We start from the raw sequence: 57,472 nt of genomic DNA on the forward strand, positions 1-57,472 counted from the left end.
CGTGAACGGCTGGCCGTGGTGCTGGACGACCTGGCCACGCGTTTGCTGGCCGGGGGCGAGGCGCATCCGACCAAGTTCTGGGTGTTGAAGCAGTTCCAGGAATCGCTGGAGATTGTCGAGGGCGAGGATACCGAGGCGCGCGAGCACTTCGGTATGGAGCTCGAGCGCTTGATGGAGATACTTGGGATTGGGAGTTCGGATGGGGTGCTGACGCACTATTTGGGCGGGGTGTAGCCTACTTTTTGTAGTCGTCATACTTGCGCGCATCCCCGCGCACCAGCTCCGCCGGATACTTGGCCCGGTTGAGCACCATCTTCTCCTGCACCGCCGACAACAAATCGACGTCGAGCTTGTCGGCCAGCCGCACCAGGTACACCAGCACGTCGGCCATCTCGTGCCGCACTTCCTGCAGTTTCCCGGGACCGAGTTCCTCGGCGCGGCCATGCTGCAGCCACTGGAAGTGCTCCAGCAGCTCGGCCGCTTCCACCGTCAAGGCCGAGGCCAGGTTTTTCGGTGTGTGGAACTGGTCCCAGTCGCGCTCGTCGACGAACTGGCGCACCAGGTCGCGCAGCTGCAGCAGATCGCTCACGCCGGGGTCCAGCCTTCCGCGTAGCGCTCAAGCAGCGCATCGTATTTCTGCGTCAGTTCCTCGGCGTTCGAGACGGTCATGCCGAGGTCGCGCAGCAGGCCGTCCTTCAGGCCGTACACCCAGCTGTGAATCGTCAGTTCCTGGCCGCGGTCCCAGGCATCCTGTACCACCGTGGTCTGGGCGCAATTGATCACCTGCTCGGCCACGTTCAGCTCGACCAGGCGGTCGTGGGCCTCGGTGGGCTGGACGATCTCGCCCAGGTAGCGGCCGTGCTTGTGCTTGACGTCCTGCACGTGGCGCAGCCAGTTGTCGGTCAGGCCGACCCGGCGTCCGGTGAGGGCCGCATGCACGCCGCCGCAGCCGTAATGGCCGCAGACGATGACGTGTTTTACCTTCAGCACATCGATGGCGAACTGCAGCACCGACAGGCTGTTCAGGTCCGAGTGCACCACCACGTTCGCCACATTGCGATGGACGAACATCTCGCCCGGCATCATGCCCAGCAGTTCATTCGCAGGCACGCGGCTGTCCGAGCAGCCGATCCACATGTATTCCGGGGCCTGCTGTGCGGCCAGCGACTTGAAGAAGTCGGGCTGCTTGGCGACGACCGATTCCGCCCAGGCGCGGTTTTTGGCGAACAGTTCCCGGGTGATGGGTTTTGAATTAGGCATCTGATTCTTTCGAAAAAAAACCGCTGGGACTTGCGCCATCCAGCGGTTATCGACTTCTTACTCGAAGAAGTCCTTCACTTTGTCCATCCAGCCCTTGCTTTGCGGGCTGTGCTTCGAGCCGCCTTCCTTGGTCAGGCGGTCGAATTCCTTGAGCAGGTCTTTCTGCTTGTCGGTGAGCTTGACCGGGGTCTCGACCACGACGTGGCAGAACAGGTCGCCCGCATAGCCGGAGCGCACGCCCTTCACGCCCTTGCCTTTCAAGCGGAAGGTCTTGCCGGTCTGGGTGCCTTCGGGGATGGTGAAGGACACCTTGCCACCCAGGGTCGGGACTTCGATCTCGCCGCCCAGTGCCGCCTTGGTGAAGGAGATCGGCATTTCGCAATGCAGGTCGTCGCCTTCGCGCTGGAACACTTCGTGCGGCTTGATGTGGATCTCGACGTACAGGTCGCCCGGCGGCCCGCCGTTGGTGCCCGGCTCGCCGTTGCCCGAGGAGCGGATCCGCATGCCGTTGTCGATACCGGCCGGGATCTTGACTTCCAGGGTCTTGTTGCGCTTGATGCGTCCGGCGCCGCCGCAGGCTGCGCAGGGTTCCGGAATGATCTTGCCGCTGCCGTGGCACTTCGGGCAGGTCTGCTGGATCGAGAAGAAGCCCTGCTGCATGCGCACCTGGCCGTGGCCGGCGCAGGTCGAGCAGGTCACAGGCTGGGTGCCGGGCTTGGCGCCGCTGCCGTGGCAGGTGTCGCACTTGTCCCAGCTCGGCACGCGGATCGTCGTGTCGAAGCCGCTGGCTGCCTGCTCCAACGTGATCTCGAGGTTGTAGCGCAGGTCGGCGCCGCGGTACACCTGCGGGCCCGAGCTACGGCCGCGTCCACCGCCGAAGATATCGCCGAAGATGTCGCCGAAGGCATCGCCGAAACCGCCGGCGCCGAAGCCGCCGCCGCCCATGCCGCTGTTCGGATCGACGCCTGCGTGACCGTAGCGGTCATACGCTTCGCGCTTTTCCGGATTGGTCAGCATCTCGTAGGCTTCCTTGACCTCCTTGAACTTCTCCTCCGCTTCCTTGTTGTCCGGGTTGCGGTCGGGGTGGTACTTCATCGCGAGCTTGCGATAAGACTTCTTGATCTCGTCTTCCGACGCAGTCTTGGCGACCCCGAGGATCTCGTAAAAATCACGCTTTGCCATTTGTCGGCACCTTGCTGTCTACTGAAACTGAACTGTCTGTGCAAAAAAACCGAGCCGGGCACCAGAAGGCTGCATCGGCTCGGGAGATTCCGCGAGGATGGCGGGATGCCGCACCGGCCATCCCTTAACCCTCTATTTTGACATTACTTGGCGTCTTTGACTTCCTTGAAGTCGGCGTCGACCACGTCATCGTCGGCCTTGGCGCCCGATTCAGCACCCGGCTGTTGCGCGCCAGCCGCACCTGCCGCGCCAGCTTGCTGGCCCTGCATGTCGGCGTACATCTTCTCGCCCAGCTTTTGCGCAGCGGTCGACAGCGCGGCCACCTTGGCGTCGATCTCGGCCTTGTCGCCCGATTTGATCGAGGCTTCCAGGTCGCTGATCGCAGCTTCGATCTTTTCCTTCTCGCCGCCTTCCAGCTTGTCGCCGTATTCGGTCAGGGACTTGCGGGTCGAGTGCACCAGCGCGTCGGCCTGGTTGCGCGACTCGGCCAGTTCCTTGACCTTCTTGTCTTCTTCCGCGTTCAGCTCGGCGTCCTTCACCATCTTCTGGATCTCGTCTTCCGACAGGCCCGAGTTCGCCTTGATGGTGATCTTGTTTTCCTTGCCGGTGGCCTTGTCCTTGGCGCCCACGTGCAGGATGCCGTTGGCGTCGATGTCGAAGGTCACTTCGATCTGCGGGGTGCCGCGCGGTGCCGGCGGGATGCCTTCCAGGTTGAATTCGCCCAGGCCCTTGTTGCCCGCTGCGATTTCACGCTCGCCCTGGTAGACCTTGATGGTCACCGCCGGCTGGTTGTCGTCGGCGGTCGAGAACACCTGCGAGAACTTGGTCGGGATCGTGGTGTTCTTGTGGATCATCTTGGTCATCACGCCGCCCAGGGTTTCGATACCCAGCGACAGCGGGGTCACGTCCAGCAGCAGCAGGTCCTTGCGGTCGCCGGCCAGCACCGAGCCCTGGATCGCAGCGCCGACAGCGACTGCCTCGTCCGGGTTCACGTCCTTGCGCGGATCCTTGCCGAAGAACTCTTTAACTTTCTCCTGCACCTTCGGCATACGGGTCATGCCGCCGACCAGGATGATGTCGTCGATGTCCGACACCTTCACGCCCGCATCCTTGATGGCGACGCGGCACGGCTCGATGGTCTTGTTGATCAGTTCTTCAACCAGCGACTCCAGCTTGGCGCGGGTGATCTTCAGGTTCAGGTGGACCGGCGCGCCGTTCGCCATGGCGATGTACGGCTCGTTGATCTCGGTCTGCTGCGAGGACGACAGCTCGATCTTCGCGCGCTCGGCCGAAGCCTTGATGCGCTGCAGGGCGATCGGGTCCTTCGACAGGTCCAGGCCGTTGATCTTCTTGAACTCGTCGATGATGTAGTCGATGATGCGCTGGTCGAAGTCTTCGCCGCCCAGGAAGGTGTCGCCGTTGGTCGACAGCACTTCGAACTGCTTCTCGCCATCGACGTCGGCGATCTCGATGATCGACACGTCGAAGGTGCCGCCGCCGAGGTCATACACGGCGATCTTGCGGTCGCCCTTGTCGGTCTTGTCCAGGCCGAATGCCAGCGCAGCCGCGGTCGGCTCGTTGATGATGCGCTTGACGTCCAGGCCGGCGATGCGGCCGGCGTCCTTGGTTGCCTGGCGCTGCGAGTCGTTGAAGTAAGCCGGCACGGTGATCACGGCTTCGGTGACTTCTTCGCCCAGGTAGTCCTCGGCGGTCTTCTTCATCTTGCGCAGCACTTCGGCCGAGATCTGCGGCGGTGCCAGCTTCTTGTCACGCACGCCGACCCAGGCATCGCCGTTGTCGGCCTTGGTGATCTGGTACGGCATCAGCGAGATGTCCTTCTGGACTTCCTTCTCGTCGAACTTGCGGCCGATCAGGCGCTTGACTGCGAACAGGGTGTTCTTCGGGTTGGTCACGGCCTGGCGCTTGGCCGGCGCGCCGACGAGAATCTCGCCGTCTTCCTGGTAAGCGATGATGGAAGGCGTGGTGCGCGCGCCTTCAGCATTTTCGATGACCTTGGGCTGACCATTTTCCATGATCGCCACGCAGGAGTTGGTGGTGCCCAGGTCGATACCGATGATTCTGCCCATAATATTTGTCCTTTTTAGTACTTAGTTTTCAGATGTGTCGAATATAGGGAAAGACTGCGTGCTTTCAAGAGCCAAGCGTTAGCGTCAGCAACATTTATTTCGGTTGTGCAGCAGTCACGATGGCCGGACGCAGCAGGCGGTCGGCGATCATGTAACCTTTTTGCAACACTGCCACGACGGTGTTCGCTTCCTGCTCCGAAGGCACGACGGCCACGGCCTGGTGCTTGTTCGGGTCCAGCTTGTCGCCCGCCTGCGGCATCACTTCGACCAGGCGGTTCTTTTCAAACGCAGCGGTCAGCTGCTTGAGGGTCATTTCGACACCTTCCTTGATCGATTCCACGGTGGGGGCTTCGACCTTCAGTGCCATCTCGAGGCTGTCGCGCACCGGTACCATGGCCTCGGCAAAGCTTTCGATCGCAAATTTGTGGGCCTTGCTCACGTCTTCCTGGGCGCGGCGGCGGATATTTTCCGCATCGGCTTTCGCGCGCATGAAGGCGTCGTGCATCTCGGCCAGCTTGGCTTCGGTGGCGCTCAGCTGTTCTTCGAGGCTGGACTCCGTCGACTGTGCCTGACCCGCGTTGGCTGCACCGGCATTCGCGGCAGCATCGGTTTCAGGTTGGTTGGATACCTCTTGGTTTTCTTGGTCTTGCATCGAAAAAACTCCTAGAATCAAGGACTTGGCTGATTGGTTGACTTGTCCTGCTTATCATACGGGCCCCATATGGGGCGTTCCCCTACGTTTTCAAGGGGAATTGCAAGTCAAACACGTGCATACCGCGTCATTTTTTGTTACAAGATTTACGCGGCAGCAGAACCCGTCAGCCATAGGCCGTTTTACCATGTTTCTAAATTGAAACAGGGGGAAGATCATGAGATTGCATCTGATCAGTGGCGCCGTGCTGGTCTGGACCGCCCTTGCGCTGGCAGCGATCTGCCTGGCGGAACTCGGCGCGACGCCGCAAAACGTGCCATTTTAGCAGTTTCGTGTGCGTGGGCATGGGATGCCCACCCTACGGTAGCGAGCGTTCAATGCAGGGCGGGCTCCCCGAGCCCGCGCAGGCAGCGTGTTTAAGCGCCCAGGCGTGCCGCGTGTTCGCGGGCCACTTCCGCATCCTTGCGCTGGGCCTCGCGCTGGGACGGGCTCATCATCGTAGGCCAGCCGATCAGGTGCTGTTCGGCGATCTCCGCCAAACCCGTGATCCAGACCGGGTTGTCGTTCAGGCAGGGAATGTAGTGGTATTCCTGACCGCCATTCGCCTCGAAATCGTGGCGCACTTCCATATTGATCTCTTCCAGCGTCTCCAGGCAGTCGCTGGTAAAGCCCGGGCACATCACGTCGATGCGCTTGACGCCTTCTCGCGCCAGTTGCTGCACGGTGGGCGCGGTGTAGGGCTGGAGCCACTCGGCGCGTCCAAAGCGTGACTGGAAGGTGACCACGTACTGGTCCGGCGACAGGCGCAGGCGCGCCGCCAGCAGGCGTCCGGTGCGCTGGCATTCGCAATAATAGGGGTCGCCCAGCATCAGGGTGCGCTTGGGCACGCCGTGGAAGCTCATCACCAGTCTTTCGCCGCGTCCGTGGGTTTCCCAGTAATCGAGCACCGAATCGGCCAGCGCCTCGATATAGCCTTCGTGATCGTGGTAGTGCTTCACCAGGCGCAGTTCCGGGATATTGCGCACCTGGCGGTAGTGGGCATACACGGCATCCCAGATCGAGGCGGTGGTGGTGCCCGAGTACTGCGGGTAGGCCGGCAGCACCACGATGCGGTCGATGCCGCGCGCCTTGAGCTCGTCGAGCACCTGCGGCAGTGGCGGCGAGCCATAGCGCATCGCCATCGCCACCTCGACATCCTCGTGGCCGCGCTCGCCCAGCAACTCCTGCAGCTTGCTGGCCTGGCGCGCCGTGTACACCTTCAGCGGCGAACCTTCGCGGGTCCAGATCATCGCGTATTTCTGCGCCGATTTGCCCGAGCGGAAAGGCAGAATGACCAGTTTCAGGATCAGGTTCCAGATCGCGCGCGGGATCTCGACCACGCGCGGGTCGGACAGGAATTCCTTCAGATAGCGCCGCACCGCCTTGCGCGTGGGCGCGTCCGGCGTGCCGAGGTTGACCAGCACGACGGCGCTCTTGGCGATCGTGCCATGGGTGTGAGGCGGTTCTTTTCGGAATGGCATAACAGGACAAGGGCGGCTCGGGGACCATCATTATAGATGGGCCCCGTAGCGCTGCCGATTAGATATTTACGATCGCGCCGATAGGGGCGCTTCAAGAGGCCAGCAGCTCGCGCGCGTGCTTGCGCGTGGTCTCGGTGATCTCGATGCCGCCCAACATGCGCGCCACCTCTTCCACCCGCTCCTTCTTGTCCAGCACGTCGATGCGCGAAACCGTCTTGCCCTCGAAGGTCGTGCCCTTGGCCACCTGGAAGTGCTGGTTGGCCTGGCTCGCCACCTGCGGCAGGTGGGTCACGCACAGCACCTGGCGGCTCTGGCCGAGACGCTTGAGCAGGCGCCCCACCACTTCGGCGACGCCGCCGCCGATACCGGTATCGACCTCGTCGAAGATCAGGGTCGGCACCGTGGTCGCGTGCGAGGTAATCACGGAAATCGCCAGCGAGATGCGCGCCAGTTCGCCGCCCGACGCCACCTTCGCCATTGGACGCGGCGCTACCCCGGCGTGGCCGGCCACCAGGAACTCGACCTGCTCCATGCCGTACACCGCCGGCTCGCAAGGGTTCAGCGCGACGACGAAACGGCCGCCGCTCATCGACAGCTCCTGCATCGCTTCCGACACCTGCTCGCTCAGGCGCCTGGCGGCTTCCTGACGCGTGGCGGACAGCTTGGCCGCCGCTTCCAGGTAGGTGGCCTTCGCCTTTTCTTCCTGGCGGCGCAGGCCGTCGACATCGCTGGCGTTGGCCAGTTGCTGCAGCTTGGCTTTCAGGGTCGCGTGCTCGTCCGGCAGTTCCTCGGGCGTCACGCGGAATTTACGGGCGGTGCCGTGGATCGCGTCCATGCGCGCATCGACCTGGGCCAGGCGCTCGGGATCGAGTTCGACCTTGTCGATGTAGTCGTTCAGCGCGTACACCGCTTCCTGCAGCTGGATGCGGGCCGGCTCCATGCAGTCGAGCACGTTCTGCAGGCCGGCATCGACGTCGACCAGCTTGGTCAGCTTCTGGTTCAGCGAGGACAACTGCGACAGGATCGGCTGCTCGGCCTCCGAGATCGCGTTCAACGCCTCCTGCGCGCCTTCGAGCAGGCTGGCCGCATGCGACAGGCGGCTGTGCTCGTTGGTGATCTCGACCCACTCGCCCGGCTTCACGGCCAGTTTATCCAGCTCGCTCACCTGCCATTCGAGCCGCTCGCGCTCGAGCAGCACGTTCCTGGCATTGGTCTCGAATTCCTCGCGCTGGCGGGCCAGCGCGCGCCAGGCCTTGTAGCTGGTGGCGACCGCCTGCACCTGCAGCGTCGCGGCCGGATCGCGCACCGCGATCTGGTTGTCCAGCAGCGCGCGCTGGGCGTCCTGCTTGAGCAGCGACTGGTGCGCGTGCTGGCCGTGGATGTCGACCAGCATCTCGCCCAGTTCGCGCAACTGGCCGGCGGTGGCGGCGATGCCGTTGATGTAGGCTTTCGAGCGGCCGGCATTGTCGATCACCCGGCGCAGCAGCGCGCCGCCTTCTTCGACGGCGAATTCGTTCTGCTCGAGCCAGCTGCCGGCGGCCGGCGTGAGGGCGAAGTCGGCGCTGATGTCGGCCTTGGCCGCGCCTTCGCGCACCATGCTGGCTTCGCCGCGGCCGCCCAGCGCCAGCTGCAGCGCATCGATCAGGATCGACTTGCCGGCGCCGGTCTCTCCGGTGAAGACCGTGAAGCCATTCGAGAACTCGAGTTCGATCGTGTCGACGATGACGAAGTCACGGATGGTCAGTGTGCGCAACATGAAAAAACAGGTCTCCTGAGGATCTTGTTGATTATTTCAGCTTGCCGTCGCTGGACGGATACTCGTTCCAGTGCAGTTTTTCACGCAGGGTATGGTAATAGCTCCACCCCTCGGGATGCAGGAAGGTGATGGTGTTCGGCGAACGCGAAATCATGATCTGGTCGCCGTGCTGCAGGCTGGTAAAAGTCTGCATGTCGAAGTTCACGCTGATGTCGCGGCCATTCATGATCTCGACCACGATGTCGCTGGTGTCCGGCACCACGATCGGGCGGTTCGACAGCGCGTGCGGCGCGATCGGCACCAGCACGATGCCGGCCAGGGTCGGGTGCAGCAGCGGGCCGCCGGCCGACAGCGCGTACGCGGTCGAGCCGGTAGGCGTGGACACGATCAGGCCGTCCGAGCGCTGGTTGTACATGAAGGCGCCGTCCACCGTGACCTTCAGCTCGGCCATGCCGGCGCCCGAACCGCGCGCCACCACCACGTCGTTGACCGCCACCGAGCAGTGGATCTCCTTGCCGTCGCGGACCAGGCGCGCTTCCAGCAGCGTGCGCTCCTCGGCCCGCGCCTTGCCGCTCAGGATCTCGGCCAGGGCCGGCAGCATGCGGTCGATCGGGATGTCGGTCATGAAGCCCAGGCGGCCCTGGTTGATGCCGATGAGCGGCACCTTGTAGCGGGCCAGCTGGCGCGCCACGCCCAGCATGGTGCCGTCGCCACCCATCACGATCACGAGCTCGGCCAGCTCGCCGATCGCGTCGACGTCCATCGCATCCACGCCGGCCACTTGCACATGGACGGCAGTTTCCTGCTCGAACACGACGCGGTAGCCGCCGACACGCAGGAAGTCGACGATGGCCTGCACCGGCTGGTCGATCCCGGCGGTGTTATGCCGCACGACCAGCGCGATGGTTTTTTGCGTTTCGGGCGTAGCGGGCATAGGAATCTCGGCGGTAATGGAAAACGACACGGGGGAGATTAACCGATTCTCCCGGCTTCTGCCATCCGCCGCTCAGCAATTACTGTACAAACGCACAGTATATTTGGGCGGCGCAGATCCGGCAAGATTCAAGGGAACTTAATGCGCCGCCCCTACTCCCACCGTGGCCGAGATGGCAACGGTCAGTGTCAGCACATGCAGGAACATCAGCACGATCCATCTTAGCGCCGTCAGCGTGCGCGAGCCGCCATACACGCGCCGCATCGCGGTCGGCAGGTAGAACACCAGCCACAGGCCCAGCAGCTTGCCGACCAGAGGCACGCCCTCCGGGATCAGGATGAGCAGGGTCAGCATCAGGAAGGCGAAGGCATTCGTGTGCAGCGCGAACAGCAGGTGTTCGCCATAGCGCTTGCCGGTGCCCAGGTAGAGGATTTTCAGGTACAGGGCGAACAGCGGCATCATCGCGAACACCGCATAGGGCGCGGAGCCGAAGAAGACCTTTTTCAGCTCGGCGCCATCGTCATCGGCGGCGGCGCTGGCGATCTTTTCGAGCTTCTCGACGATGCCCGCATTGTCCTCGCCGAGGTCTTTCTTGATGTCCTGCAGGGTTTCGTCCTTGCGCAGCTCGGCGCGCACGTCGTCCGCCACCGGCGGATCGTCGCTCTCGTTCTCGTCCGGCTGGGCGGCGGCGGCGCCGGGCGGATGCGCGGCGGGCGCCTTTTTCTTGTCATGCGAATCGGTCACGACCACCGGCACGCCCTTCAGTTTGACGTTGCCGATATGGTGATCCTCACCCATGAACTTAAACACGGCAAAGAAGATCAGACTGAAGGTCAGGTAGACGCGCAGCGGTTCGATGTAGCGCACGCGGCGGCCCTGCAGGTATTCCAGGCTCAGCTGGCCGGGCTTGAGCAGCAGCAGCTTCATGGTCTGCAGCAGCTTGCCCTCCAGCGCCACGTAATGGCCGATGAATTCGTGCAGGAATTCGCGCGTGCTGGGTGGATGCAGCACCGTCTCCTGGCCGCACTGGTGGCAGAAATTCCCGGACACGCTGGCCCCGCAGTTGGGGCAATCGCTGGCGGCATGGTGGAGGTCGACTTCAGAGTTCACGGCAATTCCCTGGCAAACAACACGCAAAATGGCATGTTAACCATTTAATTGCAAAAAAGCATCATCATGTTGAATTCAATTGCGCGACCTGCTTTCAAGCTGCGCGTTAGGCTTTAAGCAATTTGAGCATGTCACAGGAGAACGTCATGGTAGAAGAAGCCAAGGACCGCGTCATCAACACCGACCGCAAGATCGAAGAACAAGACTACAAGCGCGAACCGCACGAGCGCGACGAATCGCCGGACGGTCAGGGCATCAAGCCGCGCGGCATCATCGCCCAGGCCGCCGCCGACCTCGAGCAGGGCCTGGTCGATACCGAAAACTACGAAGGCCGCGGCACCCCGGGCGTCGAACAAGCTGTCGAACCAAAGCCGGACGCCACCGGCCAGGCCACGCCGCTGCCGGAACGTCACCGCGACATGCGCGACCACGATTCCGTCGTCCCGGTGGACGGCGGCAAGAATCGATGAAGGCACGCACTCTGGCCGCAACCCTGCTGGGGGTTGCGAGCCTCGGCGCGTGTGCCCAGCAGGCAGTCTCGCAGCAGACCAGCGCCGGCGGCTATGCGCCCGGCTTCGGTCCCAATCCGAGCCTGCCCGCCCCCGAACATTCCCTGATCCCGACCGTCCACATTGCCAAGGCCGAGGGCTGGCCGCAGGGTGCGCGTCCGACGCCGGCCGCCGGCCTGGCGGTGACGGCCTACGCCAGCGGCCTCGATCACCCGCGCTGGCTCTACGTGCTGCCGAACGGCGACGTCCTGGTGGCCGAGAGCAACAAGCCCGGCAACGCACCGAAGGAATCGGGTGTGAAGGCCAAGGTGCAGGGCCTGGTCATGAAACGCGCCGGCGCCGGCGTCGAATCGCCCAACAAGATCATCCTGCTGCGCGGCCTGAAGGCAGATGGCTCGGCCGAGACCCGCTCGGTGTTTGCCGAGAACCTGAATTCGCCCTTCGGCATGACCCTGGTCGGCAACGACCTGTACGTCGCGAATGCCGATGCGCTGTGGCGCTTCCCGTACAAAACCGGCGAGACTGTCTTGTCCGGCAAGGGCACCAAAGTGATGGACCTGCCGGCCGGGATCAACCACCACTGGACCAAGAACGTGGCTGCGTCGCCGGACGGCAGGAAGCTCTACGTGACCGTCGGCTCGAACAGCAACGTCGCCGAGAACGGCATGGAAGCCGAGCAAGGCCGTGCCGCGATCTGGGAAGTCGACATCGCCAGTGGCAAGAGCCGCATCTTTGCTTCCGGCCTGCGCAACCCGAACGGTCTGGCCTTCCAGCCGCAAAGCAAGCTGCTGTGGGCCGCCGTCAACGAACGTGACGAGCTGGGCAACGACCTGGTGCCCGATTACATCACCTCGGTGAAGGACGGTGCCTTCTACGGCTGGCCCTACAGCTACTACGGCCAGCACGTCGACACCCGTGTGAAACCGCCACGGCCGGAGATGGTCGCAAAAGCGATCGCACCCGACTATGCGCTGGGCGCGCACACGGCTTCGCTGGGCCTGGCTTTCTACGACGCCAATCTGATGCCGCAATTCAGGAACGGCGCGCTGGTCGGCCAGCACGGCTCGTGGAACCGCAAGCCCTATTCCGGCTACAAGCTGATCTTCGTGCCTTTCGCCGACGGCAAGCCGAGCGGACCGCCGCAGGATGTGCTGACCGGCTTCGTCAGCAAGGACGAGAAAGCTTATGGACGGCCGGTCGGGGTGGCGGTCGACAAACAGGGCGCGATTCTGCTGGCGGACGACGTCGGCAATACGGTGTGGCGGATCACTCCATCAACCAAATGAGCAAAAGGAGATACTCAAATGATTAAGCGTAAGGGCAGCGCCGTCTGGAGCGGCGGCTTAAAAGATGGCAAGGGCACGGTTTCCACCCAGAGCGGCGTGCTGAACCAGACCCAGTACGGCTTCAACACCCGCTTCGAAGACGGCGCCGGTACCAATCCGGAAGAACTGATCGGCGCGGCGCATGCCGGCTGCTTCACGATGGCCCTGTCGGCCCAGCTGGGCGAAGCCGGCATGACGGCGCAAAAGCTGGAGACCACGGCCACGGTATCGCTGGACAAGGTCGAAGGCGGCTTCGCCATCAACACCATTCACCTGGATCTGGTCGCCACCATTCCGGGCGCCGACGAGCAGGCGTTCCAGGAAGCGGCGCGCAAGGCCAAGGAAGGCTGCCCGGTGTCGAAGCTGTTCAATGCGAACATCACGCTGGATGCCAAGTTGCAGCAGGCGTAATCCGTAGGGTGGGCTCGCCGAGCCCACGTAAGGCTTGCATATTGCCGGCGCATGCGTGGGCTCGGAGAGCCCACCCTACGTGAGCCTCGTCAGCAAAAATTCGCCCGAGCGCATAAAATCCCCGCTTTCCAATCTGACTTACAGGAACAAGAATGCGCATCCTGCACACCATGTTACGCGTCGGCGACCTGCAGCGCTCCATCGACTTCTACACCAAGGTATTGGGCATGAAGCTGCTGCGCACCAGCGAAAACGCGGAGTACAAGTACACCCTGGCCTTCGTCGGCTACGGCAACAATCCGGACCACGCCGAGCTCGAGCTGACCTATAACTGGGGCACCGACAAGTACGAGATGGGCACCGCCTACGGTCACATCGCGATCTCGACCGAAAACATCTACCAGACCTGCGACCAGGTGCGCGCGGCCGGCGGCAACATCACCCGCGAGCCGGGCCCGGTCAAGGGCGGCACCACCGTGATCGCCTTCATCACCGACCCGGACGGCTACAAGGTCGAGCTGATCGAACGTGCCGACAATGCCGGCGGCGGCGGCCTGAGCGATTAAACAGCGGCGGCCGGCAGCGATTCGCCGGTCCTGCTACAATCTTCCTCGCTTGTTCCGACAAGCAAACCAAATACGTCTTCGGGGCGGGGTGCGATTCCCCACCGGCGGTATGGCCATCACGGCCGAGCCCGCGAGCGCCTGCAGCACATGCTGCAGGGTCAGCAGATCTGGTGAGATGCCAGGGCCGACGGTATAGTCCGGATGAAAGAAGATGTGCGTCATCACGCGCCCTTGTGCCGACTCGGCATGGGCCGGCGTGTCGTTTCGCTTTGCCCTGATGCGTTCCTGTTAACTTTGCAAGGAGCGTCTCAATGACCAGCACCACCATCAACACCTTCACCCTTGAAAGCACCGACCTGGAAGGCCGCATCGCCGCCGCCCTCGAGGCCACGCGCGCCGGCATCCCGGTGATCCTGCTCGACGACTTCGACCGCGAGAACGAGGCCGACCTGATCGTCGCCGCCGAAAAGCTCACGGTCGAAACCATGGCCGTGATGATCCGCGAATGCAGCGGCATCGTCTGCCTGTGCCTGTCCGACAGCAAGGTCCGCGCACTCGAACTGCCGCCGATGGCACCGGAAAACGGCAGCCGCTACGGCACCCCGTTCACGGTCTCGATCGAGGCCCGCGAAGGCGTCACCACCGGTGTCTCGGCCCAGGACCGCGTGACCACGATCCGCGCCGCCATCGCAGCCGACGCCAAACCGGCCGACCTGGTGCGTCCGGGCCACGTGTTCCCGCTGCGCGCCAACCCGGCCGGGGTGCTGGGCCGCAAGGGCCACACCGAAGGCTCGGTCGACCTGGCCATCCTGGCCGGCCTGCAGCCGTCCGCCGTGCTGTGCGAACTGATGAACGAAGACGGCACCATGATGCGCGGCGAAGCCATCGAGCGCTTCGCCCGCGAGCGCGGTTACCCGATCCTGACGATTGCCGAGCTGATCGAGTGGCGCACGCAGCTGGAGCAGCAGGCGGCTTGACGCACCTGGATTCCCGCCTGCGCGGGAAGTCGTTTCCGGCAGTGCCGGGAAGGACGAATGAAAACGGCGCCAACGGCGCCGTTTTCACGTCAGCGATAAAACCGATTACGGCTGCTGCAGCAGCGCATTGATCGGCTGCAGGTCGTCCTCGCGCAGCGAACCGGCGGCCGCCTTCAGTTTCAGGCCGGCCAGGATGGTGTTGTAGCGCGCACGCGCCAGGTCGGTGCGGGTCTGGTACAGCTGGCGCTGGGCGTTCAGCACGTCGATGTTGATGCGCACGCCAACCTGGTAACCCAGCTTGTTCGATTCCAGCGCCGAGTTGCTCGACACCTCGGCCGCTTCCAGCGCCTTCACCTGGGCCAGGCCCGAGTTCACGCCGAGGAAGGACTGGCGCGCCAGCAGCGCGGCGTTGCGGCGGTTCGCCTCGAGGTCGTTGCGCGCCTTGTCTTCGAGGGCGATCGACTCGCGCACGCGGCTGGTGACGGCAAAGCCGCTGAAGATCGGGATGTTGTAGGAGATCCCGATCGCGTTGTTGGTGCTGCGGCCCGACTGGCTGGTCTGGCCGCTGAGGCTCGTATGCTGCGAGCTCGCCACCAGGTCCAGGGTCGGCAGGTGGCCGGCGCGCTGCTTCGAGATCTCGCGCTTGGCCGACTCCAGCTGCAGCTGGGCCACCGACACGTTGTAGTTCTGGTTCTCGGCGGCCGAGACCCATTGGTCGACGTTGACCGGCTGCGGCGCGGTCAGGTTGACGCCGGTGCGCAGGGTCGCCAGCGCGGCCGGCGGGGTGCCGATGATGGCCTGCAGCGCGGTCTTCTTGGTTTCCAGGTCGTTGACCGCGGCGATTTCCTGCGAGATCACCAGGTCGTAGGCGGCCTGGGCTTCGTGGGTATCGGTGATGGTCTGGGTGCCGACTTCGAAGTTGCGCTTGGCCGATGCCAGCTGTTCGGTCACGGCTTCCTTCTGGGCGCGGGTCGAGGCCAGCGTGTCCTGGGCCGCCAGCAGATCGAAGTAGGCCTGGGCCACGCGCACGATCAGGTCCTGCTGGGACTGGGCGAACTGGGCTTCGGAGATCGCTTCCTGCAGCTTGCTCTGCTGGTAGGTTTCCCAGCGGTCCCAGCGGAACAGCGGCTGCGACAGCTGGACCGTGTACTGCTTCTGGGTCGCCATGGCCTGGCTACCGCTGACGAACTGGGTATTTCCGTCAGCGTCGGTAAACGGCGTGCCGGAATTCCATGGCGTGTTCTTGCCATCGGAACGGGTCACGCTACCCACCACGCCGACGGTCGGCAGCAACCCCGCACGCCCCTGGGGGACGCGTTCCCGCCCGACCAGGGCCGACGCGCGCGCGCTCGCATAGGTGGCGTCATTCGCCAGTGCCTGCTGGTACACCTGCAGCAGGTCGGCCGCCTGGGCGTTGAGCGAGAAGAACGCGCCGGCCAACAGCACGGCGATGAGGGGTTTCTGCATTACTTTCTCCATCCGAATCATCAGTAGTCAAGGACACAGGTCCTGGCAAAACTCAGTACATCAGTACTTGGGCATCGCCGGATCGACCTGTACGGCCCAGGCGTGTACGCCGCCTGTTAAATTGGTAATCTTTTCAAATCCGTTACGTTCCAGGAAAGCAGCCACCTGCATGCTGCGGGCGCCGTGATGGCACACGCAGACGATTTCCTGGTCATCGTCCAGCTCGCCGACGCGGATCGGGATCAGGTTCATCGGGATCTGCTTTGCGCCTTCGATATGGCAGGTCTCGAATTCCCAGTTTTCCCGCACGTCGAGCAGCAGCGGTTTCGGTCGCGACGGGTCGGCCAGCCAGGCCGCCAGTTCCGGAGCGGTGATGTGTTGCATCGTCGTCTCAGAACTGGAAGTGCGACACGGCCGGTGCGCCGGTCAGGTATTTCACGTTGGTCTCGAACACTTTCACCGTGTTCCAGCTGTTTTCGCCGGTGCGGGTGACGATGTTGAATTCCATCGCCGGCGGCTGGCCGACGATGGCGGCGATGCGGCCACCGACCTTCACCTGCTTCAGGAAGGCTTCCGGCAGCACTTCCAGTGCGCCCGAGATCACGATCACGTCGTACGGGGCGCCCTTGTCCCAACCTGCGGCGCCATTGCCCTGTTCCACGGACACATTGCTGATCCCGGCCTTGGCCAGGTTCTTCTCGGCCAGTTCCTTGATCTCCGGATTCAGTTCGACGGTCGTGACCTTGGCCGCGCGGTGCGCCATCAGGGCCGCCATGTAGCCCGAACCGGTACCGATTTCCAGCACGTTCTCATGCTTTTTGAGGCCGATATCCTGCAGGATGCGCGCTTCGATCTTCGGGTTCAGCATGGCTTCGCCGCCCGGCAGCGGGATTTCGGCATCCGCGAACGCCAGGCTCTGGTAGGCGGCCGGCACGAACTGTTCGCGCTTGACCACGTGCAGCAGGTCGAGGATGTCGGTATCGAGCACGTTCCAGGGACGGATCTGCTGTTCGATCATGTTGAAGCGGGCTTGTTCGATATTCATGTTGTTACTCGGCGGGAAATTAAATAATCCGATATTTTATCGTTGAACGGCCTCGGGAACACATCTTAGCGATATGACACCCAAGACCACGGGAAATTGCGACAGTCTGCAGTTTAGGAGGGATGAACGCCGGAAAACGGCGTCCTGACACGACAATACGATCACGCCGCCGGCTTGCCACCAGGGGGCAGCAGACCGTGCAAGGACATGTCGAGGAAGGTGTCGAGGAAAGCCTGCGGCTCCAGTTCCGCGCGCGGACAAGGGCCGACCGAGTGCTTCCAGGTGATCAGCATGAGCATGGGCGCGATCAGCACCTGGGTCATCAGGTTGATGTCCATGGGGCGGAAATCGCCGCGTTCGACGCCGCGTTCCAGCATGCGCGAGGTGGCCGCGGTGCCGCGGTTGATGACTTCTTCCTGGTAGAAGTGCGCCAGTTCCGGGAAATTGTCCGCCTCGGCCATGACCAGCTTGATGATGCCGGAGGCCTTGGTCGCGCCGAGCCGCTGCCACCAGGAATGGATCATGTGGCGCAGCAGGTCGGCGCTGTGGCCTTCGAATTCGGCGACCGAGGTTTCGGCCTCGCCGATGACCGGCACGATGCTGCTGCGGACCACGGCCTTGAACAGCTCTTCCTTGTTCTCGTAGTACAAGTAGAGCGTGCCTTTCGAGACCCCGGCACGGCGCGCGACGTCTTCCAGGCGTGTGGCGGCATAGCCACGTTCGACGAACAGGTCAATGGCTGCCTCCAGCAACTCCTGGGGCCGCGCGTCTTTACGGCGCTCCCAGCGTGGCTTGGCGTCAAATGGGCATGGCATGCGTCTGTCCGAACAACTAACTGTTGAGTCAGGAAATATAGACCTGGGGCTGGGGCCAGTCAAGCCATGCAGGTATACTATGCCGATGATGTCTCCGCCTGAACCCGCCAGTTGCCGCCCCGGTTGCGGCGCCTGCTGTATTGCTCCTTCGATCAGCTCACCGATTCCTGGCATGCCGAACGGCAAGCCGGCCGGCGTGCGCTGCGTGCAGCTGGACGAGCACAACGGCTGCAGGATTTTCGGGCAGCCGGAACGGCCGAAGGTGTGCGGCGGCCTGCAACCCTCCAGCGAGATGTGCGGCGAGTCCGCTGGGCAGGCGATGTTCTTCCTGAGCGAGCTGGAGCGCTTGACGGCCTGACAAGGCTGTGAAAAAGCATTCTTGCCTGCAGCAAAAAAGCCACCACCTGTTGCGGGTAACTCGACGGCAGCGCACCCAGGCGTGGTAAGCTTGCGGGCTGCCCGGCGCAGCATCCTTCCGCATCTGACCACAATAACATCCTTAATAAAACTTCATGGACATCATTCTCGCCCTGAAAGCGATCATCATGGGCCTCGTCGAGGGCTTTACCGAGTTCCTGCCGATTTCCTCCACCGGTCACCTGATCCTGGCCGGTAGCCTGATCAATTTCACCGGCGAAGTCGCCAAGGTCTTCGAGATCGCGATCCAGGCCGGCGCCATCCTGGCCGTGATGTGGGAATACCGTGCGCGCATCGGCACCGTGATGAAAGGCCTGACGTCCGACCCGCGCCAGCAGAAGTTCGTGATCAACCTGATCGTCGCCTTCCTGCCGGCGGCCGCGCTGGGCTTCCTGTTCAGCAAGGCGATCAAGGCCCACCTGTTCAAGCCGGAGCCGGTGGCGCTGGCCTTCATCGTCGGCGCCTTCGTGATCCTGTGGGCCGAGCGCCGCCACAAGACGCTGCCGGGCTCGCACCGCATCGAAACCGTCGACGACATGACCATGCTCGACGCCTTCAAGGTCGGCTGCGCGCAGTGCTTCGCGCTGGTTCCGGGCACCAGCCGTTCGGGCGCGACCATCATCGGCGGCATGCTGTTCGGCCTGTCGCGCAAGGCGGCCACCGAATTCTCCTTCTTCCTGGCGATCCCGACCCTGCTGGCGGCCACCGTGTACTCGGTCGTCAAGGCGCGCCATGACCTGCACATGAGCGACCTGCCGCTGTTCCTGGTCGGCGGCGTGGCGGCCTTCGTGTCGGCCTTCCTCTGCGTCCGCTGGCTCTTGCGCTTCATCAGCTCGCACGACTTCACGGGCTTCGCCTGGTACCGTATCGTGTTCGGCATCGTCATCCTCGTCACCGCGCACTTCGGCTGGGTGAACTGGGTGGACTAACCTGGCGGACTGAACTGAGCAAAGCAATACCATGACGAGCGACATCCCAGAACGCGCGCTGCACATCCTGCAGACGGTCTTCGGCTATCCCGCCTTCCGCGGGCAGCAGGCCGAGATTGTCGAGCACGTGGCCGGCGGCGGCGACGCGCTCGTGCTCATGCCCACCGGCGGCGGCAAGTCGCTGTGCTACCAGATCCCGGCGCTGGTGCGCGACGGCGTCGGCGTGGTCGTCTCGCCGCTGATCGCGCTGATGCAGGATCAGGTCGACGCCCTGGCCGAGGTCGGCGTGCGCGCGGCCTTCCTGAATTCCACGCAAACCTTCGAAGAGACGCTGCGCATCGAAAAGCTGGTGCGCACCGGCGAGATCGACCTGGTCTACGTGGCGCCCGAGCGCCTGATGACGCAGCGCTGCCTGGACCTGTTCGAGGACTCGCACATCGCGCTGTTTGCGATCGACGAGGCGCATTGCGTGTCGCAATGGGGCCACGACTTCCGCCCCGAATACATCCGCCTGTCGATCCTGCACGAGCGCTTCCCGCACGTGCCGCGCATCGCGCTGACCGCTACCGCCGACCAGCTCACCCGCGCCGAGATCGCCCAGCGCCTGCAGCTCGAGGAAGCGCGCCAGTTCGTCTCGTCGTTCGACAGACCTAATATTCGCTATTCCATCGTCGAGAAGACCAACGGCCGCAAGCAGCTGCTGGACTTCATCACGAGCGAGCACCAGGGCGACGCCGGCATCGTCTACTGCCTGTCGCGCAAGAAGGTCGAGGAGACCGCCGAGTTCCTCAACGAGAGCGGCATCCGCGCCCTGCCCTATCACGCCGGCATGGACTACGCGCTGCGTGCCGATAACCAGGCGCGCTTCCTGCGCGAGGACGGCATCGTGATGGTCGCGACCATCGCCTTCGGCATGGGCATCGACAAGCCGGACGTGCGCTTCGTGTGTCACCTCGACCTGCCGAAATCCCTCGAGGGCTATTACCAGGAAACCGGGCGCGCCGGCCGCGACGGCCTGCCCTCGAACGCCTGGATGGCCTATGGCCTGCAGGACGTGGTGCTGCAGCGGCGGATGATCGACGAGTCCGAGGCCGACGAGAATTTCAAGCGAGTGCTGGGCTCGAAACTCGATGCCATGCTGGGCCTGTGCGAGACTTTGAGTTGCCGCCGCATGCGCTTATTGGAGTATTTCGGCGAGCGCTCCGGCCCCTGCGGCAATTGCGACACCTGTCTGATCCCGCCGGTGTCGTTCGACGCCACGGTGCCGGTGCAGAAACTGCTGTCGGCCATCTACCGCGTCGACCAGCGCTTCGCCGCCGGCCACGTGATCGACGTGCTGCGCGGCGTGCAGACCGAGCGCATCAGCCAGTGGCACCACGATAAGCTGACCGTGTATGGCGTCGGCCCCGACCGCAGCGAGCACGAATGGCGCGCCATCGTGCGCCAGGTGATCGCGCTGGGCCTGGTCACGGTCGACCACGACGCCTTCAGCTCGCTGAAGCTGACGGAAAGCGCGCGCCCGGTACTGAAGGGCGAGCGCAAGGTCGAGCTGCGCCAGTACCAGAAGCCGGTCAAGCCGAAGCGCCAGGCCGGCGCCGGCAAGAGCAGCTATGTCGAGATGGACCTGTCGCCGGCCGAGCAGAAGATCTTCGAGAAGCTGCGCTGGTGGCGCATGGAGACGGCGCGCGCGCACAGCGTGGCGGCCTTCATCATCTTCGGCGACGCCACCCTGCGCGAGATCGCCAAGGTCAAGCCGACCTCGCTGGACGAACTGCGCGGCGTGTCGGGCGTGGGGGCGAAGAAGCTGACCTCTTACGGCGACGAGATTGTCGCGATGATCACCGAGATGGTTTGATGCGTTTGCGTGGGCACGGGGTGCCCACCCTACTGGCTACGTAGGGTGGGCTCCCCGTGCCCACGCAGCGGTCGTGCGATTATTCCCGAAACAGGTGCACGAACGTCCGGCTCACCGCCAGCTTCTCCGCACTGCCCTTCACCAGCACCTGCATGCGCTCCGCGTCGATCCGCTCGGCCGCCAGGATCGCGTTCACGTTCACCACGGTCGCCCGGTGGATCTGCCAGAAGCGCTCCGGGTCCAGCGTGCCCAGTAAATCCTTGAGCGGCGTGCGCACCAGCGCTTCGTAGTCGCGCAGCACGATGCGCGTGTAGCGGGTGTCGGACTGGAAGAACAGCACCTCGTCGACGTCGATCACGCGCACCTGGCGGCCGACGCTGGCCTTGATCCATTTGCTGCGCTCCTGGCGCATGCCCGGCAGCGCGGTCTTCAGGTGGCGCAGCAGTTCCCCCATCGCGGCGCCGTCGCTTGGCGGCTGCGCCAGCTTGGCTTTCAGGCGCGCCAGCGCCCGTTCCAGGCGCTCGACCTGCACCGGCTTCAGCAGGTAGTCGACCGCGCCGGCGTCGAAGGCATCGACCGCGTACTGGTCGTAGGCGGTGACGAACACCACCTGGGCCATGCTGCCGATGCGCTCGGCCACCTCCAGCCCGGACAGGCCGGGCATGCGGATGTCGAGGAAGGCCACGTCCGGCTCGTGCTCCAGGAAGCCGTCCCAGGCATCGTTGCCGTTTTCCGCGACCAGCACCACGCGCGCCTCGGGCCAGCACTGCGCCAGCAGTTCCAACAGGCGCTCGCGCATCAGGGGTTCGTCTTCGGCGATCAGTACGGTTGGCTGCATGCTCATGCCTGTGCGTGGGGAATGATGACGTCGGCGATCAGGCCCGGGTCGCCGTCGTGCAGGCGCAGGCTGGCGGCATCGCCGTAGACAAGGCGCAGCCGATGGCGCACGTTCTCCAGGCCGGTACCGCCGCCGCCGTCGGGCTCGGGCAGCGTGCTCATGCCGACGCCGCCGTCCTGCACGCGGATCCGCAGCGCGCCTTCAAGCGCCTGGGCCGACACCGTCACCTCGCCGCCGCGCAGGGCCGGTTCGATGCCGTGCTTGATCGCGTTCTCGACCAGGGTCAGCAGGATCATGGTGGGCAGTTGCACCTGTTCGAGCGCGCGCGGCAGCTGCAGATCGAAGCGCAGGCGCTCGCCCAGGCGCACCTGCATCACCTTCAGGTAGGACTCGACCAGGCCGAATTCGGCGGCCAGCGATACCTGTTCGCTGCGCATGTCGCGCATGCTGGAGCGCAGGAAGTCGATCAGGTTACCCGTCAATTCGGCGGCGCGCGGCGCGCCCTGCTGGGCCAGCTGCTGGACCGCGCCCAGGGTGTTGAACAGGAAGTGCGGCTCGATCTGGGCGCGCAGCAGGCGCAGTTGGGACTCGGCCAGTTCACGCGCCATTTTGGCTTGCTCAGCTTCGCGCTGCAGGCGAACGTTCATGGCCTCGGACTGGCGCTTGCGCAGCACGCTGATGATCATCACCGGCACGCCCACCACTAGCATGCCGACGGCAGCGCCTTTCAGCACGCTGACCAGCCGGCCGCCCAGCGCCTCGAACGGCGTCCCGCTGGCCCACATCCCCCCTGCCACGACGAGAGTCTGCGCGAGGAGGCAGCCAAGTATGATCAGCAGATGCTTTCGGGAGTCGTGGATGATGCGGCGGTAATCGAACCATGCGCTGACCACGGCAGCGGCAAGCGGAAACCCGATCGCGTTGGCGAGCACGATGGCATGCAGCCAGCCGATGCTCTCCGAGCAGAAGTGCAATATGACACCGCATACGCTGAAGACCAGCGCCAGGGCGGCAAGCGTCCAGTACAAGCGTGCGCCACGATACTTCAGGGAAAAGGCAAGCAATTGCTGGCGCTGTACCAGGGGCATTTGCGCCATTTTCTCGGCAAAGCACCGGCGGAAGCCCGCCGGCGCCTGGGCCGCGAGCTCCGGCTGCGCGAGCACAGCCAGATATTCCTCATCCCATTCCCGATACCAGTTCGTTAGCCTGCGCCACATGATGCCCTCCCGTAATCGTTAATATATAGCAACGATTACAGTCTAGGCAGCCCTGGCCGGGCCGGATATCGAAATGGGACGAGCGACGAATCCGCGTGGATGAACGACGACGCCCCCGTCAAGGCGCCCGGCGTGGGCGGGGTGACGAGTCAGCGCTTGGTAAACACCAGGTCCCAGACGCCATGACCCAGCTTCAGGCCGCGGTTCTCGAACTTGGTCAGCGGGCGGTAGGACGGCTTTTCGGCATAGCCTTCGGCCGTGTTCTGCAGCAGCGGTTCCGCGCCCAGCACTTCCAGCATCTGCACCGCGTAGTCTTCCCAGTCGGTCGCGCAGTGGATGTAGCCGCCCGGAGAGAGCTTCTGGCAAAGGAGCTTGACGAAAGGCGGCTGGATCAGGCGGCGCTTGTTATGGCGCGCCTTGTGCCAGGGATCCGGGAAGAAGATGTGGACGCCGGCCAGCGAGCCGTCGGCGATCATGTTGTTCAGCACCTCGACCGCATCATGCTGGATCACGCGCAGGTTCTTGATGTCCTGCTCGCCGATCATCTTGAGCAGGCTGCCCACGCCCGGCGTGTGCACTTCGACGCCGACGAAATCGGTGTCCGGCATCGCCTGGGCGATGTGGGCGGTGGTGCCGCCCATGCCGAAGCCGATCTCCAGCACCAGCGGCGCCTGGCGGCCGAAAGGCGCATGGAAGTCGAACATCTCCTTGCGGTACTCGATCAGGAATTGCGGCCCGAATTCCTCGAGCGCGCGCGCCTGCCCGGTCGACAGCCGTCCCGCGCGGGTGACGAAGCTGCGGATGCGGTGCTCGGTCGGGTCGTAGAGCATCGGACGGCCTTGGCTGTTGGTGGGCGTATCGGAAGACATGATCGATGGGGACAAAGAGAAAGGGCGACATTATAGCAGCGCCTGTCGGCAGACTTTACAGTGGACTTCTATCCGGAAACTTAAGCGTTTGTTTTTCCTGACATTTTCCTTGAGGGCACGGAAATTGCTCATGCGAAAACAGTGTCTTAATTCAATAAGGGATGATCATGAAAAAATACATCGGCACCCTGGCGCTGGCCGCCAGCCTGATCGCGTTCGCCCTGCCGGCTTCGGCAGAATGGCTCAACGTTTATCAATCGACCGAACCGACCAAGGGCGCGCTGGGCCAGGACTGGACCGCCAGCTGGGTCGACGGCTGGAACGTCTCCGAAGGGCCATCCGACCTGAAGATCGACGACAAGGGCTTCTCGTACTGGTATCTCGGCGGCGGCTTCTGGTACGGGACCATGACCCAGACCTATGTCTTCACCACCACCGCGGCCAGGACCGAATCGCTGACCCTGGGCATCGACCTGTCTTCCAACGAACAGTGGGACGGTTCGGCCACCAGCATGTACATCTGGCAGGGCAACACCGCCAACAGGACGCTGCTGGCCGGCGCCACCGCGGACGCCGTCGAACACGCCTCCCATACCCTGAACCTGACGGCAGGCCAGGAATGGGGTTTCATGGCCGTCAGCGGCAGCATCGACGATACCCCATATAACACCGGCCGGGTCTACGGTTCGTTCATCATCACCGATGCAAGCACCCAATCCGAAGTGCCGGAACCGGCCTCGCTGGCCCTGCTGGGCCTGGGCATGCTGGGCGCCGCTTGCGCCCGCCGCCGCAAGGCCTGAGGCATCCGAGCGGGACGTGGCGCGCCGCCGTTCTCATACATAATGGCGCTTCGCCGTCGAATGTAGAAAGACAGAGAGAACGCATGCAAGCCACGTCCCACCCGATCGCGACCGAAGACAACGTCGCCACCTTCCAGCTGACCTCTTACCATTTCGGGTCCCCCGGCGCCGGCAAGAAGGTCTATATCCAGGCTTCGCTGCACGCCGACGAAGTGCCGGCCATGCTGGTCGCCCACGTGCTGCGGCGCGAGCTGGAGCGCCTGGAGCGCGAGGGCCGCATCAAGGGCGAGATCATCCTGGTCCCGGCCGCCAATCCGATCGGCCTGTCGCAGGTCGTGCATGGCGCGCCCTTCGGCCGCTACGACCTTGCCACCGGCACCAACTTCAACCGCTTCTACAAGCATGTGGCCGGCGAGCTGAAGGAATCGCTGAAGGGCAAGCTGGGTCCGGATCCTGACGCCAACGTGGCCCTGATCCGCGAACATGCGCGCCGGGCGGTGGCCGACTGGCGCACCGAGACGCCGACCCAGGACCTCAAGAAGACCCTGCTGGGCATGGCGATCGACGCCGACATCATGCTCGACCTCCACTGCGACAACGAGGCGGTGCTGCACCTGTACACCGGCACCCCGCTGGCCGAGCAGGTCAAGCCGCTGGCGGCGCTGCTGGGTGCCCATGCGACCCTGCTGGCGCGCGAATCCGGCGGCGAACCCTTCGACGAAGCCTGCAGCCGCCTGTGGTGGGACCTGGCCAGCCACTTCGGCCCCGACACGCCGATCCCGATGGCCTGCATCGGCGTGACCGTCGAGCTGCGCGGCGAGATGGATGTGCGCTACGAGCTGGCCGAGAAGGATGCGCAGGGCCTGCTGCAGTACCTCGCGCTGCAGGGCGTGCTGGACATCGCGCGCGCGCCGCTGCCGGCCTTGATCGCAGAGCCGACCCCGCTCGAAGGCGTGGAGCCGCTGGCCGCGCCGCACGCGGGCGTGCTGGTCTTCCTGAAGCGCCTGGGCGAGCGCGTGCAGGCGAACGAGGCGGTGGCCGACATCGTCAACCCGGTCAGCGGCCAGGTGAGCACGCTGCGCGCGAGCCACGCCGGCATCCTGTTCGCCAGCACGGCGCACCGGCACCTGCTGCGCGGGATGCACGTCTGTAAGATCGCCGGCGGTGCGCCTTTCCGCAGCGGTAGTCTGCTGGGTAGTTAATCGTCATTCCCGCGGAGGCGGGAATCCAGGTCTGGATTTGTATCGGCAGCTCGCGCAGAACTTGGGTTCCCGCCTTCGCGGGAACGACGTGGCAAGTGGCGGGAACGACGGCTATGCTGCCAGCTTCTCGTCAAACAGAAACCGCTGCGTCAGCAGCGCGGCCATCGCTTCGGCCGGCATCGGCCGCGCCACCAGATAGCCCTGCACCTCGTTGCAGCCCAGCGTGCGCAGCAGCGCCAGCTGTTCCGCGTTCTCGACGCCCTCGGCCACCACTTCCATGCCCAGCGCGTGCGCCATCGAGACGATCGCCTGGAAGAACACGGTGCCCTCCTTCGAGCGTCCGAGTTCGGCGGTGAAGGAGCGGTCGACCTTCAGCACGTCCATCTTCATGCGCTGCAGCTGCGACAGCGAGGAATAGCCTGTGCCGAAATCGTCGACGTGCAGCTTGACGCCGAGCGCGCGGATCGCCGCCAGCTCGGCCAGGATCTCTTCCTGGTCGCCCATCATCGCCGACTCCGTGATCTCGACCTCCAGCAGCTGCGGCGCCACGCCATGGCGGCCCAGCGCCTCGGCCAGTTCGCGGCGCACGCCGCCGCGCAGGAACTGCTTGGGCGAGACGTTGATCGAGACCGGCGCGACCCGCACCCCGGCCTGCGCCCACGCGGCCAGCTGGGCGCAGGCCTGGTCGATCACGATGGCGCCGATCGGCACGATCAGGCCGCTGGATTCGGCCAGCGGGATGAATTCGTCGGGCCGGATCATGCCCAGCTGCGGATGCTCCCAGCGCAGCAGCGCCTCCATGCTCAGCAGCTCGCCGCTGCGGGTGTCGACGCGCGGCTGGTAGTGCAGCACGAACTGGCGCTGGTCGATCGCTTCCAGCAGGCGCTGGCGCAGCCGGGCACGGGTCTTGAGCTGGTTGGACTGGGCCGGATCGAAGAAGCGGTACTGACCCTTGCCTTCGTTCTTGCCGGCGTACATGGCGATGTCCGAATGGCGGATCAGCGTGGCGGCATCCTTGCCGTCGCGCGGGAACACGCTGATGCCGACCGAGGCCCCGATCGCATGCTGCTCCTGGTCGATCTGGAAGGGTTTATTGAAAGCCTGGATGATGCGCTGCGCCACCATGCCGACCTGCTCGTCGGTGTCGAAAGGGCTGAGCAGGACGATGAATTCGTCGCCGCCGAAGCGCGCCACGCGGTCGCTCGGGCGCAGCTGCGACAGCAGGCGCGTGGCGGCCGCCTTCAACAGACGGTCGCCGACCGCATGGCCGTGCGAATCGTTGACCTGCTTGAATTCGTCGAGGTCGATGAACAGCAGGGCCACGCCCTGGCCGTGCGCCTCCGCATGCGCCAGCGCGGTCGGCACGAAGTGCAGGAACCAGTGGCGGTTCGGCAGGCCGGTCAGGCTGTCTTCGTTGGCCAGGCGCGCCAGCTGCACCTCGTGTTCCTTGCGCTCGCTGATGTCCTGCAGGGTGACGGCCAGGCCGTCGCCGACCCGCACCAGGCGCCGGTGGCCCCAGCGGATGTTCAGCTGGCCGTCGCCGCCCGCAGCGTCGGGCATGCGCCGGTCTTCCGCGTGAAAGCCGGTCGCCATCGCCTGGCGGTAGGTGGCGATCAGCTCGGCCGAAGCCAGTCCGCGCTCGAAGCGGGATACCAGGCTGCCGACCAGATGCTCGCGCGTCATCCCGTAGAAGAAGGCGCCGCGCTCGTTGCAGTCGACGATGCGGAAGTCGATGATCTGGCCTTTGCGGTCGCGCAGCGGCGCCACCATGTAGAAGCCGTCGTTGCCGCTTTCGGTGGCGGTGCGGTAGGCGCGTGCCACCTCGTCGCGCTCGCGGGCCCGCGTGGCCGCACGCAGCGACAGCATGCTGGCAACGCCGGCACTGAGCAGCAGCACCACGGTCGCGATCGAAGTATAGGTGCGGCTGTCGCGCCAATAGGCCCCGGCGCCGACCAGCGCCGCCTCGTGCGACAACGCGACCAGCGCCACCACTGGATAGGCCGTGGCGCGGCGCCAGCCCAGCACGCGCGCGCGGCCGTCGCCGAAGCCGGTCTGGCCCGGCTTCGCATCGACCAGCTGGACTCCATGCGCCACCGGCCAGCGCTCGGCGTTCGCCGGCAGCAGCGAGCTGCGCGCATCGAGGCGCACGGCGCCGCTGCTGTCCTGTTCGATCCGCAGATTGCTCTCGCTGCCGACCAGCGCCAGCAGGCTGTGCGCCCCCAGGGTCGGCGCGCTGACGAAGGAGGTGAAATAGGCGGCATCCACCGCCATCAGCAGCACGCCGTCGAATTCGTCGTCGAGGGTATCGAGGCGGCGCGTGAACAGCACCGCGCCGCGCAGCATGCCCAGTTCAGGCGGCGGCATGGCGATGCGCAGCGCGGAGGAGTTGTTGTCGCGGTGCTGGCGGAAGAAGGCCGCCGTGGACAGGTCGGCGTCCACCTTGAACCCGCTCGACGAGGCCAGCCGGCCGTCGCGCCCGATCACGCTGACGGCGATGAAGGCGCTGTCGGTGAACATGCCGTCGCGCCGCATGTCCTCGAGCAGCGCGCGCTTGTGCGTATGCTCCCAGCTGTGCTTGAGCTGCATCGTGATCTGGTCCATCTGCGCAATCGAACGCGTCACGTACTGCTCGTAGGCTTCGGCATACGCGTCGGCCTCCTTGAAGGCCTGGTCCTCGGCGCGCCGGTGCTCGGCGTTCGCGCGCAGCACGGCGGTCGTCCACAATGCGGCGCAGGCCAGCAAGGCCAGCGCCGGCCATAGCAGGGCGAGGAAGCGGTGGGTGCGCGGGGCGGTATGCGCGCTGGGTTTTGTCATGCGGCAAGTTTAGCCAGCCGCCATGACGATTTGATGACAGCGCCCGGTCAGCGCCCCTGCGCCGCCTCGGCCAGTACCGCGTTGACCTGGTCCATGTCGGCCGGCTTGACGAGGTAATGGTCGAAGCCCGCCGAAGCGGCTTCCTTCCGGTCCTGGCTCTGGCCGTAGCCGGTCAGGGCAACCAGGGTCGCGCCGGCGCTTTCGGGCTGGCTGCGCAGGCGCCGGGCCAGCTCGTAGCCGTCCATGTCGGGCAGGCCGATGTCGAGCAGCAGCACGTCCTGGCGTTCGCGCCGCGCACGCTCGAGCGCGCCCTTGCCATCGTATTCGACGCTGACGGCATGGCCCTGCACTTCGAGCAGCGCGGCCAGCATCTGGGCGGCATCGACGTTGTCGTCGACCACCATCACGCGCAGCCCGCCCGGGCCCTGGGCCTCGGCCGCCGGCGCATCGGGGTCGCGCGCATCGCCCGGCGTCGCCAGGCGCGGCAGGCAGATGCAGAATTCGCTGCCCTGCCCCAGACCGGGGCTGCTGGCGGACACGGTGCCGCCGTGCAGGGTCACCAGGCTTTTCACCAGGGCCAGGCCAATCCCGAGGCCGCCCTGCGAACGGTCCGGCGTGCGTTCGGCCTGGGTGAACAGGTCGAAGATATAGGGCAGGACGTCGGGCGCGATGCCGACGCCGTTGTCGCGCACCGCCACGTGCACGCGCTCGCCGTCGACGATGACCGACAGCGCCAGGCTGCCGCCCGGCCCGGTGTACTTGGCGGCGTTGTTGAGGATGTTCGAGATCACCTGCACCAGGCGCGTGCGGTCGCCGATCACATGGGCGCTGCGGCCCGACAGCTGCAGCGTCAGCGAATGGCGGCGCGCGTCGATCAGCGGGCGCACCTGCTCCACCGCGGCCGCCACGATCACGTTCAGGTCGAGCTCCTCCTTCTCGAGCGTGACCAGGCCGCGGGTGACGCGCGAGACGTCCAGCAGGTCGTTCACCAGGTCGGTCATGTGGGCGGCCTGGCGCGCGATGATATCGCTGGCGTTGGCCACGCTCCTGGCATCGAGCGTGCCGACCTTCAGCAGCTGGGCCGCGGTCATGATCGGCGCCAGCGGATTGCGCAGCTCGTGCGCCAGCATCGCCAGGAACTGGTCCTTCTGGCGGTTGGCGGCGCGCAGCTCGTCTTCGATCTGCTTGCGCGGCGTGACGTCGCTGCCCTCGACGAAGATGCCGGAAACGGCGCCGCTGGCATCGCGGATCGGCTGGTAAACGAAGTCGACGAAACGCTCGACCAGCGGCCCGCCCGGCTCGACCTGCACCCGTAGCGGCAAGGCATGGCCGACAAAGGGCTCGCCGGTCGTGTACACACGGTCGAGCAGTTCGAAGAAGCCCTGCCCGGCCACTTCCGGCAGCGCCTCGCGCGCCGACTTGCCGACGATCTGGCGGTGGCCGATCAGCTGCATGTAGGAGTGGTTGGTCAGCTCGAACACGTGCTCGGGTCCGCGCAGCACGGCCATGATGCCGGGCGCCTGTTCGAACAGCGCGCGGAAGCGCTCGTTCTCTTCCTCGCGGTAGCGTTCGGCCAGCACCTGGTCGGTGACCTCCACGCAGGCGCAGTGCATGCCCTGGATGACGCCATGCTCGTCGCGCACCGGCGAATACGAGAAGGTGAACCAGGTCGGCTCGTCGTAGCCGTGGCGGTTCATCACCAGCAGCAGACGGTCGGCATAGGTAGCTTCGCCGTTCAGCGCGCGGTCGATCAGCGGGCTGATATCGCTCCAGATCTCGGACCAGATGTCGTAGAAGCGCCGCCCCATCGCACGCGGATGCTTGTCGCCGAGGATCTCGCGGTAGGGATCGTTGTACAGGAAGCCCAGGTCCTTGCCCCAGGCGACGAACATCGGGAACTTCGAGTTGAGCATCAAGCCGACCACCGTGCGCAGCGCCTGCGGCCAGGTGCGCGGATGCCCGAGCGGCGACGCGCTCCAGTCCTGGGTACGCATCATCGCCCCGGCTTCGCCGCCGCCGCTCAGGAACATGAGCGAACCGGCGAGGCTGTCGGCATCGTGCGTGGGGCCTTCAGGGCGTGGAGCGTGTTGTTGCATGGTGAGGTCTGGTAGGGCAAGGCCTCAAGTTTGCCATATCTTCAAGAGGTGGGCCGCACAGGCTTGGTCTGTGCATCGGGCCGGTGGCGTCAGGGTGCCGGAAGACTGGAGCGGGTGAAGGGAATCGAACCCTCGTATGAAGCTTGGGAAGCTGCCGTTCTACCATTGAACTACACCCGCGTTGCCAACATTCTACGCGGCTTCTGGCCCCTTTGACAAATCCCGAAGTCTGCTTCGTGAGCCAGCCTAACATGGTCGAGGCAGGCGCTTGCACGCCCGGTAGACGTTTTCCGCATGAGCTTGCATTTTTATATTCGTTGGAATCCGCAAACCGGCCCGATATATTGGGGGCGCGGCGCGCATACCCGTGGCGCCGGCACCCATTTCACCCGAGGAACAACTGATGGCACACTTCGACATCGGCGCGATCGTGCGCGACCTGCATGACGCCCGCCAGCAATGGCGCCAGGCCCACCGTCCCGCCGGCGAGGTGCGCGGCATCGAATTTCCGTCGCGCGACGCGCTGGCGGAGATCGTCGCCCAGCTCAAGGGCGTGCTGTTCCCGATGCGGCTGGGGCCGCCGGGCCTGCGCCGCGAAAGCGAAGACATCCACGTCGCCCACGCCCTCGACTCGGCCTTGCACGCGCTGCTGCGCCAGGTCCAGATCGAGCTGCACTACAGCGCCGCCCTGCAGCAGCGCACCGACAGCGACACCGCCAGCCGCGCGCTCGAAATCACCCAGGCCTTCGGCGCCGCGCTGCCGGAGGTGCGGATGCAGGTCGACAGCGACGTGCTGGCCGCCTACCAGGGCGACCCGGCCGCGCGCAGCGTCGACGAAGTGCTGCTGTGCTACCCCGGCGTGCTGGCAATGATCCATTACCGCCTCGCGCACCGCCTCTACGAACTGGGCCTGCCGCTGCTGGCGCGCATCATCTCTGAACTGGCGCACGCCGCCACCGGCATCGACATCCACCCTGGCGCAAAGATCGGCACCGGCTTCTTCATCGACCACGGCACCGGCGTAGTAATCGGCGAAACCGCGGTGATCGGCCAGCGCGTGCGCCTGTACCAGGCCGTCACGCTGGGCGCCAAGCGCTTCCCGACGAATGCCGACGGCAGCCTGCAGAAAGGCCTGCCGCGCCACCCGATCCTCGAAGACGACGTCGTCATCTATGCCGGCGCCACCGTGCTGGGCCGCATCACGATCGGCAAGGGGGCCGTCATCGGCGGCAACGTCTGGCTGACCCACGACGTGCCGCCGGGCGCGCGCGTGGCCCAGGCGGCCTCGCGCGAGGAAGTGTTCGAGAGCTTCGGGTCGTCCGACGCGCCGTCATGATTTATTTGGGGTTTTCCACCGTGTAGCCTTTGGCCTGCAGCGCGGCCAGGTAGCTCTTCGGCCCCAGGATGTCGCTCATCGTCAGCATGGCGACGGTGGACGTGTTGTTGGCCAGCGATTTCTCGACCGCCTTCAGCCAGGACGCCAGCCGCCGTTCGCGCATGTTCTGGAAGGCCGGGTGCTTCTGGGCTGCGGGGCTGTTGAACACGGCCTCGTTGCAGGCATCCTCGCGCTCGGCATATTCCAGCTTGCTGATTTCGGCAATGTTGCCATTGGCCCAGGCATTGGCGCGCAGGCGCGCCGCGTCGATGTCGTCTTCGAGGCGGTCCAGGGTCTTGGTGAAGCAGCTCATGTCTTCCATCTGCGAGTTCTTCAGATCCTTGATCAGGCGGGCCGGATCCTCCAGCTCGACCGAGTAATCCGTGTAGGTCAGTTTGACGTTGCGCTTCTTGGCGATGGACGCGATCTGCTGGCGCACCTCGATGCCGCCGCTCAAGCCGCTCTTCTTCAGCCCGGCCTGCATCAGCGTCTGGGCGGCGAAGAAGGGCCGGTAGCTTTCGACGCTGTCGTTGTCGCTGAGGTACTTGTCCTTCAGCACGCTCCAGCGGGCGTAGACATCGGCCGGGAGTACGTCGCGCAACTTGGCGCCCTCAGGGTTCTTCATCATGCCGAATACCGACGGCAGCGCGGTCAGCGCTTTCAAGCCACCCCATACGCCGACTTTGATGCCGGCCCCGGGCGCCCCCAGCACTTCCTGCGACTGGCCGATCAGGCGGTCGACGCGGGCGTCATCCCATTCCATTTTCGGCGGTAGCGGGGCGTACATGCCGACCACCCACATCACGTGGCCATCCTTGCTGACCTTCCACAGCCCGGGGCCGGGGCGCTTGCCTTCGACCAGGACCAGGGACGGGGGCGCCTGATCGGCCGGCTGCGCGTTTTCCTGCGCAGTTGCCGGCTCGGCGGGAACGGGTGGCGGATCGGTCTGCGCCAGCGCCGCGGCGCTCAGCAAACCCAGGGACAAAACACAGGCAACGCGTGCAGCAAGCATCGAGGACCCCTTGTATTGTTGTGTTGCCAAAGATTACCTAAATGGCATTGCAAGGGGAACGCGCGCAACAGGATGTTACAAGCTGTGTATGTCTAAGAATCCAAAGAGGATGCCGGCGGCTCTTCCGGCTGGCGGTTCAGCAGATCGTGCGCCAGCTTCAGGCTCTCGACCATGGTCCGGAAAGCCTCGCGCTTGGCCTCCTCGCTGGGCACCCGCAGCACGTAGGAGGGGTGGTAGGTCGTGACCACCCAGCGTCCTTCGTGGAAGACGGGATGGCCGATCGAATTCTTCAGCGTCACGTTCGCGGTACGCATCACCGACTTCAGCGCGGTCGCGCCCAGCGCCACGATGACGTCCGGCTGCACGTGGGCCAGCTCCTTCTCGAGCCAGTAGTGGCAGGCCTCGATCTCCTTCTGCGCCGGCGTCTTGTGGATGCGGCGCTTGCCCTTCGGCTCCCACTTGAAATGCTTGACGGCGTTGGTCACGTAGATGCTGTCGCGGTCGACGCCGGCCTTCTCGCACACCTGGTCCAGCAGCTTGCCGGCCGGTCCCACGAAAGGCTGGCCGGCCAGGTCTTCCTGGTCGCCCGGCTGCTCGCCGACGAACATGATGCGCGCCTTCTTCGGCCCTTCGCCGGGCACGCCCTGGGTGGCGAACTGCCACAGCTCGCAGCGCCGGCATTCGTCGAGTTTCGAGGGTTGCTGGCGTTCAGGCTGCGCGTCTTCGGGAGCGATGGGGATGGTCGTGCCCTTGCGCTGGCCGACGGCTTCGTACTGCCCCACTTTGCGGGCGCCGCGCGCCGCTTCGGAAATCATGTGCGTCACGATTTTACCTTCTGGCAAATTTTTCCAGCGATGCGAAGGAATATGCTGCTGCATCACCGACTGGTTCAAGCGCGCCGGGTTGAACACGCTGCGGTAATAGGTCAGCCATAGCGCTTCGCCGGTGTCTTCGAGGTCTTCCGAATTCTTCACCAGCGGGCCGGTGTTGTGCAGGGTCTGGCCATCCCACAGCACGCTGGCCTCGGGCGTGGCGATCATCCAGCTGACCTTGCCCATGCGCGAGACGAAGTGCTCGGCCACCTGCGGCAACACGTCGTGCTGGGGCTCGTACCAGGCGACGAAGCGCGGCGGCCCTGCCTCAAGCGGACGCTCGCGGAACCGGATGTAGGCATGCATGTCGTGCTCCTCGCGGCGCACTGCCTTTACCATCGCATGCAGGCGCGCGCCGTCTTCGTCGGCCGGCGACTGCACGTCGTGCTGGCCCTGCTGCCAGCGCCAGATCACGCGATACAGGAAGGCCCAGCGGTCCGGCACGCGGCAGCAGGCGGCACTTTGCAGCATGTCCATCAGCGAGCGCGGAATGCTGGGTGGTGCGTGGCGCGGCTTGTCCGATGCGGCAGGTGGCATCTCAACCGGATTATGCGTCTGCCCGGCAGCAGGCGGTGCAGCCGAGAACAGATCACCGCCGGCGCTGGGCGTGCTCCAGGTGACCAGCGCCGGCGGCACGTCGTGCACCAGCAGCTCGCGCGCCGCCTCGCGCCATTCGGCGAAGGTCTCGACCAGCAGCGGCTGGCCCGCGCGCTGTAGGTCGATCGCACTCATGCGGCCTGCAACTCCGGCCACAGATTCATCTGCTGCGGCGCATCGGCCATGTTCCGCCGCAGCAGGTCGGAGGACACGGCGCCTTGCGCCGGCTTGTAGTCGGCGGTGACCACGAAAGGCGCCAGCTTTTTCAGGCTGCAGCGCAGGCGCGACAGGTCTTCCCAGCGGATGCGGCGCAGCCGGCGCAGGTCGATGATGCGCTTGGCCGAACGCAGGCCGATGCCCGGCACGCGCGCGATCATGGATTCGTCGGCGCGGTTCAGATCGAGCGGGAAGTGCTCGCGGTTACTCAGCGCCCAGGCCAGCTTGGGGTCGATGTCGAGCGCCAGGTTGCCGGCCTGCGGCATCAGTTCGCCGGCCGTGAAGCCGTAGCCGCGCAGCAGGAAATCGGCCTGGTACAGGCGGTGCTCGCGCAGCAGCGGCGGCGGTGCGGACGGCACGCTCGATGGACTCTGCGGAATCGGGCTGAAGGCCGAGTAGTACACCCGCTTCAGCTTGTACGATCCATACAGGGTCTGGGCCGTATTCAGGATGGTCTGGTCGTCACTGGCGTCGGCGCCGACGATCATCTGGGTGCTTTGCCCGGCCGGCGCGAACGCGGGCGCCTTCGGGTGATCGTCCTTTTCGTCGAGCTTGGTGCGGATCGAGCCCATCGCCAGCTTGATCGTGTAGACGTTCTTTTCGGGCGCCAGGCGCGTCACGCTGTCCTGGGTCGGCAGCTCGATGTTCACGGACAGGCGGTCGGCGTACTTGCCGGCCAGCTCGATCAGGCGCGGATCGGCATCGGGAATCGTCTTGAGGTGGATGTAGCCGCGGAACTTGTGTTCTTCACGCAGGCGACGCGCGACCTCGACCAGCTGCTCCATCGTGTAGTCGCTGGACTGGATGATGCCCGAGCTGAGGAACAGCCCGTCGATGTAATTGCGGAGGTAAAAATCCTGCGTCAGCTTGACCACTTCGTCGACCGAGAAGCGGGCCCGCGGCACGTTCGAGCTGCGGCGGTTGACGCAGTACTGGCAGTCATAAACGCAGAAATTGGTCAGCAGGATTTTCAGCAGCGATACGCAGCGCCCGTCCGGCGTGTAGCTGTGGCAGATGCCCATGCCATTGGTGGCGCCCAGGCCATCCTTGTCGACCGAATCCCGCTTGGGCGCCCCGCTGCTGGCGCAGGAGGCGTCGTATTTGGCGGCATCGGCCAGGATCTCGAGCTTGTCTTTGAGTTCCATTATGCAGTAAATACTGTATGGATGCACAGTATACCGTAGTTCCGATCGTTTCGGCGGTGCGGCGACACACTTTGCAACTTCCTTACGCTATGATGTTGCAATTATGTCCGTTCAATACCGCAACAACGTTCACATCGCCGGCACGGGTCACGCAACGATGGTATTCGCCCATGGCCTCGGCTGCGACCAGAGCATGTGGCGCCTGCTGGCCCCAGCCTACCAGGACCATTTCCGCACCATCCTGTACGACCTGACCGGCAGCGGCGGCTCCGACCGCAGCGCCTACGACCGCACCCGGCACGGCAGCCTGCACGGCCATGCCGACGATCTGCTGGAAATCCTGGAAGCCTGCTCGGCCGGGCCGGTGGTCTTCGTCGGCCATTCGGTCAGCGCCACGATCGGCCTGCTGGCGGCGAACAAGGCGCCGCAGCGCTTCGCCGCGCAAGTGATGGTGGGGCCCTCGCCCTGCTACCTGAACGACGGCGATTACGTGGGCGGGTTCAACCGCGCCGACATGGAAACGATGCTGTCGTCGATGGACGACGACTTCCCGAGCTGGTCGCGGCGCATGGCGCCGATGCTGATGGGCGCGTCACACCCCGAGCTGGGCCAGGAACTGGTGGCCAGCTTCATGCGCAACGACCAGGGCACTGCGCGCCATTTCGCGCGCGTGACCTTCCTGTCCGACCACCGCGCCGACCTGGCGCGCTCGCAGGTGCCAGCCCTGCTCCTGCAATGCAGCGAGGACCCGGTGGTCCCGCCCGCCGTCGGCGACTACATGCTGCGCCGAATGCCGAACAGCAGCCTGCGTACGGTCGACGAAAACGGCCACTGCCCGCACATCAGCGCCGCGACCGCCAGCGTGCGGGCGATCGACGCTTTTCTAGATCGGACGCTGGGCTGATTTTGACCTGCATCAAAGCGCCGATTTGATCTGGCGCGAGAAGATGGACTCTGAATAGAAAGCCATTTCAGGGAGATCATCTTGAGCGCGACCATGAAAGCAGCCGTCGTACGCGAATTCGGCAAACCGCTGAGCATCGAACAGCTTCCGATTCCCGACCTTCCTCCCGGCCAGGTTCTGGTGAAGATTGTCGCCACCGGGGTCTGCCATACCGACCTGCATGCGGCCAATGGCGACTGGCCAGTCAAACCCCAACTGCCCTTCATCCCCGGCCACGAGGGTGTGGGCTATGTTGCCAAGGTGGGCGCGGGCGTAACCATGCTCAAGGAAGGCGACCGCGTCGGGGTGCCCTGGCTGCACACCGCCTGCGGCCACTGCGAACACTGCATCACCGGCTGGGAGACCCTGTGCGGCGCCCAGCAGATGACCGGCTACACGGTCAACGGCAGCTTCGCCGAATACGTGCTGGCCGATCCCGCCTATGTCGGACGCCTGCCCGACCAGCTCGAATTCGCCGCCGCCGCGCCCGTGCTGTGCGCCGGCGTCACCGTCTACAAGGGCCTGAAGGTGCTCGACTGCAAACCCGGCGACTGGGTCGCCATCTCCGGCATCGGCGGCCTGGGCCACATGGCGGTACAGTACGCGAAGGCGATGGGTTTTCACGTCATTGCCGTCGACGTCGCCGACCAGAAACTGGCGCTGGCGGCCTCGCTGGGCGCCGACATGACCATCAATGCCGCCAAAGAAGACCCGGCGAAGGCTGTGCAAGCGGCGGTCCAGGGTGCCCACGGCGTGCTGGTCACGGCGGTTTCGCGTCCGGCCTTCGCGCAGGCGGTGGACATGCTGCACAAGCGCGGCACCATGTCCCTGGTCGGCCTGCCGCCGGGCAGCTTCGAGCTGCCGATCTTCGACGTGGTCCTGAACGCCAAGACGGTCAGGGGCTCGATCGTCGGCACCCGCAAGGACCTGGAGGAAGCGCTGATGTTCGCCGGCGAGGGCAAGGTCCACGCGCACTACTCGACCGACCGCCTGGAAAACATCAACGCCATCTTCGCAAAAATGCAGGAAGGCGGGATCGACGGTCGGATCGTCCTGGCGATGTGACTCAGCGCACCGGCTTGCCGTCCGCGTCCAGCACCGTCACCTCGCCCCAGCCCAGCTTGCGGATGCCCGGCTCCACCTTGCGCAGGTCGCCGATCACCAGCCACACGACCTCGTCCGGGCGCACGTAGCGGCTGGCGGCGCTGGCCAGTTGCTTGTCGCCGAGGGCGCGCATGCTGCCGGCGTAAAGGCTCCAGTAGTCGTCCGGCAGGCCCAGGTTGATGCTGGTGATGGCCGCGCCTTCCAGCGCGTCCAGCGTGGCGAAGCGGCCCGGCAGGCGCGAGGTCACGTTGCGCATCACGCTGTCGAATTCCTCGCCCACGATCGGACGCTGGCCGGCGATGTCGCGGATTTCCTTCGCCACTTCCTGCATCGCTTCGACCGTCTTGTCGGTCTGCACCGGCGCCAGCGTCATGAAGCTGCGCTGGCCGCGCACGTCGCTCAGGCGCGCGCTGGTGCCGTAGCTCCAGTGCTTGTCGAGGCGCAGGTTGCGGTTCAGGCGCGAGGTCGCCATGCCGCCGAAGTCGTGCATCACCGCCTGGATCGCCAGCTCGTCCGGCTGGCCGGACGGCAGCGACAGGTGCGCGGCAACGATGGTCGACTGCGGCGCGTCCGGCTTGTCGATCAGGTAGACCCGCTTGGGCTGAGCGTTCGGGATGCCGGCGACGGTCTTTGCCGGTGCGGCGCCGCTGGCCTGCCATTTGCCGAAGCTGGATTCCAGCGCCGGCAGCAACTTCTCGAGCGTGGTGTCGCCGGCCACGACCAGGGTCGCGCTGCCCGGACGGAACCAGGCATCGTGCCAGCGCGCGATGTCGTCGCGGGCGATGGTCTGGGTGCTGGCCTCGGTGCCGGACGCCGGCTTGCCGTAGGGGTGGCCGGGGCCGTACAGCAGGCCCGGCACGACGCGCTGGGCCAGCGAATTCGGCTGCGCCTTTTCCTGCCCGACCTGGGCCAGGCGGCGCTGCTTGGCCAGCTCGACCTGGTCCTGCGGGAAGCTCGGGTTCAGGGTGGCGTCGGCCAGCAGTGCCAGCGAAGGCACCAGCTTGGCGCTGGTCGCCTGCAGGCGCACGATCGACTGGTCCTGGGAGGTGCCGGTGCTCAGGTTGGCGCCCAGCGATTCCAGCGCATCGGACAGCTGGAAGGCGTTGCGCGTCCTGGTGCCCTTGTCGATCAGGCCCAGGCTCAGCGAGGCCAGGCCTTCCTTCCCAGCCGGGTCCGAGGCGGCGCCGGCGTCCAGCACCAGCGCGGCGTTGACGATCGGCGCGCCGTGGCGCTCCAGCAGCACGACCTTCAGGCCGTTCTTCAGCTGCGCGCGCTGCATGGCCGGGAAGCTGACGTCGGGCGCCTGGCCCAGTGCCGGCAATTGCTTGCGGTCGAGGTTCGACTTGACGCCGGCCAGCTTGGCGAACGGCTTCACGGTCATCGTGTAGTGATGGGCGCGCAGCCAGCGGTTACCGGCGGCCTTCACTTCGGCCGGCGTGGTGTTGGCCATCTGCTCCAGGCGGGTGAGATACGCGTCCGGGCTGCCGCCGTAGGTCATGCTCTCGGCCAGCACGTCGGCGCGGCCGCCGAAGCCGCCCAGGCGCTCGATGCCGCGCGAGAATTCGGCCAGCTCGCGGGTTTTTACGCGCGCCAGTTCTTCGCTTGTGGGGCCCTTCTCCAGCAGCTCGGCCACGATGCGGTCGATTTCGCGTTCCGCCTCAAGCTGGTCGGCGCCCTTCTTCAGCGTGACCGTGATGCCGAAGCTGCCGCCCAGCTCACTGTCCTGCATGCCGGCCGAGACGCTGGTGGCGATGCCCTTCTCGTACACCAGACGCTTGTCCAGGCGCGCGCTCTTCGAGCCGGCCAGCACGTCGGCCAGCAGCTGCAGGCGCGCCACGTCGGCGTCTTTCCACGCGGCCGCATGCCAGCGGCGGTACACGCGCACCTGCGGCACCTGGTCTTCCATCTCGTCGCGGATGTCGCGGTCCAGCACCGGGATCCAGGTTTCAAGACGCGGCAGCGGCGGTCCCGGCGGCAGCGCGCCGAAGTACTTGTTCACCAGTTCGAGCGCGCGCTCCGGGGTAATATCGCCGGCCAGCGACAGCACCGCGTTGTTCGGGCCGTAGTAGGTGCGGTACCACTCGCGGATGTCTTCCAGCGAAGCGGCGTTCAGGTCGTCCATGCTGCCGATCGTGGTCCACGAATACGGGTGCGAGTACGGGTACATCTTGGCCGCGAATTCATAGCGCACCTTGCCGTAGGGCTGGTTGTCGCCCTGGCGCTTCTCGTTCTGCACCACGCCGCGCTCGCGCTCGAGCATGGCCTGCGAGATGTAATTGCCGAGGAAGCCCATGCGGTCCGATTCCAGGAACAGCGTGCGTTCCAGCGCCGAGGTCGGGACGTCCTCGAAGAAGTTGGTGCGGTCGGTGTTGGTGGTGCCGTTGCGGTTGTTGGCGCCGAGGTCGTCCATCGCCTCGCGGAAGCCGTGCGGGTAGTTCTCCGAACCGTTGAAGAAGAAGTGCTCGAACAGATGCGCGAAGCCGGTCTTGCCGCGCTTCTCGTTGCGCGAACCGACGTGGTACCAGACGTTCACGCCGACCACCGGCACGCTGTGGTCCTCGTGCACCAGCAGGGTCAGGCCGTTGGGCAGCACGAATTTTTTATAGGCGATGGAATACGCCTTGCGGTCGAAGCTGGCGGCCGGCGCGGCCTTGGATGCGGTTGCGTTGGCGGCCACGGACGGCGCAGCCGCGGCTGCGGCCAGGCCGAGCGCGAGCACGATCTGCTTGAGTTTCATGGGTCTCTCTTTGGTTCTGGTGTTGTTATGCCGCGCCCAGGTAGCCTTGGGCTTGCGCGAGCAGGTGGGGTTCCATGCGTGCGGCGATGCGCTGAATATAGCTGGTGGCGGGGATCACGCCGGCCGCGCCGGCGCGGTGCAGCCAGGCATAGGCTTCGACCAGGTCTTTCGATACGCCCTGGCCGCTGGCGTACATGACCCCGAGGTTGAACTGGGCGCGGGCATGGCCCTGGCGTGCCGCGCACAGGTACCAGAAGTGCGCCGCCTCGTAATCGCGTTCGACGCCGTGGCCGCTGTCGTAGCGCAGGCCGAGCGCGAACTGGGCCAGCGCATGGCCCTGGTCGGCGGCCTTGCGGTACCACTCGTAAGCCTGGCGCGGGTCGATGGTCCCGGTATCGTCGCGGTCCAGCAGCTGGCCCAGCATGTACTGGGCCGGCGCGTAGTCCTGGTCGGCCGCCTTGCGGTACCAGTGCATCGCCTCGTCTTCCAGGCGCATGGCCAGGTCGAACTGGGCGCGCAGGTGGCCCTGCTCGGCGGCCTTGCGGAACCATGCCAGCGCTTGCGCCTGGTCTTGCGGCACACCGTGGCCGGCGTCGAGCAGCTGGCCGAGGTGGTATTGGGCGCCGGCCGAACCCTGCTCCGCCGCCTTGCGGTACCAGTCGGCGGCGATGCCGTAATCCTGTTCGACGCCCTGCCCGTGCTCGTAGCGGAGGCCGAGGTTGTCCTGCGCGCCCGCGTGGCCCTGTTCGGCCGCCTTGCGGAACCAGTGCAGCGCCAGGTCGGGGTCGCGCGCGACGCCATGGCCGCTGTCGTGGATCAGCGCCAGGTTGAACTGCGAACTGGCGTGCCCCTGTTCGCCGGCGCGGCCGTACCACAGGATCGCCTTCTCGCTGTCCTGCGGCAGATCCTGCCCTTTGTCGTAGCGCAGGCCGAGGTTGAACTGGGCCGGCGCATAACCCTGCTCGGCCGCCTTGCGGAACCAGTGGATGGCCTGCTGCACATCGCGATCGATGCCCTGCCCGCTGTCATAGCGCAGCGCCAGCGCGAACTGCGAGCGCGCGTAATTCTGCTCGGCGGCGCGGCGGTACCATTCGATGGCGCGCTCGACGTCCTGGGCCACGCCCTTGCCGCCTTCGTACATCATGCCGAGATTATGCTGGGCGCCGGGGTCGCCCTGGCTGGCCGCCTTGCCGAACCAGTGCATGGCCTGCTGCACATCGGCCGGGATGCCCTGGCCCTTGGCGTACAGCCAGCCCAGGTTGTACTGGGCCGCCGCATACCCCTGCTCGGCCGCCTGCGTGTACCAGTAGACGGCCTGCCCCAGGTCCTGCGGCACGCCCTGGCCCTTCTGGTACATCACGCCGAGGTTGTACTGGGCCTGTTCGAGGCCGGCGCTGGCCGCCATCCGGTACCAGGCCACGGCCAGCTCGTCGTTCTTCGGCACGCCCTGGCCGTTCACGTACATGAAGCCCAGGCTGTGCTGGGCGCTGGCGACGCCGCGCTCGGCCAGCGCTTTTACGCGCAGGAATTCGGCAGTATGAAGCGCGGCGGTATCGGGCATGGCGCGAACCGGTGTTTATGCCTGGAACGCCAGCACGTTGGCCGCGCCGGTCGGCAGGCCCTGCGAACGCAGCACGTCCATGAAGCGCGGCAGCGCCATCGGACGATGGTACAGGTAGCCCTGCATCGTCATGCAGCCGTTGGCGCGCAGGTAGCGTGCCTGCGACTCGGTCTCGACGCCTTCCGCGATCAGGTTCAGGCCCAGGCCGCGCGCGATCGAGATGATCGCCAGCACCACCGGATAGTGGCCATACTCGTCGTGGATCTCCTTGACGAAGGACTGGTCGATCTTGATCGTGTGGACCGGGAAGCGGTGCAGGTAGGCGAGCGAGGAATAGCCGGTGCCGAAGTCGTCGATCGCCACCGACACCCCGAGCTGGCCCAGCTTGTTCAGCTGCTCGATCGCATGCTGCGGATTGCGGATGCAGATGTTCTCGGTGATCTCGACTTCGATCTGGCTCGGCGCGATCCCGTAGCGCACCAGGGCGCCGCGCATCTTCTCGAAGAAGTCGCCGCGGTCCAGGTATTGCGGCGACAGGTTCAGCGACAGCCTTACCTGGTTGGCGCAGATGTTCTTCCACTGCAGCATGTCGCGGCACAGCGCGCCGATCATCCAGTCCGAGATCGGCAGCATCAGGCCGTTCTCTTCGGCGAACGGCAGGAACTCGCCCGGCGAGACGATGCCGCGGGTCGGGTGGTTCCAGCGCATCAGCGCTTCGGCGCCGACGATGCGGCCGCTGGCGGCGTCGATCTGCGGCTGGTAGTACATCTCCAGCTCGTCGTTTTCCAGTGCGCGGCGCAGGCTCTGGCCCAGCGCGATCTTCTGGTGCGACACGTCCTGCATCGAAGCGTCGTAGAAGGCGTGGCCGTTCTTGCCCTGGCCCTTGACCTGGTACATGGCGATGTCGGCGTGGCGCAGCAGCTCATCGATCGATTCGCCGTGGCCCGGGTAGATCGCGATGCCGATCGAGGCCGAGATGTGGACCTGGTGGCCGTCCAGGTCGAACGGCTGTTGCAGGCACTCGAGGAATTTGTCGGCCACGTGGCTGGCGTCCTCGCGGTCGCGCAGCTCGGGCAGCACGATGGTGAATTCGTCGCCGCCCTGGCGCGCCAGGGTGTCGCCCTTGCGCAGGCATTCCTTCAGGCGCACCGAGACCTGCTGCAGCAGCTCGTCGCCCTTGACGTGGCCGAGGGTGTCGTTGACCAGCTTGAAGCGGTCCAGGTCGATGAACATCACCGCGAGCTCGGTCTGCTTGCGCTTGGCCTGGATCACCGCCAGGCCGAGGCGGTCCTTGAACAGGATGCGGTTCGGCAGGTCGGTCAGGATGTCATGGTAGGCCTGGTAGGAGATGACCTCTTCCGCGCGCTTGCGGTCGGTGATGTCGCGCGCCACGCCGTAGGTGCCGAAGAACTCCAGCTTGCGCACCTCCTGGTCGGGCACGTGCATGCCGATCGCGTTCAGCGAGATCGTCATCAGGGTGTTGTTGAAGGTGCGTTCCTGGTTCGAGCCGGTGTGGCACTTCAGGCGCAGTTCGACGTTGCGCGAAGCGCGTTCGTCGACGCGGCGCTCGTTGAAGGAATAGCGCGCGCGCTCCAGGTCTTCCTCGTGCACCAGCACCGAGTAATGCTGGCCGATCAGCTCTTCGCGGCGGTAGCCGAGCAGCTGGTAGGCGCGGTCGTTCACGAAGGTAAATTTGCCTTCGTGGTTCAGGGTGTAGATGATGTCCGGCGAAGAGTCCACCAGGTAGCGGTACATCTTCTCCGAGTTTTCCAGCTGGTTGGCGATGCGGCGGTTGGCTTCCTCGAGGCGGCGCGCCTTGAGCGCATTGCCGACGGTCTTGAGCAGCTCTTCGCGGCTGTAGGGCTTGCGCAGGTAGTCATAGGCACCGCGCTTGAGGGCGCCGATCGCGGCGTCGATCCCCACCTCGCCGCTCATCACGATGACGTCGGCGTCGATCCCCTTCTGGTTGATGAAGTCCATGATCTCGTGGCCGCCGATGTCGGGCAGGCGCAGGTCGAGCAGGACCATGTCGAAACGCAGCTTCGACAGGTGGTTCAGGGCCTCGGTGCCGGTCGAGGCGGTGATGAGCTGGTAGCCGCGGCCCTGCAGCAGTTCGTACAGCGAGGACAGAAGACGGGGTTCGTCGTCGACCAGCAGCAACCTCGGCTGCTCCAGTGCGGAAGTCAGCGAGGCAGGCGAAGCTGGCGGGGCGCTGGCGGAGAATGGATTCATTGTTACCTTATACGGATCCAAGCGCGCGCACCGGCAGTCCCGCCGGGGCGCTGGCGCCGGCATGCGCCGGCAGCAGGATTTCAAAACTGGTGCCGGTCGTGCCGCTGCGGCAGGCGATATGCCCGTTCAGCTTCTTGACCAGGCTGTGCACGATCGACAGGCCAAGCCCATGGTGCGGGCCTTCCTTCGTGCTCTTCACGGCAGAAAACAGGTTGGCCAGCACCTCGCGCGACAGGCCGGGGCCGGTGTCGGAGACGACCAGCTCCAGGTACAGCCTGCGCTCGCGGTTGGCATGGCCGCGGTTGGCGATCTCGATGCGCCCGCCGGTGGCGGACAGCGCCTCGATCGCGTTCTTGACCAGGTTGACCAGGATTTGCTTGAGGATGTCCGGGTCGCCTTCGATGCGGCCGGCTTCCGGAGACATGCTGACCACGATCTCGACGTTGGCCGGCACGAAGTCGGTGGCACGGAACAGGCGCAGCACGTCTTCGACCACCTTGCCGACGTCGGCGCTGACACCGCTGTCGAGCAGCGCCTGGGTCGCGGGCTGCACTTCGGTCAGGCTGTTGACCAGCTGGCCGACGCGGTCGATCTCTTCGTTCAGGATCGACAGCTCGCCGGACACCGGCTCCTGGCGTTCCAGTTTGCTGTCCAGGACCGACAGATAATTCTTGATGATCGACAGCGGGTTGTTCACCTCGTGCACCACGCGGCGCGACGCCTCGCGGTATTCCTCGGCCACATGGGCCAGCTGGCGGCGCGCCTGGCCGCGCTCGAGCATCGCGTTTTCCAGCGCGCTCGCGGCCTGGGCGCCGAAGGCCTGCATGAAGCGCTCGCGCTTCTGGCAGGCCGGCACCTGCCAGCCGGCGATACCGCCGATCAGCACGCCGATGCAGCGCGCCCCGCTCACCAGCGGCACGCAGACCAGCGATTCGGTGCCCAGCATGCGCAGCAGCTGCTCTTCCGACAGGCCGAGCGGCGCGCCCTCGCGGCGGATAAACGAGATCCGCCGTTCCAAAGTGGCCTTTGCAACGGCTCCGCCCTTCGATAGCGGGATCGCGAATTCGGCGATGCGCTGCTGGTTTGCGGTCGGCGCGCCCACCAGCGCGTGGCCGGTCGGATTCTCCAGCAGCACGGCGACGTTCTCGAAGTCGAACAGCACGCGCGCCGAGCGCGCCATCGCTTCGAGCAGCCCGCTTTCGCCCTGCTGGCGCGCGAAGCTCTGGCCGATCTCGGAGACCAGCACCAGGTTGCGCATTTCTTCGGTCAGGCGCTGCTGCACCGGATCGACGGGCGGCGGCGGCGCGAAGGCCGGCTGCGCCGGGATGTCGTCGGCGCCGGCCAGGTCGATGCCGAGGTGGACCGCGGCACGCTCGACCTGGCGCGCGGCCTGCTCCAGCAGCGCGTCGGCGGCTTCCGGTTCGAGGTCGCACAGTTTGGCCGCCTCGATCACCAGCGCCGGGTCCTCGGCATGGCCGGACAGCAGGTGCGCGGCGCGCACGATGCGGATCAGGGGATGGGCGCCCTCCAGGCGCTCGCCCGGCTCGTGGTGGTAGAGCACGGAATCGGCCAGGAAGGAATCGAGCTGCCAGCGCTCGATCAGCCAGGCGCCGGCTTCGGCGTGGGTGATCTGCAGGGTGCGCTGCTCGACCGCGCACAGGGCTTCGTCGTCGCGCGCGGTGAAGTTGAAACCGTATTCCTTCGGTGCGGTGGCCAGCAGGGCCAGGCGGCCGACGTTGTGCAGCAGGCCGGCCAGATAGGCTTCCTCGGGCTGCGAATAATTCAGGTGACGCGCCAGATCGCGCGCCAGCACGGCGGCGGTGAGCGAATTCTTCCAGAAGGCGCGCAGATCGGTCGCGCTCGAATTCGGGAAACTATTAAACGTCTGGAACACCGAATCGCTGATCACCAGGGTCTTGATCATGTCGGTGCCCAGCGCCACCATGGCCTGCTCGAGGTTGGCCTGGCGACCGCTGCGGTGGTAGGCCGAGCTGTTGGCGACGGTCAGGATTTTGCCTGTCATGCCCGCATCCTTGGCCACCAGCGCAGCCAGCTCGGGCATGCCGAGGTCGTCCGCCTGCAGGTGGGCCAGCAGCTTGATGAGGATTTGCGGCATGGCAGGCAGCCGCGCGATCAGCAAGCGATTGCGGATATCCTGATCTGGTTGGTAGTTGGTCTCAAGCACGGCCGCCACTGCTGTTTTGGATAATTGTTGGCGGCTTTTCCCGGCTAAAGCTGCCACGATATTTATTCTAGTGGTACCCGGAACAGAGCTGGTTTTTGGCTCCAGTTCCGAACGTGAAAAACTTATCTTAGCATATATACATTTCTGACCGGGAACAACACTTTCCAGAAAAAGTGATGTGTTTTAGAGTCAGAACTCAGTCTGGCGCCTTGATTTACCTCATATTTACGTAGGGGTGGGCACCACGTGCCCACGTAAGGTTGCGTAATGTCAGCGTTCGCGTGGGCACGGAGTGCCCACCCTACGCCTACGCCTACGCCAGCGCCTGCTTGCGCCGGTAATGACGCGACACCATCCAGCAGCCCAGCGAGGCCACCGCAAAGGCGGCCTGGCCCAGCGCCATCGCCAGCACCGAGTAATCCAGCGCCGGCACGATGATGCCGGCCACGATCGCGCCCATCAGCGTGGTGACAAACGACTGGCAGGACGCCACGGTGCCGCGGATGTGCGGGAACAGGTCGAGCGTCAGCAGCGTCGCGCTGGGGTTGATGATCGAGCTGCCGAAGTTATAGAAGAACATCGGCAGCACGGTCCACGGCAGCGCCGGCGGCAGGAAGCTGTGGTACAGCACACTGCCGGTGACGGCGGTCAGCATGAAGGCGTAGCCGATGCCGATCTGGCGCCCGTAATGCATCTTGCCGGCCAGGCGGTTGGCGGCCAGCGCGCCCAGGAAGATGCCGGCCACCGCCGGCACGAACAGCCAGGCGAACTGCGACGGTCCGAGGTGCAGGTGCACCGGCAGCAGCACCGGCGCGCCGGCGATGAACAGGAACATGCCACCGAAGTTGAAGGCCACCACCGCCGACTTCATCTGGAACAGCACCGAGCTGAAGATGTCCCAGTAGCTCTTCGCCAGGAAGCGCGGATTGAAGGGCTGGCGGCGCTCCTTCGGCATGGTTTCCGGCAGATGCTGCCAGCAGACCCACCACAGCACGAGGCTGAACAGCAGCAGGCCGAGGAAGATCGCGCGCCAGTTCAGCAGGGTCACGATCCAGCCGCCCAGCACCGGCGCGATGGCCGGCGCGATCGAGAAGATCATCGTCACCATCGACAGCAGGCGCGCGGCCGGCGCGTCCGAGTATAAATCGCGGATGATCGCCCGCCCCACCACCACCCCGGCCCCGGCCGATATCCCCTGCATGATGCGGAAAATCCACAGGTAATGCACCGAATGCGCGGAGGCGCAGCCGAGGGTGCCGACCGCGAACACGATCAATCCGACCAGCACCACGTTGCGGCGCCCGAAGGCGTCCGACAGCGCGCCGTGCCACAGCGACATCACGGCGAAGGACAGCATGTAGGCCGTCAGGGTCTGCTGCACTTCCAGCGGCGTCGCATGCAGGGTCTCCTGGATGCGCGGGAAAGCCGGCAGGTAGGCGTCGACCGAGAACGGTCCGAGCATCGACAGTGCCGCCAGCAGCGAGGCCAGGCCGCCAGCCGACAGCATGACGATCTTGTGCGGCTCCGGCAGCGGAACGGGGATGACGGGGTCTTTGGGTAGATTGTCTGGTTCGGGTTCGGGCAGCATGGATTACTCTGGTTGAGGCTTCGCCGCGTCCGGTTTCGCCGCGTCTCTGCGGTTGAAGCCGGCGACCATGTCGAAGCGGAACAGGCGGCATTCGAGCGCGCCGTTGAAGAATGGGGTCTTGCGCGATTCCTTCAGGCGCAGCAGCTTGGGCACCGACAGGTCCGCGGTAAACAGGTACACGGTCCAGCCGGCGAAGCGCTGCTTCAGCGTGCTGCTGAGCTGCTGGTAGAAGCCGGTCGCCATCTCGTCGGCCGGGATGGTCGAGTCGCCGCGCACGCCGATACGCTCGCCGTAGGGCGGATTGGTCAGCAGGATGCCCGGCTGGCTGGTCGGCGCCTGCACCTGCTGCGCCTCGATCTGCTTGAGCGGCACCTCGAACAGCACGCCGGCGATCTTCAGGTTATGGCGCGTCATCGCCACCATGTCGCCGGAGATGTCGGAACCGAAGATGGTCGGCTCGCTCGGCAGCGGATTCGGCTTGATGGCCGCTTTCATGTCCTGCCAGGCGGCGCGCTCGAAGTTGCGGAATTTTTCGAAGGCGAAGCGGCGGCGGGCGCCGGCCGGGATGCCCTGCACCATCTGGGCCGCTTCGATCAGGATCGTGCCCGAGCCGCACATCGGGTCGAACAGCGGCACGCCCGGCTTCCAGCCGGCCACGCGCAGCAGGCCGGCAGCCAGGTTCTCGCGCAGCGGTGCGTCGCCGGTTTCTTCGCGCCAGCCGCGCTTGAACAGGGCCTCGCCCGAAGTGTCGAGGTAGACCGTGAAGTTGCGCTGGTCGAGGAAGCCGAGGATGCGCATGTCCGGCTCGCGCGTGTCGACCGAGGGCCGCTTGCCGAACTGGTCGCGGAAGCGGTCGCAGACGGCGTCCTTGATTTTCAGGGTCGTGAATTCGAGGCTCTTCAGCGGCGACTTCACGGCCGTGATGTCGACGCGGATCGTGTGGTGGACGTCGAACCAGTCTTCCCAGGGCTGCTCGAGCACCAGGTCGTAGATGTCGTTCTCGTTGTTATACGTCTTGTTCGCCATGCGCATCAGCACGCGCGAAGCGATGCGCGAATGCAGGTTCATGCGGTAGGCGTCCTGCATCGTGCCCGAGGCGTGCACGCCGCCCGGGACTTGCTGGTGCACCTTCAGCGTGGGGCTGTTGGTCAGTTGTGCGATCTCGGCGAGTTCTTCGGCGAGTGCTTGTTCCATGCCGCGCGGGCATGGGCAAAAGTATGAGGCCATTCAGGGGTACCCTTTATCCGTAGTTAAAAAATCAATTCTTTTGTTGGCCCCAAAACGTCATTCCCGCGAAGGCGGGAATCCAAGTTGCAGACAGACCGCAAACCTTGGATTCCCGCCTGCGCGGGAATGACGATGATGGGGGTATTGCTTAGAACGGCTTCACGACCACCAGAATCACGATCGCGATCAGCAGCAAAACCGGTACTTCGTTGAACACGCGGAACCACTTGTGGCTGCGCGTGTTGGCGCCGCGTTCGAATTTTTTCAGCAGCGAGCCGCAGGCATGATGGTAGCCGATCACCAGGATCACGAGCGCCAGCTTTGCGTGCAGCCAGCCGCCCTTGATGCCGAAACCCAGCCAGAGCCAGATGCCCAGCAACAGTGCCGGAATCGCCAGCATCGAGGTGAAACGGTAGAGGCGGCGGCCCATGCCCAGCAGGCGTTCCAATGCGGCCGGATTGGTTTCCTGGGCCAGGTTCACGAAGATGCGCGGCAGGTAAAAGAGGCCGGCGAACCAGGAGGCGATGAAGACGATGTGGAAGGCTTTGATCCAGAGATACATTTAAATCCTTGTTGTTATCAGTGCTAGGTGCGAATCTCACCGTGGCCGAACACGATGTACTTCAGCGAAGTCAATCCTTCCAGCCCCACCGGTCCGCGCGCATGCAGCTTGTCGTTCGAGATCCCGATCTCCGCGCCCAGGCCATATTCGAAGCCGTCGGCGAAGCGCGTCGAAGCGTTCACCATCACCGAGGCCGAATCGACCTCGCGCAGGAAGCGCATCGCGTCCGTGTAGTCCTCGGTGACGATGGCTTCGGTGTGCTTCGACGAATAGCGGTTGATGTGCTCGATGGCCTCGTCGATGCCGGCGACGATCTTCACCGCCAGGATCGGCGCCAGGTATTCGGTCGACCAGTCTTCCTCGCTCGCCGGCGCCAGGTGCGGGTAGCCCTGCAGGATGGCCAGCGCTTCCGGATCGGCGCGCAGCTCGACTTCCTTGGTCGCGTACAGCGCGGCCAGCTGCGGCAGCACGGCCGGGGCGATGGCGCGCGCCACCAGCAGCGTCTCCATCGTGTTGCAGGTGCCGTAGCGGTGGGTCTTGGCGTTCATCGCGATCGGCAGCGCCTTGGCGATGTCGGCCTTGGCGTCGATGTAGACGTGGCAGATGCCGTCCAGGTGCTTGATCATCGGGACCGTCGCTTCCTCCATCAGGCGCGCGATCAGGCCCTTGCCGCCGCGCGGCACGATCACGTCCACGTATTCCGGCATCGTGATCAGGGCGCCGACGGCGGCGCGGTCGGTGGTCTCGACCACCTGCACGCCCTGCTCGGGCAGGGAGGCAGCACGCAGGCCTTCGGCCACCAGCGCAGCCAGCGCGCGGTTGCAGTGGATGGCTTCCGAACCGCCGCGCAGGATGGCGGCATTTCCGCTCTTGATGCACAGGCCGGCCGCATCGACCGTCACGTTCGGACGTGCTTCGTAGATGATGCCGATGACGCCCAGCGGCACGCGCATCTGGCCGACCTGGATGCCGCTCGGGCGGAACTTCATGTTCGAGATTTCGCCGATCGGGTCCGGCAGCGCGACGATCTGGCGCAGGCCGTCGATCATGGTGGCGATCGCCTTGTCGGACAGCGCCAGCCGGTCCAGCAGGGCCGGCGCCAAGCCGTTGGCACGGGCCGCGTCGAGGTCGCGCGCGTTGGCTTCGACCAGTTGGGCGGCATCGCGTTCGATCGCGTCGGCGATCAAGAGCAGCGCGCGGTTGCGGGTGGCGCTGTCGGCGCGCGCCATGGCGCGCGAGGCTGTTCTTGCCTGGCGGCCGATCGTTTGCATGTAATCAGTCATATCCATGATGCGTCGTCGTCCGTTTAACGTGGGCACGGGGTGCCCACCCTACATCGCATGACATCGTAGGGTGGGCACCCCGTGCCCACGCGCATACGTTATGAAGCGACCCGTAAAGCCAGCTGCAGCATCGCATCCCATGCATCGCCCGCGAACTGCTTCGCGCGCAGGCCCTTGACCATGCGGTCGACCTGGGCCGCCTGCTGCATGGCTGCCTCCAGCGTCGGCAGCGAGATGCGGCGCAGCGCCGGTTCCATCATGCGCTCGCGCGGGCCCCAGATCCGGTATTCCTTCAGCAGCGCGCCCAGCGGGCGTCCCTGCGCCATCCCGGATTTCAATTTTAGCAGCGTGCGGATTTCTTCACTGACCGCCCACAAGACCAGCGGCAGCGCCTCGCCCTCGCCTTTCAGGCCTTCGAGCATGCGCACCAGGCGCGCCGGGTCGCCGGCCAGCATTGCCTCCGACAGCTTGAACACGTCGTAGCGCGCCACGTTCAGCACCGCGTCCTGCACCTGTTCGAACGTCAGCTTGCCCGGCTCGTACAGCAGGCCCAGCTTCTGGATTTCCTGGTGCGCGGCCAGCAGGTTGCCCTCCACGCGATCGGCGATGAAGTCCAGGCTCTGGCGGTCGGCGCTCTGCTGCTGGTTCGATAAACGCATGCCGATCCAGGCCGGCAGCTGCGGGCGTTCGACGTTCGGGATCTCGACGTAGACCGCGGCCTGCTGCAGGCTCGCGACCCAGGCCGCCTTTGCCGTCTGCCAGTCCAGCTTGGGCAGCGTGATCAGGGTCAGGTTGTCCGGGTTCAGGTCTTTCGCGTAGCTTTGCAGGGCCGCGCTGCCGTCCTTGCCCGGCTTGCCGCCGGGGATGCGCAGCTCGATCAGCTTCTTGTCGCCGAACAGCGACATCGCCTGGTTCGCAGCCAGCAGCTCGCCCCACTTGAAGCTGCGCTCGACCGTGAGCACGTCGCGCTCCGAATACCCCTGGGCGCGGGCGGCGCGGCGGATCTTGTCCGCCGCCTCCAGCGCCAGCAGGTGCTCGTCGCTGGTGATCACGTACAGGGGCGCCAGCCCCTTGGCGAGGTGCCCGTCGAGCGCCTCAGGCCGCAACTGCATAATCTCTCTTCCTTACTTTGCCGGCGCGGGCGTTGCCATCGGCGACGGGCGCAGGGCGGCCAGGCGGCGCATGATCTGCTGCACCAGGTCGGCCTGCATGTCGCGGTACAGCAGCGCTTCTTCGGATTCCTTGGCCAGCACCTGGGTCTCGTCGAAGGCCATGTTCCGGCGCAGTGTGATCTCGGTGGCCGGCAGCAGCTCGACACCCTTGCTGTCGCGGACCGCGAAGGTCAGCGTGTAGGTCAGCAGGTATTCGCGCACGCGGCCCAGGCTGTTCAGCGACAGGATCGACTTGCCGCGGTTCTCGCCCAGCACCACGAATTGCGCGTCCGCGCCTTCGGCCTTGTCGGCGATGACCACGTCGCCCGCGCGCAGGTTGCGCTTGAGTTCCGTGCCCAGCGGCGAGGTATCCGGGAAGGTCAGGAAGATGCTGTGGAAGGGCATCGTGTAGCTGCCGTTCGAACCGCGCAGCTGGAAGCCGCAGGCCGTCAGCGACGCTGCAACTACAAGCGCCGCGACGGTACGCACCATCTTTTTCTTGTAAGAGGTGCGCATGGATTACACCACGATGTTGATCAGTTTGCCGGGAACGACGATGACCTTCTTCGGCGTGCCTTCGACGAACTTCTGGGCCGCTTCCGAGGCCAGCGCGGCGGCTTCGATGGCGGCTTTGTCGGCCTCCTTCGGCACCTTGACGGAACCGCGCAGCTTGCCGTTCACCTGGATCATCAGCTCGATCTCGGACTGCTCCAATGCGGCAGGGTCGACTTCCGGCCACTGCACGTTGAGGATGTCGCCGTACACGCCGGCGTAGCCGAGTTCCTGCCACAGCGCGTGGGTGATGTGCGGCGCCACCGGGTTCAGCATGCGCAGGAAGATCGACAGGCCTTCGGCGATCACCGCGTTGCTGGCCACCGCAGTTAAATCTCCATCTCCGGCCAGCTTGGCCGACTCCAGGGTATTCAGCATCTTCATGCAGGCCGAGACCACGGTGTTGTACTGGATGCGCTTGAAGTCGTAGTCCGCCTGCTGCAGGATCTTGTGGACTTCGCGGCGCAGCGCCTTCTGTTCGTCATCGAGGCTGCCTTGCTGCTGGCCGGCCAGCGCCGCGGCGATGCGCTCGCGCTGGGCGTAGGCAAACGCCCAGACGCGGCGCAGGAAGCGGCTCGCGCCTTCCACGCCCGACTCCGACCACTCCAGGGTCTGCTCCGGCGGCGCGGCGAACATGGTGAACAGGCGCGCGGTGTCGGCGCCGTACTGCTCGATCTGCGCGGCCGGGTCGATGCCGTTGTTCTTCGACTTCGACATCTTCTCGGTGCCGCCGATGATCACCGGGGCGCCGTCCAGCTTCGATGCCGCCGCCTGCGGACGGCCGCGGTCGTCGAACACGAGGTCGACGTCGGCCGGGTTGAACCAGGTCTTTTTACCGGATTCGTCTTCGCGGTAGTAGGTCTCGTTCAGCACCATGCCCTGGGTGAGCAGGTTGACGAAAGGCTCGTCGAATTTCACCAGGCCGAAGTCGCGCATGACCTTGGTCCAGAAGCGCGCGTACAGCAGGTGCAGCACGGCGTGCTCGATGCCGCCGATGTACTGGTCCATCGGCATCCAGTAATCGTTGCGGGCCGGGTCGACCATCGCATCGTTCGAGCCCGGCGAGGTATAGCGCATGTAGTACCAGGACGAGTCGATGAAGGTATCCATGGTGTCGGTCTCGCGGCGTGCGGGCGCGCCGCAGCACGGGCAGTCGACCTTCAGGAAGGCTTCATGCTTCTTCAGCGGGTTGCCGGTGCCGTCCGGGACGCAGTCTTCCGGCAGCACGACCGGCAGGTCCTTTTCCGGGACCGGCACCGTGCCGCACTTTTCGCAGTGGATCATCGGGATCGGCGTGCCCCAGTAGCGCTGGCGCGAGATGCCCCAGTCGCGCAGGCGGAAGGTGACCTTCTTGTCGCCCAGGCCCAGGTTGGCCAGGTCGCCCGCGACCGCGTTCACCGCGGCGTTGTAGTCCAGGCCATCGTACTTGCCGGAGTCGATCAGCACGCCGCGCTCCTTGTCGCCGTACCACTCCTGCCAGCCGTCCAGCGAGAAGGTCTCGCCTTCGACGGCGACCACCTGCTTGATCGGCAGATCGTATTTTTGCGCGAATGCGAAGTCGCGCTCGTCGTGCGCCGGCACGCCCATCACGGCGCCGTCGCCGTAGGTCATCAGGACGTAGTTGCCGACCCAGACCGGCACCTGCTCGCCGGTGATCGGGTGCTGGACCGTGAGGCCGGTCGGCATGCCCTTCTTTTCCATCGTCGCCATGTCGGCTTCGATCACGGAGCCCTGCTTGCACTCGGCAATGAAGGCCTGCAGCTCCGGATTGTTCTTGGCGGCCTGGGTCGCCAGCGGGTGCTCGGCGGCGACCGCGCAGAAGGTCACGCCCATGATGGTGTCGGCGCGGGTGGTGAAGACGTAGAGCTTGCCGTCGTTGATCAGCTCACCCTGCTCGTCCATGATCACGTGCGGGAAGGCGAAGCGCACGCCGGTCGACTTGCCGATCCAGTTGGCCTGCATGATGCGCACGCGCTCCGGCCAGCCCGGCAGCTTGTTCTCGACGTGTTCCAGCAGTTCGTCGGCGTAGTCCGTGATGCGCACGTAGTACATCGGGATCTCGCGCTTTTCGACCAGCGCGCCCGAGCGCCAGCCGCGGCCGTCGACGACCTGCTCGTTGGCCAGCACGGTCTGGTCGACCGGGTCCCAGTTCACGGTGCCGGTCTTCTGGTAGATGATGCCCTTCTCGAGCATCTTCAGGAACATCCACTGGTTCCACTTGTAGTAGTCCGGCTTGCAGGCGGTCATTTCGCGCGACCAGTCGATGGCCAGGCCCATCGACTCCATCTGGCCGCGCATGTGGGCGATGTTCGAATAGGTCCACTCGGCCGGCGGCACATTGTTGGCCATCGCCGCGTTTTCGGCGGGCATGCCGAAGGCGTCCCAGCCCATCGGCATCAGCACGTTGTAGCCGTTCATCCGCAGGTAGCGGTACATCACGTCGTTGATCGTATAGTTGCGCACGTGACCCATGTGCAGCTTACCGGACGGGTAAGGCAGCATCGAGCAGGCGTAATACTTGCCTTTGGGGAAACGCGGATCGTTCTCGACCGCTTTATAGGCGTCGATCGACTTCCAGTAGGCCTGGGCGGCCTGTTCGACTTCGGCTGGACTATATTTATCTTGCATGATGTTCTGCGGACTAAAGGGAGGTGAGCAGAACATTATACTGGGAACTTCATGGTGGGCACGGCGTGCCCACCCTACGTTTTACCGCAATTCGAGTTCGAGGGCCGGCTTTTCGCCGTAGTCCTCATAGCGCTCGTTGATGCCGATGATGCAGAAGGCCATCTCCTCGAGCACGTCCTCGGCGCGCTCGCGCATGGCATCGGAATGCAGCACGACGATGTGCAGGGTCTCGTCCGGACCGAGGCGGATGCTGCTCATGCCGTCCTCGTCGCGCAGGTAGCTCAGGCAATCGACCCAGGAATCCATGGTGTGCGGATAGGAATCCGGGAAGCCGAAGGCGCGGGCGCTCTCGGCGTGGAAGCTTTCGGTGTCGACGATTGCGGCGCCGTTCAGTTCGACGGTGGCCATAGGGATTCTCCGATTCATCGTCGTTCCCGCGCAGGCGGGAATGACGGTTTTGAGTGGTGTGGCCAGTATGCCAGCAGAACGCCGGCAAAGCCGTACAGTTCGGCCTCAGCGCTTAGCCTGCCGCCTTTAGGCCGAGCACATCCTGCATGTCGTACAAGCCGGTCTGCTTGTCGGCCAGGAAGCGCGCAGCCACCAGCGCGCCTTGCGCGTAGCTGACGCGGCTGCTCGATTTGTGGCTGATCTCGATGCGCTCGCCGATGCCGGCGAACAGCACGGTGTGGTCGCCGACGATGTCGCCGCCGCGCACGGTGGCAAAGCCGATGGTCGACGGATCGCGCTCGCCGGTCACGCCTTCGCGGCCGTAGACGGCGCATTCGTTCAAATCGCGTCCCAGCGCATCGGCGATGACTTCGCCCATCTTCAGCGCGGTGCCGGACGGCGCGTCGACCTTGTGGCGGTGGTGGGCTTCGATGATCTCGATGTCATAGCCCTGCGAGAAGTTCTTTGCCGCCAGTTCCAGCAGCTTCAGCGTGACGTTCACGCCGATGCTCATGTTCGGCGCGAACACGATCGCGGTCTTTTCGGCGGCGGCGCGGATCGCGGCCTTGCCGGCTTCATCGAAGCCGGTGGTCCCGATGATCACCTTGATGCCATGCTCGGCGCAGTAAGCCAGGTGCTGCAGCGTGCCTTCCGGACGGGTGAAGTCGATCAGGTACTCGGCACCGGACAGCCCCTGGGCCAGGTCGGAACGGATGGTCACGCCGGTCAGCTGGCCCGAGAAGGCGCCGGCGTCCGAGCCGATGAAGGGGTTGCCTTCGCGGTCGAGCGCGCCGGCCAGGGTCGCGTCGTCGGCGGCGGCGATGGTCTCGATCAGCATGCGGCCCATGCGGCCGCTGGCGCCGGCAATGGCGATGTTCAGTTGCGTCATGCCCGATTACTCCCCGCCGCGCTTGGCCGCTTCTTCGCGCTTGCGCTTCAGGTCGTCCAGCGATTCCTGCTCGGTCTTCTCTTCGTACTTCGAGATGCCGATCAGGCGCGCGATGTATTCGCGCTCGCTCGGCAGGTTGCCGCCGTCGATCTTGGCGACCTGGTTGTCCTTGAAGTAGACGGTGACGCGGCTGGTGGTCAGCTCGCCGTTGCCGCGCGCCAGGTAGAACGGATAGTCCCAGCGGTCGGCGTGGAAGGCGTCGGTCAGCAGCGGGGTGCCGAGGATGAACTTGACCTGGTCGCGGGTCTGGCCGAGCTTCAGCTGGCCCAGCATTTCCTGCGACACGAAGTTGCCCTGCTGGATGTCCGGACGGTAGGGCGAGAACACCCACAGGAATTTCTGCAGCTTGGTCACCTGGGTCGTCTGCGCGCCCGCGTTCGCGGCTGCCGCGGCCTTGTCGGCATCGGCGGCGACCGCGCCAGGGGCGGTGCTCACCGGGGCGGCCGGCTTGGT

49 protein-coding genes, 1 tRNA gene and 1 riboswitch (2 of these 51 running past the window's edge) are annotated in these 57,472 nt (G+C 65.2%); of the genes, 14 read left to right on the forward strand and 36 right to left on the reverse strand.

The features are described from left to right. Positions 1-234 carry the 3' portion of a DUF4844 domain-containing protein gene (locus NX782_RS15445; protein WP_258846368.1) on the forward strand. It extends 135 nt beyond the left edge of the window, so 234 of the gene's 369 nt are visible here — the last part of the coding sequence; its start codon lies off the left edge, out of view; the stop codon is at positions 232-234. A gap of 1 nt (position 235) precedes the next feature. Here the strand turns inward: NX782_RS15445 and NX782_RS15450 are convergent, their stop codons facing one another. From NX782_RS15450 to NX782_RS15490, 9 genes are all read right to left on the reverse strand, one after another. Further along, positions 236-589, reverse strand: a complete 354-nt coding sequence (locus tag NX782_RS15450; RefSeq protein WP_370661803.1) for a nucleotide pyrophosphohydrolase — start codon at positions 587-589, stop codon at positions 236-238. Continuing rightward, positions 586-1,260: a carbonate dehydratase gene (gene can / locus NX782_RS15455; protein ID WP_258846369.1), complete on the reverse strand. Its 675-nt coding sequence runs from the start codon at positions 1,258-1,260 to the stop codon at positions 586-588. Before can ends, NX782_RS15450 begins: the two co-directional genes overlap by 4 nt. Before the next feature lie 57 nt (positions 1,261-1,317). Next, positions 1,318-2,442: a molecular chaperone DnaJ gene (dnaJ, locus tag NX782_RS15460; RefSeq protein ID WP_258846370.1), complete on the reverse strand. Its 1,125-nt coding sequence runs from the start codon at positions 2,440-2,442 to the stop codon at positions 1,318-1,320. Between the two features lie 143 nt (positions 2,443-2,585). Continuing rightward, entirely contained in the window at positions 2,586-4,529 is a 1,944-nt protein-coding gene (dnaK, locus tag NX782_RS15465) for a molecular chaperone DnaK (RefSeq protein WP_258846371.1), read from the reverse strand. Between the two features lie 94 nt (positions 4,530-4,623). Beyond that, positions 4,624-5,181: a nucleotide exchange factor GrpE gene (gene grpE, locus NX782_RS15470; protein ID WP_258846372.1), complete on the reverse strand. Its 558-nt coding sequence runs from the start codon at positions 5,179-5,181 to the stop codon at positions 4,624-4,626. Between the two features lie 416 nt (positions 5,182-5,597). Beyond that, positions 5,598-6,701 carry a ferrochelatase gene (hemH, locus tag NX782_RS15475; RefSeq protein ID WP_258846373.1) on the reverse strand — a complete coding sequence of 368 codons (1,104 nt, stop codon included), beginning with the start codon at positions 6,699-6,701 and terminating at the stop codon, positions 5,598-5,600. Between the two features lie 91 nt (positions 6,702-6,792). Further along, the gene (gene recN, locus NX782_RS15480) at positions 6,793-8,457 is read right to left on the reverse strand and encodes a DNA repair protein RecN (RefSeq protein ID WP_258846374.1); all 1,665 of its coding nucleotides are present in this window, start codon (positions 8,455-8,457) and stop codon (positions 6,793-6,795) included. A gap of 31 nt (positions 8,458-8,488) precedes the next feature. After that, the gene (locus NX782_RS15485) at positions 8,489-9,391 is read right to left on the reverse strand and encodes an NAD kinase (RefSeq protein ID WP_258846375.1); all 903 of its coding nucleotides are present in this window, start codon (positions 9,389-9,391) and stop codon (positions 8,489-8,491) included. A gap of 138 nt (positions 9,392-9,529) precedes the next feature. Further along, positions 9,530-10,501 (reverse strand): DUF3667 domain-containing protein, encoded by a 972-nt coding sequence (locus NX782_RS15490; RefSeq protein WP_258846376.1) that lies wholly within the window; start codon positions 10,499-10,501, stop codon positions 9,530-9,532. Between the two features lie 146 nt (positions 10,502-10,647). Between NX782_RS15490 and NX782_RS15495 the strand changes: the two genes are divergently transcribed. From NX782_RS15495 to ribB, 5 genes are all read left to right on the forward strand, one after another. Next, positions 10,648-10,971 (forward strand): hypothetical protein, encoded by a 324-nt coding sequence (locus NX782_RS15495; protein ID WP_258846377.1) that lies wholly within the window; start codon positions 10,648-10,650, stop codon positions 10,969-10,971. Then, complete coding sequence (locus tag NX782_RS15500) at positions 10,968-12,296, forward strand: PQQ-dependent sugar dehydrogenase (RefSeq protein WP_258846378.1); 1,329 nt, start codon at positions 10,968-10,970, stop codon at positions 12,294-12,296. Before NX782_RS15495 ends, NX782_RS15500 begins: the two co-directional genes overlap by 4 nt. Before the next feature lie 18 nt (positions 12,297-12,314). Further along, a complete protein-coding gene (locus NX782_RS15505; RefSeq protein ID WP_258846379.1) occupies positions 12,315-12,746 on the forward strand; it encodes an OsmC family protein in 432 nt (143 codons plus the stop codon). Positions 12,747-12,898: 152 nt separating this feature from the next. After that, a complete protein-coding gene (gloA, locus tag NX782_RS15510) occupies positions 12,899-13,312 on the forward strand; it encodes a lactoylglutathione lyase (protein WP_258846380.1) in 414 nt (137 codons plus the stop codon). Positions 13,313-13,382: 70 nt separating this feature from the next. After that, positions 13,383-13,529, forward strand: a riboswitch (FMN riboswitch). Between the two features lie 94 nt (positions 13,530-13,623). After that, positions 13,624-14,289 carry a 3,4-dihydroxy-2-butanone-4-phosphate synthase gene (gene ribB / locus NX782_RS15515; protein ID WP_258846381.1) on the forward strand — a complete coding sequence of 222 codons (666 nt, stop codon included), beginning with the start codon at positions 13,624-13,626 and terminating at the stop codon, positions 14,287-14,289. A 105-nt stretch (positions 14,290-14,394) separates the two neighbouring features. Here ribB and NX782_RS15520 read toward each other — a convergent pair whose 3' ends face one another. From NX782_RS15520 to NX782_RS15535, 4 genes are all read right to left on the reverse strand, one after another. Then, positions 14,395-15,756 (reverse strand): TolC family outer membrane protein, encoded by a 1,362-nt coding sequence (locus NX782_RS15520; RefSeq protein WP_258846382.1) that lies wholly within the window; start codon positions 15,754-15,756, stop codon positions 14,395-14,397. Positions 15,757-15,816: 60 nt separating this feature from the next. Next, entirely contained in the window at positions 15,817-16,140 is a 324-nt protein-coding gene (locus NX782_RS15525; protein WP_258846383.1) for a rhodanese-like domain-containing protein, read from the reverse strand. A gap of 7 nt (positions 16,141-16,147) precedes the next feature. Further along, positions 16,148-16,801 carry a protein-L-isoaspartate O-methyltransferase family protein gene (locus NX782_RS15530; protein WP_258846384.1) on the reverse strand — a complete coding sequence of 218 codons (654 nt, stop codon included), beginning with the start codon at positions 16,799-16,801 and terminating at the stop codon, positions 16,148-16,150. 161 nt (positions 16,802-16,962) lie between these two features. Further along, entirely contained in the window at positions 16,963-17,616 is a 654-nt protein-coding gene (locus tag NX782_RS15535) for a TetR/AcrR family transcriptional regulator (RefSeq protein WP_258846385.1), read from the reverse strand. A gap of 88 nt (positions 17,617-17,704) precedes the next feature. Between NX782_RS15535 and NX782_RS15540 the strand changes: the two genes are divergently transcribed. From NX782_RS15540 to recQ, 3 genes are all read left to right on the forward strand, one after another. After that, positions 17,705-17,974, forward strand: a complete 270-nt coding sequence (locus tag NX782_RS15540; protein WP_258846424.1) for a YkgJ family cysteine cluster protein — start codon at positions 17,705-17,707, stop codon at positions 17,972-17,974. A gap of 154 nt (positions 17,975-18,128) precedes the next feature. Continuing rightward, positions 18,129-18,962: an undecaprenyl-diphosphate phosphatase gene (locus NX782_RS15545; protein WP_258846386.1), complete on the forward strand. Its 834-nt coding sequence runs from the start codon at positions 18,129-18,131 to the stop codon at positions 18,960-18,962. Between the two features lie 31 nt (positions 18,963-18,993). Beyond that, the gene (gene recQ, locus NX782_RS15550; RefSeq protein WP_258846387.1) at positions 18,994-20,817 is read left to right on the forward strand and encodes a DNA helicase RecQ; all 1,824 of its coding nucleotides are present in this window, start codon (positions 18,994-18,996) and stop codon (positions 20,815-20,817) included. Positions 20,818-20,896: 79 nt separating this feature from the next. Here recQ and NX782_RS15555 read toward each other — a convergent pair whose 3' ends face one another. The 3 genes from NX782_RS15555 to trmB form a co-directional block, all read right to left on the reverse strand. Further along, entirely contained in the window at positions 20,897-21,655 is a 759-nt protein-coding gene (locus NX782_RS15555) for a LytR/AlgR family response regulator transcription factor (RefSeq protein ID WP_258846388.1), read from the reverse strand. 2 nt (positions 21,656-21,657) lie between these two features. Next, a complete protein-coding gene (locus NX782_RS15560) occupies positions 21,658-22,743 on the reverse strand; it encodes a sensor histidine kinase (RefSeq protein WP_258846389.1) in 1,086 nt (361 codons plus the stop codon). A 278-nt stretch (positions 22,744-23,021) separates the two neighbouring features. Further along, positions 23,022-23,702, reverse strand: a complete 681-nt coding sequence (gene trmB, locus NX782_RS15565; protein ID WP_258846425.1) for a tRNA (guanosine(46)-N7)-methyltransferase TrmB — start codon at positions 23,700-23,702, stop codon at positions 23,022-23,024. 206 nt (positions 23,703-23,908) lie between these two features. Between trmB and NX782_RS15570 the strand changes: the two genes are divergently transcribed. Next, on the forward strand, positions 23,909-24,541 hold the full coding sequence (locus tag NX782_RS15570) for a PEP-CTERM sorting domain-containing protein (RefSeq protein ID WP_258846390.1): 633 nt from the start codon (positions 23,909-23,911) through the stop codon (positions 24,539-24,541). Between the two features lie 83 nt (positions 24,542-24,624). Next, complete coding sequence (locus NX782_RS15575; protein ID WP_258846391.1) at positions 24,625-25,743, forward strand: succinylglutamate desuccinylase/aspartoacylase family protein; 1,119 nt, start codon at positions 24,625-24,627, stop codon at positions 25,741-25,743. 111 nt (positions 25,744-25,854) lie between these two features. Here NX782_RS15575 and NX782_RS15580 read toward each other — a convergent pair whose 3' ends face one another. The 3 genes from NX782_RS15580 to NX782_RS15590 form a co-directional block, all read right to left on the reverse strand. After that, entirely contained in the window at positions 25,855-28,557 is a 2,703-nt protein-coding gene (locus tag NX782_RS15580; RefSeq protein ID WP_258846392.1) for a bifunctional diguanylate cyclase/phosphodiesterase, read from the reverse strand. A gap of 47 nt (positions 28,558-28,604) precedes the next feature. Next, the gene (locus NX782_RS15585; protein WP_258846393.1) at positions 28,605-30,653 is read right to left on the reverse strand and encodes a hybrid sensor histidine kinase/response regulator; all 2,049 of its coding nucleotides are present in this window, start codon (positions 30,651-30,653) and stop codon (positions 28,605-28,607) included. A gap of 106 nt (positions 30,654-30,759) precedes the next feature. Continuing rightward, positions 30,760-30,833: transfer RNA gene (locus NX782_RS15590), tRNA-Gly, on the reverse strand. A gap of 223 nt (positions 30,834-31,056) precedes the next feature. On the opposite strand from NX782_RS15590, the gene epsC reads away from it, so the two are divergent. Continuing rightward, complete coding sequence (epsC, locus tag NX782_RS15595) at positions 31,057-31,989, forward strand: serine O-acetyltransferase EpsC (protein WP_258846394.1); 933 nt, start codon at positions 31,057-31,059, stop codon at positions 31,987-31,989. A 1-nt stretch (position 31,990) separates the two neighbouring features. Here epsC and NX782_RS15600 read toward each other — a convergent pair whose 3' ends face one another. From NX782_RS15600 to NX782_RS15610, 3 genes are all read right to left on the reverse strand, one after another. After that, the gene (locus tag NX782_RS15600; RefSeq protein ID WP_258846395.1) at positions 31,991-33,040 is read right to left on the reverse strand and encodes a TraB/GumN family protein; all 1,050 of its coding nucleotides are present in this window, start codon (positions 33,038-33,040) and stop codon (positions 31,991-31,993) included. Positions 33,041-33,132: 92 nt separating this feature from the next. Further along, positions 33,133-34,644 (reverse strand): UdgX family uracil-DNA binding protein, encoded by a 1,512-nt coding sequence (locus NX782_RS15605; RefSeq protein ID WP_258846396.1) that lies wholly within the window; start codon positions 34,642-34,644, stop codon positions 33,133-33,135. Then, positions 34,641-35,870, reverse strand: a complete 1,230-nt coding sequence (locus NX782_RS15610) for a putative DNA modification/repair radical SAM protein (RefSeq protein ID WP_258846397.1) — start codon at positions 35,868-35,870, stop codon at positions 34,641-34,643. The genes NX782_RS15605 and NX782_RS15610 overlap by 4 nt, the downstream gene beginning before the upstream one ends. 103 nt (positions 35,871-35,973) lie before the next feature. Here NX782_RS15610 and NX782_RS15615 point away from each other — a divergent pair, with 103 nt between their 5' ends. Both NX782_RS15615 and adhP read left to right on the forward strand, forming a co-directional pair. Further along, on the forward strand, positions 35,974-36,774 hold the full coding sequence (locus NX782_RS15615) for an alpha/beta fold hydrolase (protein WP_258846398.1): 801 nt from the start codon (positions 35,974-35,976) through the stop codon (positions 36,772-36,774). Positions 36,775-36,855: 81 nt separating this feature from the next. Further along, positions 36,856-37,878 (forward strand): alcohol dehydrogenase AdhP, encoded by a 1,023-nt coding sequence (gene adhP, locus NX782_RS15620; RefSeq protein ID WP_258846399.1) that lies wholly within the window; start codon positions 36,856-36,858, stop codon positions 37,876-37,878. Position 37,879: 1 nt separating this feature from the next. Here the strand turns inward: adhP and NX782_RS15625 are convergent, their stop codons facing one another. The 14 genes from NX782_RS15625 to NX782_RS15690 all read right to left on the reverse strand — a co-directional run. Then, complete coding sequence (locus NX782_RS15625) at positions 37,880-40,654, reverse strand: M16 family metallopeptidase (RefSeq protein WP_258846400.1); 2,775 nt, start codon at positions 40,652-40,654, stop codon at positions 37,880-37,882. A gap of 25 nt (positions 40,655-40,679) precedes the next feature. Next, on the reverse strand, positions 40,680-42,215 hold the full coding sequence (locus tag NX782_RS15630) for a tetratricopeptide repeat protein (protein ID WP_258846401.1): 1,536 nt from the start codon (positions 42,213-42,215) through the stop codon (positions 40,680-40,682). A 15-nt stretch (positions 42,216-42,230) separates the two neighbouring features. After that, positions 42,231-44,447, reverse strand: a complete 2,217-nt coding sequence (locus tag NX782_RS15635; RefSeq protein WP_258846402.1) for a putative bifunctional diguanylate cyclase/phosphodiesterase — start codon at positions 44,445-44,447, stop codon at positions 42,231-42,233. Positions 44,448-44,454: 7 nt separating this feature from the next. Continuing rightward, the gene (locus NX782_RS15640; protein ID WP_258846403.1) at positions 44,455-46,563 is read right to left on the reverse strand and encodes an HDOD domain-containing protein; all 2,109 of its coding nucleotides are present in this window, start codon (positions 46,561-46,563) and stop codon (positions 44,455-44,457) included. Between the two features lie 382 nt (positions 46,564-46,945). Beyond that, the gene (locus NX782_RS15645) at positions 46,946-48,220 is read right to left on the reverse strand and encodes a multidrug effflux MFS transporter (protein ID WP_258846404.1); all 1,275 of its coding nucleotides are present in this window, start codon (positions 48,218-48,220) and stop codon (positions 46,946-46,948) included. Between the two features lie 3 nt (positions 48,221-48,223). Further along, complete coding sequence (locus NX782_RS15650; protein WP_379793301.1) at positions 48,224-49,447, reverse strand: THUMP domain-containing class I SAM-dependent RNA methyltransferase; 1,224 nt, start codon at positions 49,445-49,447, stop codon at positions 48,224-48,226. Positions 49,448-49,595: 148 nt separating this feature from the next. Further along, positions 49,596-50,009, reverse strand: coding sequence for a CopD family protein (locus NX782_RS15655; protein WP_258846406.1), 414 nt, complete (start codon positions 50,007-50,009; stop codon positions 49,596-49,598). Positions 50,010-50,032: 23 nt separating this feature from the next. Continuing rightward, a complete protein-coding gene (locus tag NX782_RS15660; protein ID WP_258846407.1) occupies positions 50,033-51,298 on the reverse strand; it encodes a glutamate-5-semialdehyde dehydrogenase in 1,266 nt (421 codons plus the stop codon). Between the two features lie 92 nt (positions 51,299-51,390). Beyond that, positions 51,391-52,404, reverse strand: a complete 1,014-nt coding sequence (holA, locus tag NX782_RS15665) for a DNA polymerase III subunit delta (protein WP_258846408.1) — start codon at positions 52,402-52,404, stop codon at positions 51,391-51,393. A 12-nt stretch (positions 52,405-52,416) separates the two neighbouring features. After that, positions 52,417-52,959 (reverse strand): LPS-assembly lipoprotein LptE, encoded by a 543-nt coding sequence (locus NX782_RS15670; RefSeq protein WP_258846409.1) that lies wholly within the window; start codon positions 52,957-52,959, stop codon positions 52,417-52,419. A gap of 3 nt (positions 52,960-52,962) precedes the next feature. Beyond that, the gene (gene leuS / locus NX782_RS15675; RefSeq protein WP_258846410.1) at positions 52,963-55,623 is read right to left on the reverse strand and encodes a leucine--tRNA ligase; all 2,661 of its coding nucleotides are present in this window, start codon (positions 55,621-55,623) and stop codon (positions 52,963-52,965) included. Between the two features lie 81 nt (positions 55,624-55,704). Next, on the reverse strand, positions 55,705-56,031 hold the full coding sequence (locus NX782_RS15680; RefSeq protein ID WP_258846411.1) for a barstar family protein: 327 nt from the start codon (positions 56,029-56,031) through the stop codon (positions 55,705-55,707). Between the two features lie 112 nt (positions 56,032-56,143). After that, positions 56,144-56,959 (reverse strand): 4-hydroxy-tetrahydrodipicolinate reductase, encoded by an 816-nt coding sequence (dapB, locus tag NX782_RS15685; RefSeq protein ID WP_258846412.1) that lies wholly within the window; start codon positions 56,957-56,959, stop codon positions 56,144-56,146. A 6-nt stretch (positions 56,960-56,965) separates the two neighbouring features. Further along, positions 56,966-57,472 carry the 3' portion of an outer membrane protein assembly factor BamE gene (locus NX782_RS15690; protein ID WP_258846413.1) on the reverse strand. The gene runs 111 nt beyond the window's last position, so the window shows 507 of its 618 coding nt (coding positions 112-618); its start codon lies off the right edge, out of view — the gene reads right to left on this strand; its stop codon occupies positions 56,966-56,968.

Origin of the sequence: Massilia norwichensis, from assembly GCF_024753245.1 — a bacterium.
In the GTDB taxonomy this organism is placed as follows: domain Bacteria; phylum Pseudomonadota; class Gammaproteobacteria; order Burkholderiales; family Burkholderiaceae_D; genus Telluria; species Telluria norwichensis.

Bases quoted from the DNA above. Each gene is read 5' to 3' on its own strand.
- can (WP_258846369.1), bottom strand. From the start codon at position 1,260: ATGCCTAATTCAAAACCCATCACCCGGGAACTGTTCGCCAAAAACCGC.
- dnaJ (WP_258846370.1), bottom strand. From the start codon at position 2,442: ATGGCAAAGCGTGATTTTTACGAGATCCTCGGGGTCGCCAAGACTGCG.
- dnaK (WP_258846371.1), bottom strand. From the start codon at position 4,529: ATGGGCAGAATCATCGGTATCGACCTGGGCACCACCAACTCCTGCGTG.
- grpE (WP_258846372.1), bottom strand. From the start codon at position 5,181: ATGCAAGACCAAGAAAACCAAGAGGTATCCAACCAACCTGAAACCGAT.
- hemH (WP_258846373.1), bottom strand. From the start codon at position 6,701: ATGCCATTCCGAAAAGAACCGCCTCACACCCATGGCACGATCGCCAAG.
- recN (WP_258846374.1), bottom strand. From the start codon at position 8,457: ATGTTGCGCACACTGACCATCCGTGACTTCGTCATCGTCGACACGATC.
- NX782_RS15485 (WP_258846375.1), bottom strand. From the start codon at position 9,391: ATGCCCGCTACGCCCGAAACGCAAAAAACCATCGCGCTGGTCGTGCGG.
- NX782_RS15495 (WP_258846377.1), top strand. From the start codon at position 10,648: ATGGTAGAAGAAGCCAAGGACCGCGTCATCAACACCGACCGCAAGATC.
- NX782_RS15500 (WP_258846378.1), top strand. From the start codon at position 10,968: ATGAAGGCACGCACTCTGGCCGCAACCCTGCTGGGGGTTGCGAGCCTC.
- NX782_RS15505 (WP_258846379.1), top strand. From the start codon at position 12,315: ATGATTAAGCGTAAGGGCAGCGCCGTCTGGAGCGGCGGCTTAAAAGAT.
- gloA (WP_258846380.1), top strand. From the start codon at position 12,899: ATGCGCATCCTGCACACCATGTTACGCGTCGGCGACCTGCAGCGCTCC.
- ribB (WP_258846381.1), top strand. From the start codon at position 13,624: ATGACCAGCACCACCATCAACACCTTCACCCTTGAAAGCACCGACCTG.
- NX782_RS15520 (WP_258846382.1), bottom strand. From the start codon at position 15,756: ATGCAGAAACCCCTCATCGCCGTGCTGTTGGCCGGCGCGTTCTTCTCG.
- NX782_RS15525 (WP_258846383.1), bottom strand. From the start codon at position 16,140: ATGCAACACATCACCGCTCCGGAACTGGCGGCCTGGCTGGCCGACCCG.
- NX782_RS15530 (WP_258846384.1), bottom strand. From the start codon at position 16,801: ATGAATATCGAACAAGCCCGCTTCAACATGATCGAACAGCAGATCCGT.
- NX782_RS15535 (WP_258846385.1), bottom strand. From the start codon at position 17,616: ATGCCATGCCCATTTGACGCCAAGCCACGCTGGGAGCGCCGTAAAGAC.
- NX782_RS15540 (WP_258846424.1), top strand. From the start codon at position 17,705: ATGTCTCCGCCTGAACCCGCCAGTTGCCGCCCCGGTTGCGGCGCCTGC.
- NX782_RS15545 (WP_258846386.1), top strand. From the start codon at position 18,129: ATGGACATCATTCTCGCCCTGAAAGCGATCATCATGGGCCTCGTCGAG.
- recQ (WP_258846387.1), top strand. From the start codon at position 18,994: ATGACGAGCGACATCCCAGAACGCGCGCTGCACATCCTGCAGACGGTC.
- NX782_RS15555 (WP_258846388.1), bottom strand. From the start codon at position 21,655: ATGCAGCCAACCGTACTGATCGCCGAAGACGAACCCCTGATGCGCGAG.
- NX782_RS15560 (WP_258846389.1), bottom strand. From the start codon at position 22,743: ATGCCCCTGGTACAGCGCCAGCAATTGCTTGCCTTTTCCCTGAAGTAT.
- trmB (WP_258846425.1), bottom strand. From the start codon at position 23,702: ATGCTCTACGACCCGACCGAGCACCGCATCCGCAGCTTCGTCACCCGC.
- NX782_RS15570 (WP_258846390.1), top strand. From the start codon at position 23,909: ATGAAAAAATACATCGGCACCCTGGCGCTGGCCGCCAGCCTGATCGCG.
- NX782_RS15575 (WP_258846391.1), top strand. From the start codon at position 24,625: ATGCAAGCCACGTCCCACCCGATCGCGACCGAAGACAACGTCGCCACC.
- NX782_RS15580 (WP_258846392.1), bottom strand. From the start codon at position 28,557: ATGACAAAACCCAGCGCGCATACCGCCCCGCGCACCCACCGCTTCCTC.
- NX782_RS15585 (WP_258846393.1), bottom strand. From the start codon at position 30,653: ATGCAACAACACGCTCCACGCCCTGAAGGCCCCACGCACGATGCCGAC.
- epsC (WP_258846394.1), top strand. From the start codon at position 31,057: ATGGCACACTTCGACATCGGCGCGATCGTGCGCGACCTGCATGACGCC.
- NX782_RS15600 (WP_258846395.1), bottom strand. From the start codon at position 33,040: ATGCTTGCTGCACGCGTTGCCTGTGTTTTGTCCCTGGGTTTGCTGAGC.
- NX782_RS15605 (WP_258846396.1), bottom strand. From the start codon at position 34,644: ATGAGTGCGATCGACCTACAGCGCGCGGGCCAGCCGCTGCTGGTCGAG.
- NX782_RS15610 (WP_258846397.1), bottom strand. From the start codon at position 35,870: ATGGAACTCAAAGACAAGCTCGAGATCCTGGCCGATGCCGCCAAATAC.
- NX782_RS15615 (WP_258846398.1), top strand. From the start codon at position 35,974: ATGTCCGTTCAATACCGCAACAACGTTCACATCGCCGGCACGGGTCAC.
- NX782_RS15625 (WP_258846400.1), bottom strand. From the start codon at position 40,654: ATGAAACTCAAGCAGATCGTGCTCGCGCTCGGCCTGGCCGCAGCCGCG.
- NX782_RS15630 (WP_258846401.1), bottom strand. From the start codon at position 42,215: ATGCCCGATACCGCCGCGCTTCATACTGCCGAATTCCTGCGCGTAAAA.
- NX782_RS15635 (WP_258846402.1), bottom strand. From the start codon at position 44,447: ATGAATCCATTCTCCGCCAGCGCCCCGCCAGCTTCGCCTGCCTCGCTG.
- NX782_RS15640 (WP_258846403.1), bottom strand. From the start codon at position 46,563: ATGCCGCAAATCCTCATCAAGCTGCTGGCCCACCTGCAGGCGGACGAC.
- NX782_RS15645 (WP_258846404.1), bottom strand. From the start codon at position 48,220: ATGCTGCCCGAACCCGAACCAGACAATCTACCCAAAGACCCCGTCATC.
- NX782_RS15650 (WP_379793301.1), bottom strand. From the start codon at position 49,447: ATGGCCTCATACTTTTGCCCATGCCCGCGCGGCATGGAACAAGCACTC.
- NX782_RS15655 (WP_258846406.1), bottom strand. From the start codon at position 50,009: ATGTATCTCTGGATCAAAGCCTTCCACATCGTCTTCATCGCCTCCTGG.
- NX782_RS15660 (WP_258846407.1), bottom strand. From the start codon at position 51,298: ATGGATATGACTGATTACATGCAAACGATCGGCCGCCAGGCAAGAACA.
- holA (WP_258846408.1), bottom strand. From the start codon at position 52,404: ATGCAGTTGCGGCCTGAGGCGCTCGACGGGCACCTCGCCAAGGGGCTG.
- NX782_RS15670 (WP_258846409.1), bottom strand. From the start codon at position 52,959: ATGCGCACCTCTTACAAGAAAAAGATGGTGCGTACCGTCGCGGCGCTT.
- leuS (WP_258846410.1), bottom strand. From the start codon at position 55,623: ATGCAAGATAAATATAGTCCAGCCGAAGTCGAACAGGCCGCCCAGGCC.
- NX782_RS15680 (WP_258846411.1), bottom strand. From the start codon at position 56,031: ATGGCCACCGTCGAACTGAACGGCGCCGCAATCGTCGACACCGAAAGC.
- dapB (WP_258846412.1), bottom strand. From the start codon at position 56,959: ATGACGCAACTGAACATCGCCATTGCCGGCGCCAGCGGCCGCATGGGC.